Raw genomic sequence first — 56651 nt, 5'->3', positions numbered from 1 at the left:
CGTCGGCGGCGGCGCCAACGACACCGCGCTGGAGCTCGGCTGCGCCCTGGGCATCGCCGTCCTCGGGTCACTGCTGGCCACGTCCTACAAGGACAAGCTGACCGAGCTCGTCGGCGGCCACCTCCCGGCCGCCGCGATGGACACCGCCAAGGACTCGGTGGGCGGCGGCATCGCGGTCGCCGAACAGGTCGCCCTGAACCCCCAGGGCGGCGCCCAACAGGCCCAGGCCCTGCTCGGCGCGGTGCACGAGTCCTTCGCCCACTCCATCGCCCACACCAGCCTCATCGGCGGCATCATCATGGCCGCCGGCACGCTGATCGTCATCGCCGTCCTGCCCGGCCGCAAGCGCGTCGCGAAGCACCGTCAGGAGCAGACGGACGGGACGGCGAGGCAGACCGAGACCGTAGGCGCCGCCTGAACCCCACGGCATGACCGCGGCTCATGGCCGCCGACCGGAGGCCGGACAGCGTTCCGGCCTCCTCCACCAAGGACGGGCCGTACCTGAGCGGTGCACGGCCCCGGACGGTGCCGGAAGGGACAGCCGGCACCCTCCTCTTGCTGCGTGCGTCCAGGATGCCGACCGGGAAGAACCGAGTGGCCCCCGGCTGGGACTTCCCGGTGCGACGGAAGGGGGTGCACCAGGCAGGAAGTCGCCCGGAGGCAGCGCCTTGGCACCGGGTCCGCTCGCAGTTCCGCGCCGGCGGCCGGGCCGCGGCTCAGCCGTCGCCGCCGGCCTCCGGGGCGACCGAGGCCGCCACCTCTTCTACAACAACGCCCGCCCGCTCCTCCGGCACGCCGGCCGCGATGAGCGTGGTGACGGCCACCCGGGTGCCGTCGTCCTCCAGAGCCCCGGTGTTGACCTCTTCCAGCAGGGCGAGCGCCATCGCCTCCAGAGCGGCGCTGAGCACCGCGGGCGGCAGATGAGAGTGGAAGACTCCGTCCCGCTGGCCCCGCTCCACGACGGCCGTCGCCCTGACACGGGCGGGTTCGAGGATCTCGGCGACCCTTTCGACGCCGAGATCCCGCTGGGCGAGCGCCAGGAGCATCCGGTACCGGTCTCCCACCGGCCACATCGCCAACGAGAAGCGCGCGAGCGCCCGCTCGGCCGGCTCCGTCGCCTCCGCCGCGCCTGCCACGGCGCCCTGAAGAGCCTCGGCGGCCTCCTCGGCCAGCGCCTCCAGGAGCGCGGCACGTCCGGGGAAGTGCCCGAAGAGCGTTCGCCTGACGACACCGGAGGCGCGCGCCAGCTCCTCCAGGGTGGTGTCGGGGTTTCGCCCGAGCTCCTGGCGAGCGGTGGCCAGGATGCGTGCCCGGTTGGACCGTGCGTTGCGTCGCTGCGGCACGCGGCCGACGGGCTGGGGCACGGAAGGAACCTCGAAGAGTCCGGACGGAAACGGGAACCACCATTCTGGCACGCGAGCCGCTGCACGATCCGCGGCCGTATCCAGAGCCGGCCTGCCTGATCAGGCGGGAATCTCCTTGATGTCGGACGGCTCCTCGGGCTCGATGCCGTTGACACGGTGGCGGAAGTCGCTGGAGGCGGGATAGGCGGCGCGGCGCGACCGCATGATGGAACCCAGGGGACGGTGGGCCTCCAGGGCGTGCCAGGGGCTGAAGGACAGGACGTCGTCCGCGTAACGGCGGCGGGCGTCGCTGTAGGCGTCCTGCGCGGGCAGGTGCAGCACCGCCACGGTCTCGTGCGGGGACAGTTCCTCGGGCCACAGGACCGAGGCGTCCTCCACGGGCATCCGTTCGACGTCCGTGCACAGCTGGGCGCGGATGTCGTACTCGGCGCTGTCGTGCGCGAAGAAGTCGACGACGAGGTCGCGCAGCGCCGACTCGCCGGCCTTCTTGTGGACGCGGCTGCCGGTGAGGGCTCTCACGTTCGCCGAGCGGGGCGCGGCGGAGATCTTCGCGACATGGTCGCCGTAGCGCAGCGCGGCCATGGAGTGGAAGGTCTCGCCGAGGATGTGATCGTTGGCGGCGGCCAGGGTCTCGACGGTCGGCGGGAGCGGGCGTCCGGAGCGGGTGAGTGCCTTGGCGGCCACGCGGGCGGCCGCGCCGGTGAGCTGGAGCTGCTGGTCGCTCTGGCGGGGCTGCTTCTCCAGCAGGTCCTGGAGCTTGGCGTACTCGGCGATGTTGCCGAAGGGCAGCGTGGGGTGGTTGACCAGGAGGAAGTCCTGGGTGGTGAAGCCGTCGTCGATGGCGCGGGGTCCGGGTGCGCCGATCACCTTGATCGCGATGCCGCGCTGCACGGGCACCTGGTCGGAGCGCAGGTCGCCGGGGGCGGAGGAGAAGCGGACGATCACCGGGTAGGTGGCCGGTTCGGCGAAGAGGCCCTGAGCGAGGTGGGCGGGCAGGTTGGGCTGGACGCGCAGTTCGCCGGCGAGGACGCCGTGACTCTTGGCGTGGGCGTCGCGCAGGCCGTGCCGGTGTTTGTCGGCGACCTGCTGGTTGGCCTTGCCCATGGCCGCGACGACCTGGCGGACGAGTTCGTCCTCGTCCGGAAAGGGCTGTTCGAGGTCGGGGCTGTAGCGGACGTACGAGGTCATGGGGAGTGCCTTCGCGCGGGGTGGGGGGTCAGTTGCTGCTGAGCCAGCGGATGGCGGACAAGCTGGGCATGAAGAAGTACTCGCCGCCGAGGAGGGTGTTGAAGGACTGGATGTTCTGCACCCGGCGGGGCGGGGTCCCGGGCACGGTGAAGTAGGCGCCCTTGTCCTGGAGCGAGATCATCGGGTCCTTCTCCTTACCCAGGCCCATGAAGTTGCCGGAGCCGACCCATTCGCTCTGGAGGAACTCGACGTTGTCGATGGCGCGGGCGCCGAGGGCGATGAAGTCCAGGCCGCGCGGTGTGCCGTCGTCCTTGAGGCGATCCGGGGGCAGAGGGGTGCCGTAGGAGGTGCCGCGCCGGATGATGCGGCGGATGTTGACGTCGGTGAGAACCGTGAGCTTGGTGTCGCGCGGGTTCATCCGGCGGATGTGCGAGCCGAGCGGGGTGCACAGTCCGCGTGGGTCGGCGGAGTAGTCGAAGTCGTTGATCCGGTTCGGGTCCTCACCGATCGCGGGGGTGTCGCGCTCCGGGGTCAGGGCGAGAGGTGCGCCGCTGCGCCAGCGGCCGACGAGCTTGGCGGCCAGCAGTTCGCGTTCGGCTTCGGTGGAGGCGTTGTCGTGCAGCCACTTGTTGAAGGCGGCGACGTGGGAGTGGTACTTGCGGAAGACGACGTACGTGCCGTTGCGGCCGAGGACGTCCGGGGCCGGTACGGGCAGCGGCGTACCGGTCTCGCTCGGGTAGCCGAGGACGAACTCACCGGCCTTGATGGGCCGTCCGTCGCCGGGCAGGGGTTCGGCGCCGCTGCCCTCGATCACCGGCTGGCTGAAGCCGTCCCGGTATCCGAAGACGTTGAACCCGTCGGCCGCGAAGTCCTGGTGCGACAGCAGCCGGACGCCAGGGACCTCGCCCAGTTCCTTTTCATAGGCGCCGACTTCGGCCCGCCAGTCGTCCTCGCTGGCGGCATACACCGTGACGGCGATGTGCACGCGCGGGGTGCCGAAGGGGAACTCCCAGCGGTCCGGGGCGTTCACGCCGGTGTCCCGCAGCCGCTCGGCGCGGGCGGCCATCCCGGCACGGAAGTTGGCGGGGAAGGAGGCCAGTGACTCCTGCGGTACGCCGAGCGCCACCAGCCCCTGGTAGCTGAGGGCGAGAGCCAGCCAGGACGGCTGCGGCTCGTCCCAGCGGGCCGCCGAGGTCACCCGCGGGGCCAGCCGACGCAGCAGCTCCCTGCCCCCTGCAGCGTCAGTGATCTCCAGGATCGCGTGGGTACCGAAGTAGGGCTCGGGTCGGGCCCGCAGCAAGGTCGCCTGGATGTCGTCGAGATCCAGCGTGGGCGGGCGGCGCAGACGCCGGAACAGCGGAGAAGGCATGGCGCGCCTGCCGTCAGTTGAGGTCGGACAGGAACCGCTGCACGGCGGCCTCCTGCCGCTTGAGCCGACCGGCCTCCGCAACAGTGAGGTCGGGGTGCGCGACGTACCACGCCTCCGCCGGGAGCTGGTGCTTGACGATGAACTCCTTCACGTCCGGCGAGGTGATACCGGGCCATCCCTCGACGTTGCTGAACAGGTAGTCCATGAAGTCGGGGATCTTGGTGGCGAAGTCGTCGATGTAGGGGTCCCACTCGCCGTCGAAGGCAGTCGCGAACAGCAGCTTCGTGTCGTTCTCCAGGAACACGAACCGCATGTTGTGCAGCGTGCCGACCTGACCTGCGCCCGCCAGGTTCCCGCCGACCAGCTTGAAGAACTTCCGCAGCTGCTTCGCGCCGTCCGGCTTCAGCGGCAGGATGGTCGTCAGCTCGGACACCTCGCCGCTCTTGGCGCCGATCCGGCCGGCAGTGGTGACGGCGTGCTCGGCCATCTCCTCCTTGTCGGCCAGAAGCTCGGCGATACGCAACTTCAGCGCGATCTTCGCGTCCGCCAGCGCCGAGTCGACCTTCTCCCGGACGGCCTCAGGCAGCTTCTGGAAGCTGTCCTGCAGATCCTTTTCGCCCATGGCACTTCTCCTCGGGATCGAGCGCCCACGCTGTCAGCCGGCGCAGAATTTCCCATTCGGCCAGGTAAGGGATGCCACGGCGGCATCCGAAGGTGCCCACCCACACCCACTGACCATCTCAGCAGAACTGATTAAAGCATCAGACAAGCAGTCCCGCCTGTCAACGCACGACACCCGATCGGAGGCATGCCGCCGGATCCCTACCGGCGACGTTTCCTTGGCGCCTTCCACCGCAGCCACCGCTCTTGCGCAGGGAGGCCCGAGCAGCCGCGGCGCGACAGCCCGCTCCAGCCACCTTCCCCTCGTTCACGCACGTCGACAACCCGAGCAAGGCGCTTGTCCGACCACCACCTCCGCACCGAATTCGACTCGCTCCCGCTCCACGCGCGGCGTCACGACGACATCCACATGCGGCATCCATGCCAGCAGCACCAAGCAGCCTTCAGACCGGCCCGGCACCTTCCAGCGAGAAATCGTTCCACGCGCTGCCGGGAGCGGTTGCACTCCGCGATCTGGCGTACGCGGATGCCACGAGGCGTTCTTGTCGATGTCGGGCCGGCCCCTTGAGCAGCTGATCGGCCGGTACCTGTTCGACGTCTTCCCCCACAATCCGAACGACCCGCCGCGACCGGTATGCGCAACCTGTATGCCTCACTGCGCCAGTCGCGGACACCGGCGAGCCCGACACCATGGCCGTGCAGACCACGACGTGGGGTACCCCGACCGGCCCGGGGTGTGGGACGAGCCGTACTGGAGCCCGGTCGCTCCTGACGGCACCGTGGCTCTGCTGCTGCACCGGGTCGAAGCGGTCGCCGAACTCATCCGCGCCCGCGGCGGCCGACCGGGCGGACCGCGCGCCGACCGGGCGGACCGCGCGCCGAGCGAGCTCTACACCCGCCCCCGGAAGTTGCAAGAGGTCAACGAGCGCCTGCGTCAAGCCCACGCCCGGGAGGGAGAGGTCGCCCTCCACCTGCAGGAGGCGATGCTGCCCGCGCCCCGCCGCTCGGCCACCACCGGGCCGCGGTGTGCCACCGGCCAGCGGTGGGAGCCTGAACGTGTGCAGCGACCGGTACGCCCTCGTCGACCTGCCTGAGGGCTGCCGCACGGCCGTCGCCCCGAACACAGCGCCGCGGACCCGGACCAGCTCGCCGACACACTTCTGACCCGCCTCATTCCTGCGGCCGACCTCACCGACGACACCGCCCTCATCATGATCCGCCTGTAGACGAAAAGCCCGAGGACCTCGCCGCCACCGGATCGGGAGCGGTAGACCCAGCGGACGCCCCCTCACGAGCACGCGAACCTCGTGTCACGGAACGTCACTATCGAGAGGCGGATAGGCAGCGGCAGTCAACAACTCGGCAGCCAGCGCCCCGGCCACTGCAAGCTGCCCACCGCCACCCGATCGAGGGCTCCGCCCGGCGGTCACCAATCGCACATGACGACCCATCAGAAACCGCGCTGTCCGCGCGTCAGACGTGCGTCACGTGCGTCGAATATGCGTCAAGATATCGCACCTGACGCACGTAACGCCCACAACGCACACTCGGAGAAACGCCAGGTCAGCGGCCCTTTTCAGCAGGCTCAAGGATCGCGACGCACTCGACATGATGGGTCATCGGGAACAGGTCGAACGCCCGCAGCGTGCGCACCCGGTAGCCGCCCTCCTTGAAGTAGGCGATGTCGCGGGCCAGGGCCGCCGGGTCGCAGGCCACGTAGGCGATGCGGCGGGCGCCCAGGCCCGCGAGGTGCTTGACCGTCTGCTTGCCCGCGCCCGCGCGGGGCGGGTCCAGGACGATGAGGTCGACCTCCGTGATGCGGGTGCGCGGGAGGACGGTCTCCACCTTGCCCTGCTCGATGCGCACGCGGTCGTAGGCCTCGAGGTTGTGCCGGGCGTCCTCGACCGCGCGCTTGCCGGACTCGATGCCCAGGACCGCGCCCTGGTCGCCTACGCGGTCGGCGATCGCGCCCGCGAAGAGGCCGACGCCGCAGTAGAGGTCCAGGGCCGTGTCGCCCTTGCGGGGCATCAGGCCCTGCATGACGGCGAGGACCAGGGTCTGGGCGGCCTTCGGGTGGACCTGCCAGAAGCCGCCGTTGCCGACCCGGTACGTGCGGTCGTCGGCGCGCTCGCGGACGAAGGGGCGGCCGTGGACCCGGTGCACGCCGCCGTCGTTCTCGTCGACGCGGAGGACCGAGACCGGCTTGTCCAGCTCCACCAGCGGGAGACGGCCGCCGGGGCGGGGGGTCAGGACCACCTGACGGTCGCCCGAGCCGGTCGCGGCGATCGCCTCCACCGAGGCCATGCCCTCCCAGGTGTGCTTCTCGATGCCGAGTTCCGTGACGCCGGGAGAGGCGATCATGCAGTGGTCGATCACCTCGACCTCGTGCGAGCGGTGCTTGCGCAGGCCCGCGTGGCCCTCGGCGTCGACCGCGTACTGCACGCGGGTACGCCACTGCGGGACCTCGCCCGCCGGGAGCTTGTCGCCCTCGGCCGGCATCACGGTGCCGTCCCAGCCGGCCTCCTCCGGGGTGAGCCCGGCGAGGCGCTGGAGCTGCTCGGCGATGACCTCGCCCTTGAGGCGGCGCTGCGCGCCCGGCTTGGCGTGCTGCCAGTCGCAGCCGCCGCACTTGCCCGGTCCCGCGAAGGGGCAGGGGGCCTCCACCCGGTCCTTGGAGGCGTCCAGGATCGTGATCGCGTCCGCGCGCAGGTAGCGGGAGGTCTCGTCGCCCTCCGTCACCTTCGCCACGACCCGCTCGCCCGGCAGCGCGTGCCGGACGAAGAGGACCCGGCCGCCCTCCGTCCGCGCGATGCAGTGGCCGCCGTGCGCCACCGGGCCGACCTCGACCTCGTACTCTTCCCCGATCAACGAAGGAACAGGTGCGTTCTGCATGAGCGGGTTACTCCAGGGGAAGAGAGATGTGGGCTGCCGCAGGGCGGCAGCCCACCAGTCTACGTGCCCTTGCCGGCCGGTTCCTTCGTGCGCTTCTCGACCGGGCCGCGCCGCACCGAACCCGGCGCGTTCCAGTCCTGTCCCTTACGGGCCCGCTTCTTCGCGGCCTCGGACGAGCGGAGCTGGTACGGGACCGAGGTGACCATCACGCCCGGGGTGAAGAGCAGCCGGCCCTTGAGCCGCAGCGCGCTCTGGTTGTGCAGCAGGTGCTCGTACCAGTGGCCGACGACGTACTCGGGGATGTAGACCGAGACGGCGTCCCGCGGGCTCTCGCGGCGGATGTTCTTGACGTACTCGATGACCGGCCGGGTGATCTCGCGGTACGGCGAGTCGAGGATCTTCAGCGGTACGTTGATCCCTCGCCGGTCCCACTCCTCCCGCAGCGCCTTGGTCTCGGCCGGGTCGACGTTGACGCTCAGCGCCTCCAGCTCGTGGGCGTGCAGCAGCTTCGCGTACGCGAGGGCGCGCAGCGTCGGCTTGTGCAGCTTGGAGACGAGGACGACGGAGCGGACCCGGGAGGGGCGGACGTACTCGTCGGGGCGCTCCTCGGCCGCCGCGATCTCCTCCGCCACCGAGTCGTAGTGGCGCCGGATCGCCGACATCGTCCCGTAGAAGATCACCATGCCGAGCAGCGCGACCCAGGCGCCGTGGGTGAACTTCGTGGCGAGGACGACGACCAGGACCAGGCCGGTGAAGAAGGCGCCGAAGGCGTTGATCGCGCGGGAGCGGATCATGTGGCGGCGCTTGGCCGGGTCCTTCTCGGTCTTCAGGTGCCGGTTCCAGTGCCGGACCATGCCGGTCTGGCTGAGGGTGAAGGAGACGAAGACGCCGACGATGTACAGCTGGATCAGCTTCGTCGAGTCGGCCCCGTAGACCCACACCAGCAGCATGGCGGCGCCGGCGAGGAGCACGATGCCGTTGGAGAAGGTGAGCCGGTCGCCGCGGGTGTGCAGCTGGCGCGGCAGGTACCGGTCCTGGGCGAGGATCGAGCCGAGGAGCGGGAAGCCGTTGTACGCCGTGTTGGCGGCCAGGAAGAGGACAAGCGCCGTGGCGGCGGCGAGGACGACGAAGAGGAACGTTCCATCGCCGAAGACCGCCGCGGCGACCTGCGAGATGACCGGGTCCTGTACGTAGCTCTCGCCGACGGGCTGACCGTTGCTCAGCAGGTCGTGCGCCGGGTTCTCGGCCATCCGTACGTCGGTGGCCATCGCCAGGAAGATGATGCCGCAGAACATGGTGACGGCCAGGCCGCCCATGAGCGCGAGCGTGGTGGCCGCGTTCTTCGACTTCGGCTTGCGGAAGGCGGGCACGCCGTTGGAGATCGCCTCGACGCCGGTGAGGGCGGCGCAGCCGGAGGAGAAGGCGCGGAGCAGCAGGAAGACCAGTGCGAAGCCGGCCAGGCCCTCGTGCTCGGGCTTGATCTCGAAGTCGGCGGTGGGCGCCTTCATGGTGTCGTCGAGGACGAGCCCCTTGTACGCGCCCCAGGCGATCATGATGAAGACGCCGACGACGAAGACGTACGTCGGGATGGCGAAGAGGCTGCCCGACTCCTTGACCCCGCGCAGGTTCATCAGCGTCAGGAGCAGGATGACGGCGACCGCGCAGAGGACCTTGTTCTCGACGACGAACGGGATGGCCGAGCCGAGGTTCTCGATTCCGGAGGAGATCGAGACGGCGACGGTCAGGACGTAGTCGACGAGCAGCGCGCTGGCGACGGTGAGGCCGGCCTTCGGGCCGAGGTTGGTGTTGGCGACCTCGTAGTCGCCGCCGCCGCTCGGATAGGCGTGCACGTTCTGCCGGTAGGAGGCGACGACCGTGAACATCAGGACGACGACCGCCAGCGCGATCCACGGGCTGAAGTGGTAGGCCGACAGACCCGCGATCGACAGGACGAGCAGCACCTCGCCGGGTGCGTACGCCACCGAGGACAGCGGGTCGGAGGCGAAGACGGGGAGAGCGATGCGCTTCGGGAGCAGGGTCTCCCCGAGCTTGTCGCTGCGCAGAGCCCGTCCGATCAGGATGCGTTTGGGCAGGTCGGTCAGTTTGGACACAACAGAGGATCGTAAGCGCTAAGAATTCGTCAGGCTCACCTCGGGCCCCCATCCACACCGAATCTCCCTGGCCGAGACCTGACAGGGGCCTCGGATGCGGTCCCGCCCGGCGTTGCCGCATAAGCTCGGACCGGGCAGCACGGCAGGGCGCTGCCCGCCACGGCCCGGGCCAGTCGGGTGAGGAAAGTTGTGAGCAGGGTGTTTTCGCAGGTCAGCAAGACGATCAGGAGTGCGGGGTAAGGGGACGTGCACATCGTCATCATGGGCTGCGGGCGAGTGGGAGCCGCTCTCGCGCAGACCCTGGAGCAGCAGGGGCACACCGTCGCGGTCGTGGACCAGGACCCGACGGCTTTCCGCCGTCTCGGCTCCGGTTTCGGCGGACGTCGTGTCACCGGCGTCGGGTTCGACCAGGACACCCTGCGTGAGGCGGGGATCGAGGAGGCCGGCGCCTTCGCCGCCGTGAGCAGCGGCGACAACTCGAACATCATCGCGGCGCGCGTCGCGCGCGAGATGTTCGGCATCGAGAACGTGGCGGCCCGGATCTACGACCCGCGGCGCGCCGAGGTCTACCAGCGGCTCGGCATCCCGACGGTCGCGACGGTCCGCTGGACCGCCGACCAGATGCTGCGGCGGCTGCTGCCGTCCGGCGCGGAGCCGCTGTGGAGCGACCCGAGCGGTGGCGTGCAGCTGGCGGAGGTGCACACCTCCCCCGCGTGGATCGGTCACAAGGTCAGCAGGCTGCAGGACGAGACGGGTGTGCGCGTGGCGTTCCTCACCCGGCTGGGCGAGGCGGTCATCCCGTCCTCGCAGACGGTGCTGCAGGAGGGCGACCTCGTGCACGTGATGATGCGGACCGACGAGGTGGCCAAGGTCGAGGCGGCCTTCGCCGAGGGTCCTGAGGAGGGCGGTCACTGATGCGTGTCGCAATCGCGGGCGCGGGTGCGGTGGGCCGTTCCATCGCGGGCGAGCTCCTGGAGAACGGCCACGAGATCCTGCTGATCGACAAGGCGCCGACCGCCATCTCGGTGGAGCGGGTGCCGCAGGCGGAGTGGCTGCTCGCCGACGCCTGCGAGATCACCTCGCTGGACGAGGCGGCGCTGCAGCGCTGCAACGTGGTCATCGCGGCCACCGGCGACGACAAGGTGAACCTGGTCGTCTCGCTGCTCGCGAAGACCGAGTACGGCGTGCCGCGCGTGGTGGCCCGGGTGAACAACCCGAAGAACGAGTGGCTCTTCAACGAGTCCTGGGGCGTGGACGTCGCCGTCTCGACGCCGCGTCTGATGTCGGCCCTGGTGGAGGAGGCGGTGAGCGTCGGCGACCTGGTCCGGCTGCTGCGCTTCAGCCACGGCGACGCGAACCTGGTGGAGCTGACGCTGCCGCCGGAGTCGGCCATCGCGGGTACGGCGGTGGGCGACGTGGCCTGGCCGCAGGACACCTCCCTGGTGACGATCATCCGCGGCTCCCGGGTCCTCACCCCGACCGCGGAGGAGACCCTGGAGGCCGGCGACGAGCTCCTCTTCGTGGCCGCCCAGGCCCGCGAGGAGCAGCTGGAGGACCTGCTCTCGGTCCGCCGCGACGAGGGCGCGTAAAGCCGTAGACGGTACGAGGAAGGGCCCGGGACCTCTCAAGGTCCCGGGCCCTTCCTCGTACCGTCTACGCCTCCGGTTCGGACGGGCTACGCCTCCGGCTGGCCGGCCGCGGCCTCCTTGCGGGCCTTCTCGGCCGCCTCCTCCGCGTCCATCTCGGCGAAGACGTCGATCGGCGGCGGGGCCTTCGCCAGGAAGACCCACGTCAGGTAGACCGCGAGCAGGAACGGCGGGATCTTCAGCGCGATGAGCACCCAGCCGAACTGGGTGGTGTCGGCCCACCAGTAGAGCGGGAAGAGGATCGCGCACTTGGCCAGCAGGATCAGGCCCCAGGCCCAGCTCGCCTTGGTGTACGCCTTCTTCCGACCGGGGTTACGGGTCCGCCAGGAGAGGTTCTCCTTGAAGACCGGGCCCAGGATGAGGCCGATCAGCGGCACACCGGCGAGCGCGGTGATGATGTACGCGAGGGCCAGGCCCAGCGTGTACAGCATGCCCGGCAGATAGAAGTCCTTGGCGTTGCCGGTCATCATCGCGAAGACCACACCGAAGGCCACGCCGAAGACACCGCTGAAGGCGTGCTTGACCGTGTCCCGGCGGATCAGCCGGACGGCGACCAGGACCAGCGAGACCGCGAGCGCCGCGATGGCCGAGACGTGCAGGTTCTTGTTGATCGTGAAGATCGTGACGAAGAGCAGACCGGGCACGACCGTCTCGATCATGCCGCGCAGGCCGCCGAAGGCCTCGAAGAGCGCGGCCTCGGTGACCTCCTTGGAGGCCTGGTCCTGCTGGGCGCCCTGGTTGTCCGGGGCGTCCTGATCCGTCGTCGGCTTGTCGAGCGACGTCACCGGCTACTCCTGTCCGAGCGGTCGGAGCTCGTATTTGGGGTTGAAGAGGACCCGCCGGCCGTGGCTCATGGAGATCCGGCCGGAGGCGATCAGCTTGCGGCCCGGCTCTATGCCCACGATGGACCGCCGGCCCAGCCACACCACGTCCAGCGGGGCCGTGCCGTCGAACAGCTCGGCCTCGAGGGCGGGCACACCGGCCCGGGGGCGCAGCGTGACCGTGCGCAAGGTACCAGTCACCTTGACTATCTGGCGGTCCGAACAGTCCGAGATGCGCGTGCAGCCCGAGGCCTCGGCGTCCTCCTGGAGCTCTTCGGACTCCAGTTCCTCCTGCGAGGAGGACAGCCGGTCGAGCATCCGGCGGAAGCGGCCGGCCGGCTTCTCTGTACGGGGTGCGGCACTCATACATAGAGCGTACCGGCCCTCACCGACAGCGGAACCGGCCCGGATCGCCCCGGACCTGGTCCCGTTTCCGCGGTCCCGTATCAGTGCTCGAAGCGGTAGCCCATCCCCGGCTCCGTGACGAAGTGCTTCGGGTGCGAGGGGTCGGCCTCCAGCTTGCGCCGCAGCTGCGCCATGTAGACCCGGAGGTAGTTGGTCTCGGTGCCGTACGACGGGCCCCAGACCTCCTGCAGGAGCTGCTTCTGGCTCACCAGGCGCCCGCTGTTGCGGACGAGCACCTCGAGGAGGTGCCACTCGGTCGGCGTGAGGCGGACGTCCCGCCCGTCCCGGTGGACCTTCTTCGCGGCCAGGTCGACCGTGAAGCCCTCGGTCTCGACCGTCACGACCCCGTCGTCCCCGCCACCGACCGGCTCGGCCCTGCGCACGGCGGCGCGCAGCCGGGCCAGCAGCTCGTCCATGCCGAAGGGCTTGGTGACGTAGTCGTCGGCGCCGGCGTCGAGGGCCTCGACCTTCTCGTCGGAGGTCTGGCGCGCGGAGAGCACCAGGATCGGCACGCGGGTCCAGCCGCGCAGGCCCTTGATGACCTCGACACCGTCGAGGTCCGGCAGGCCGAGGTCGAGGACGACCACGTCGGGGTGGCGTTCGGCGGCGAGCCGAAGGGCGGTGGCGCCGTCGGGGGCCGCGTCCACCTCGTACTTGCGCGCCTTGAGGTTGATCACCAGCGCGCGGACGATCTGCGGCTCGTCGTCGACGACGAGAACCCGGGTCATCGAAGGCTTCCTTCTCTCTGCTTGGTACGTCTGGAAGAACGGGGTCGTCCGGGAGGACGGGTCGTGCCGGAGGACGGGGTCGTCCCGGAGGACGGGGTGGGTCGTGGGGTCACCTGGTGATCCGCGTGGCGGTGGACAGGTCGGAGTCCGAGGGCGGCAGCTGACCGTTCACGGCCTTGAGGGTCAGCGTCATCGTCAGGCCGCCTCCGGGAGTGTCCTCCGCGGTGATCGTGCCCCCCATGGCCTCGACGAAGCCCCGGGCGACCGCGAGGCCGAGGCCGACGCCGGAGCCCCGCGGGGCGTCCCCGAAGCGCTGGAACGGCTCGAAGACGCGCTCCTTGCTCTCGTCCGGCACCCCGGGCCCCCGGTCGACGACGCGCAGCTCGACCCGGTCGCCCAGGGCGCTCGCGGAGACGGTCACCGGCGTCCCGTCGGGGCTGTACTTGACCGCGTTCTCGACGACGTTGGCGACGACCCGCTCCAGGAGCCCCTTGTCGACCTCCACCATCGGAAGGGTCTCGGGGATGTCCAGCTCGGCGCTCCCGTCCGGCACACCGCCGAGGGCCATGGGAACCACCTCGTCCAGGTCGATGGGGCGGATCAGGGGGGTGACCGTACCGGTCTGGAGCCGGGACATGTCGAGGAGATTACCGACCAGGTGGTCCAGCCGGTCCGCTCCTTCCTCGATGCCCGCGAGAAGTTCCGCCCGGTCCTCCTCGGACCAGTCGACGTCGTCGGAGCGCAGGGAGGTGACGGAGGCCTTGATGCCGGCGAGCGGGGTACGCAGGTCATGGCTGACGGCCGCGAGGAGCGAGGTGCGGATCTTGTTGCCCTCGGCCAGCTTGCGGGCGCTCTCCGCCTCGCCGACGAGCCGCTGGCGGTCCAGGACGACCGCGGCCTGGGCGGCGAAGGCGCCGAGGACACGACGGTCCTCGGCGGGCAGGACGCGGCCGGTCAGCGCGAGCGCCATGTGCTCGCCGACGGGCATGTCCACGTCCGCGTCCTCGGGGCGGGCGACGGGGCGCTGTCCGACACTCGCCGCGCAGACCCAGGGCTCGACGTCGCTCTCGCGTTCGAGGAGGGCGACCGACTCCATGGAGAAGGTCTCCCGGACGCGCTCCAGCAAGGCCTCCAGGCTGGTCTCCCCGCGCAGCACGCTCCCCGCCAGGTACGAGAGCACCTCTGACTCGGCGCGCAGCCGGGCGGCCTGGTGGGTGCGCCGGGCGGCGAGGTCGACGACCGAGGCGACGGAGACGGCGACGCCGAAGAATACGGCGATGGCGACGATGTTCCGGGGGTCGGCGATGGTCAGCTGGTGCACCGGCGGGGTGAAGAACCAGTTCAGCAGGAACGAGCCGAAGGCGACCGACGCGAGGGCCGGCAGGAGCCCGCCGAGCAGCGCCGAGGCCACGGTCAGCGCCAGGAACAGCAGCATGTCGTTGGCGAGGCCGAGGTCGGCGTCGATGTGCGTGAGGAGCAGGGTGAGCAGCGCGGGACCCGCGATGCCGACCAGCCAGCCCCAGATGATCCGGGAGCGCCCGAGCCGGGCGCCCCGGGCGACGGGCAGGCCGCGGCCCTTGGCGACCTCGTCGTGGGTGACGATGTGGACGTCGAGATCGGGGCCCGACTCCCGGGCGACGGTCTGGCCGACGCCCGGGCCGAACATGTACTGCCAGGTCTTGCGGCGGCTGGAGCCGAGGACGATCTGCGTGGCGTTGACCCCGCGGGCGAACTCCAGGAGCCCGGAGGAGATGTCGTCGCCGATGACGTGGTGGAACGTTCCGCCGAGATCCTCGACCAGCGTGCGCTGGACCGCGAGCTCCTTGGGCGAGGCGGCCGTGAGGCCGTCGCTGCGGGCGATGTAGACGGCGAGCACCTCGCCGCCGGCGCCCTTCTCCGCCAGCCGCGCGGCGCGGCGGATGAGGGTGCGGCCCTCGGGGCCGCCGGTGAGGCCGACGACGATCCGCTCGCGGGCCTGCCAGGTGGAGCGGATGCCGTGCTCGCCCCGGTACTGCTGGAGGTACTCGTCGACCCGGTCGGCGGTCCAGAGCAGGGCCAGTTCACGCAGGGCCGTGAGGTTGCCGGGGCGGAAGTAGTTGGCGAGGGACGCGTCGATCCGGTCCGGTTTGTAGATGTTGCCGTGGGCCATGCGGCGGCGCAGGGCCTGGGGCGACATGTCGACCAGCTCGATCTGGTCCGCGCGGCGCACGACCTCGTCGGGGACGGTCTCCTGCTGGCGCACGCCGGTGATCGACTCGACGACGTCGCCCAGCGATTCGAGGTGCTGGATGTTGACGGTGGATATGACGTCGATCCCGGCGGCGAGCAGCTCCTCGACGTCCTGCCAGCGCTTGGAGTTCCGGGAGCCCGGCACATTGGTGTGGGCCAGCTCGTCCACGAGGGCGACGGCGGGCTTCCTGGCGAGGACGGCGTCGACGTCCATCTCGGTGAAGGTGGCGCCCCGGTACTGGAGGGTGGCGCGCGGGACCTGCTCCAGGCCGTGCAGCATCACCTCGGTGCGCGGCCGCCCGTGGTGCTCCACCAGGGCGACGACGCAGTCGGTGCCCCGCTCGACACGGCGATGTCCCTCGGAGAGCATCGCGTACGTCTTGCCGACGCCCGGTGCCGCGCCGAGGTAGATCCGTAGCTTGCCGCGTCCCATGCCATGACCCTACGTCCAGAGAATCGGACATTCCGCACCAGGGGCAAGCGCGACAAGCTGTATTGACGTGATTCTGATGGCTCCGGGAGCGATCCGGCGGAAAGGTGGCTGGCGCTTCCCCGCGGGGCCGCTATGCCCTTCCGTGGGGCGCCCAAGGCTCCGGGCCGCGCGGCTGGCGGCCCACCGGCGGCGCGGGATCGGATATTGGATATTGGACAGTGGATATTGGATCCGATATTCCCCCGGCGTCAGTGCTCGATGATCTCGCCGTCGTTCAGTTCGAGCACCCGGTCCGCGAGGCCCAGGAGCTGGGCGTCGTGGGTGGCCACCAGGGCCGTCACGCCCTCGCTGCGGACCACCGCGCGCAGCAGGTGCATCACCGCGAGTCCGGTCTCGGCGTCGAGCTGACCGGTCGGCTCGTCGGCGATCAGCAGGGCCGGCTTGTTGGCGAGGGCCCGGGCGATGGCGACGCGCTGCTGCTGGCCGCCGGAGAGCTCACCGGGCCGCTGGGACGCGTGGTCGGCGAGGCCGACCAGGGCGAGCAGGAGCGCCACCCGCTCCTCGCGCTCCTCGGGGTCGGCCTTGCGCAGCCGCAGCGGTACGCCCACGTTCTCGGCGGCGGTCAGGATCGGGATGAGCCCGAAGGACTGGAAGATGAAGCCGATCCGGTCCCGGCGCAGCGCCAGGAGCCCGTCCTCGCCGAGCTCCGCGAGGTCGGTGCCGTCGATGGTGATCCGGCCGCCGTCGGGGGCGTCCAGGCCGCCGACCAGGTTCAGCAGGGTGGTCTTGCCGGAGCCGGAGCGGCCCTTCAGGGCGACGAGCTCCCCGCGCGGGAGGTCGAAGGAGACCCCGCGCAGCGCGTGGACGGCGGCCTCACCCGTACCGTACGAGCGGCGCAGCTCCTCGACGCGGACCATGGGTCCGCCGGTCGGGTCCTCGGCGACGGCCGTGCCGGACCGGGCGCTGCTCTCACTCATCGCTGTGCTCCCCCTCGTCGAACGTGTGCGCCCGTCAGTATGGGCCGCCGGGGGCCCGCCCGACCAGGGTCCGGACGTGCCGGTGGGCCGTATTCCGGACAAGTTGTCCGGAATACGGCCCACCGGCCTCGTTCACGAGGGAGTACGGATACGGGGTCAGCGGACCTCGGTGATCTCCGGTCCGCGCTGGAGCTGGCCCATGCCTCCGGAGAAGCGGGAGCCCTCCTGCTCGTCCTGCTGCACGCCGTCCGGCACCATCTGCGCGTCGTTGGGCAGTTTGAGGACGATCGGGTCGCGCGGGGCCATCGGGCCCTCGCCCCGGACCACCACGGTGTCCCGGACGATCTGCTCCAGCAGACCGGCGGCCTCGGGCTGGACCGCTCCCTGGCCGGAGATGACTCCGCGCAGGAACCAGCGGGGCCCGTCGACGCCCACGAAACGCACCAGCTGCACACCGCCGGTGCCGTCCGGCAGCTGCACGGGGACCTGCGCCCGCAGCTCCCAGCCCAGCGGGCCCTCGACCTCGTCGATGACCCCGCCCTGCTGGGTGATGCCGGAGGCGATCTCCTCGCGGACCTCGCCCCAGATGCCTTCCTTCTTCGGCGCGGCGAAGGCCTGCAGCTGTACGGCGCTGTTCTGCAGCACGACGGTGGCCGCGACGATCGCGTCGCCCGCCACCTCGACCCGGAGCTCCATGCCCTCGACTCCGGGCACGAAGATCCCGCCGAGGTCCACCCGGCCGTCCTCCGGCTTGGAGACCTCGGAGATGTCCCACGGTCCGTCGGGCCGGGGCGCCGGCGGAAGGTTCACCCGACGCGGCGCACCGGCCGTGTCGTCAGTGTCGACCTCGTCGACGACCTGCTCGGCCTCGCCCGCCGCGTCCTCAGCGGTACCGCTCTTCTTGCGACGTCCGAACACGTCACTGTCCTTCCCGGTCGGATACGACCGAAGCGTATCGATTCCCACCCGTTGTGCCGTCCACGGCGGCATGACCGCCGGTGGACCCGAAGCCCCCCTCGGCCCGCGCCGAGCCGGGAAGCTCCGCCACCTCGTGGAAGCGCACCTTCTCGACCTGCTGGACGACCAGTTGGGCAATCCGGTCGAACCGTTCGAACCGCACGCTCTCGCGCGGGTCCAGATTGACCACGATCACCTTGATCTCTCCACGGTACCCGGCATCCACCGTCCCCGGGGCATTCACGAGCGCCACTCCGCAGCGGGCGGCCAGGCCCGAGCGCGGGTGCACGAAGGCCGCGTAGCCGTCGGGGAGCGCGATGGAGACGCCGGTGGGCAGCACGGCCCGCTCACCGGGGGCCAGGACGGCCGCCTCGGTGGTCACGAGATCGGCCCCGGCGTCGCCGGGGTGACCGTAGGCGGGGATCGGGACGTCGGGGTCGACGCGGCGGATCAGGACGTCGAGAGGGGGGTTGCTCATCAGGGGTTCACCTCGAAGGCGCGGGCGCGCCGGACCTGGTCGGGGTCGGACATGGCGGCCTGGATCTCCTCCGGGCGGCCGTTGTCGATGAAGTGGTCGACCTTGACCTCGATGAAGAGGGCGTCGGCGCGGACGGCGACGGGGCCCTCGGGCCCGCCGATCCGGCCGACGGCGGTCGAGTAGATCTTGCGCCCGTGCACGGCGGTGACCTGGGCCTCCAGGTGCAGGACGGTGCCGACGGGGACGGGCCTGGCGAAGTCGGTCTCCAGGCGTCCCGTGACGGCGATGACCCGCAGCAGCCAGTTCAGGGAGCCGAGGGTCTCGTCGAGCGCGGTGGCGAGGACGCCGCCGTGCGCGAGGCCGGGGGCGCCCTGGTGGTCGGGGGTCACCGTGAACTCGGCGGTGACGCTCACGCCCTCGCCCGCCCGCGCCTCCAGGTGCAGCCCGTGGGGCTGCCCGCCGCCGCACCCGAAGCAGTACGCGTAGTGCGCGCCGAGCAGCTCGCCCGGGGCGGGCGCGTCGGGGTGGCGTACCGGCGGTATGGCGTCGGCCGGCGGGGTGAGGGCAGGAGATGTCGCGGTCACAGGCGCAGACCTTACCCGCGAGTCCGGGCGCAGGTCGCGCCGTGCCAAGCTTGGACGCATGCAGCCTTCCGCCTCCTCCCCCGTTCCGCCCGCCGCGGCGGCCTCGGCGCCGCGTTTCGACGAGCGGTTGACCGCTCCCGGCTCCTGGTGGGTCATCACGGCTCTGCTGGGCCTCAGCGGCGGTCTGGTCATGTTCCCGCTGGGCACGGTCCCGCTGCTGGGCGGCGTGATCGCCGCGGGCGCGCTGGCGGCGGTGGCGGTGTCCTCGTACGGCTCGGTGCGGATCCGGGTGGTGTCCGGTTCGCTGGTCGCGGGTGACGCGCGGATCCCGGCGTCGGCGCTGGGGACGCCGGAGGTGCTCGACGAGGAGGAGGCGCGGGCCTGGCGCACGTACAAGGCCGATCCGCGCGCCTTCATGGTGCTGCGCAGCTATGTGCCGCGCGCGGTCCGGGTCGAGGTCACGGACCCCGAGGACCCGACTCCGTACGTCTATCTCTCCAGCCGCGACCCGGAGGGCCTGGCGGCCGCGCTCGAGGCGGCCCGCGCGGAGGGCCAGGAGGGCTAGAAGCCGATCTGCTTGGGGTTCTCGGGCTGCTCCAGCGGGGGCAGCCCCTCCAGGGCGTCCCAGGGGACCTGTCGCGCGCGCAGGTCCTTGCGGACGTGCTGGGCGAGCTTCCTGGTGTCACGGCGGTTCATCACGGCACCGACGGCCGCGCCGACCATGAACGGCATCAGGTTCGGCAGGTTGCGCACCATGCGCTTCATGATCTGCTGGCGCAGCTCGCGCTTGAGCTGGCCGCCGAGCGCCGCGTTGACGGTGGTCGGCTTGGTGGGGTCGATGCCCCGCTCCTCGGTCCAGGCGGTCAGATAGGCCGTCGACCGCTGGGTGAGCGTGCCGGGCGGCCTGAGTCCGTAGACCTCGTGGAGTTCGGCGATGAGCTTGAGCTCGATCGCGGCGACCCCGGTGATCTCGGCTGCGAGCTCGGCGGGCATGGCCGGGGGTACGGGCAGCATGGCGGCCGCGCCGACGCCGGCGCCGACGGTCGAGCTGGCGTTGCAGGCGCCCGTGATCAGTTTGTCGGCGATCTGCTCGGGGCCGAGCCCGGGAAAGTGCTTGCGCAGGGTCGCCAGGTCCCGGACGGGGACGCGCGGGGCGATCTCGATGATCCGGTCGGCGAGATAGCCGATGCCCGCTCTGGCGCTCTCGCCGCCGCGCTTCACGCCGCGTTTGACGGCGTCGATCCGCGCGCGGTCGAGCTTCATACGGTCCAGCTGGACGCGTGCCGGGTCGGCGACGCGCTTGACGAGGCGCCCACCGCGTGAAGCGTCCCGCTCCTCCGGATCCGGCACCGTGGCAGCTTCGAGCGAGGCCGAGGGGCCCCGCTCGTCGTCACGTGCGCCGAGGGAGGGCAGGAGGGCGGTCTGCTCGGCTGGCGCGGCCTCCTGGGCCACGTCCTCCGGGTTCGAGCCGCCCTGAACCGCCTCCGGCTTCCCATGAAGCCGGAAGCGTCGCTTCCGAGACGGTGAGTCGCCTGCCACGGTCGACCGATCTCAGTCGCAGTCGCGGCAGATCGGCTGACCGTTCTTCTCCCGAGCCAGCTGGCTGCGGTGGTGCACGAGGAAGCAGCTCATGCAGGTGAACTCGTCGGCCTGCTTGGGCAGGACCCGGACGGCCAGCTCCTCGTTCGAGAGGTCGGCGCCGGGCAGCTCCAGGCCTTCGGCGGCCTCGAACTCGTCGACGTCGACCGTCGAGGTCGACTTGTCGTTCCGGCGGGCCTTCAGTTCCTCAAGGCTGTCCGAATCGACGTCGTCGTCGGTCTTGCGTGGGGTGTCGTAATCCGTTGCCATGTCGCTCTCCCCCTCTGGGTGGTTGCGGTGTCTCCAGCGCACGTAACGCGTGAGAGGCCGGACTTGTGCCCGACCCGAGGCGGAGATTTTGCCTCACATCAAGGTCTGTTACTCAATCGACACCCAACCGGCCCTCTCACGAGTGATCGGCTTTGGGTGGCGAACCGGACCGTACACGGTCCTCCTGCCGCCCTTCACGGGCGCCACCCCGTGTACTTCCCGTCATTCAGGGCCCGGGAAACCCGGACTTTTCCGGGTTTTCCCATGAATTCTCGATCACGGAGAGTAGAGCGCCGGATGCACGTCCCTGTGATCGATCACACACGTGCGTCTCAGGAGCGGACCCGGAATTCCGCGCAAAGCGAACGGAATCGGCTGGTACTCGAAGTGTGTCAGATCGGCAGAGTGACACGCATCACGAGACCGCCGCCTTCGCGGGGCTCCGCGATGATACGGCCACCGTGGGCGCGCGCGACGGAACGGGCGATCGACAGGCCGAGTCCGACGCCCTTGTCGCTCCCGGTCCGCTCCTGCCGCAGCCGTCTGAACGGCTCGAAGAGGTTGTCGATCTCGTACGCGGGAACCACGGGACCCGTGTTCGAGACGACGAGCACCGCCTGACCGCGCTCGATCCCGGTGGTGACCTCCACCCAGCCTTCCTCGGCCACGTTGTACCGCACGGCGTTCTGGACCAGGTTCAGGGCGATCCGCTCCAGGAGCACGCCATTGCCCTGGACGACGGCGAGCGCCCGCTCGCCGCGGATCTCGACGCCCTTGGCCTGGGCCTCGGCGTGCACCTGGTCGACGGCGCGCGAGGCGACCTCCGCGAGGTCGACCGGCTTGCGCTCGACGAACTGGTTGTCGCTGCGGGCGAGCAGCAGCAGGCCCTCCACCAGCTGCTCGCTGCGCTCGTTGGTGGCGAGCAGGGTCTTGCCGAGCTGCTGGAGCTCGACCGGTGCCCCGGGGTCGGAGAGGTGGACCTCCAGGAGCGTGCGGTTGATCGCCAGCGGGGTGCGCAGCTCGTGCGAGGCGTTGGCGACGAACCGCTGCTGGGCGGTGAAGGCCCGCTCCAGGCGCTCCAGCATCTCGTCGAAGGTGTCCGCGAGCTCCTTGAGCTCGTCGTCCGGGCCGTCCAGCTCGATCCGGCGTGCCAGGTCGGAGCCGGCCACCTGGCGGGCGGTCCGGGTGATACGGCCCAGCGGGGAGAGCACCCGGCCCGCCATGGCGTAGCCGAACGCGAAGGCGATGATGCTCAGGCCGAGCAGGGCGAAGAGGGAGCGGCGCAGGAGGTCCTCGAGCGCCATTTCCCGCTGCTTCTGGAGGCAGGCCGAGACGGCGTCGTTGAGCTGCTCGCCGGTGCCCTGGACGGGCAGCCGGCACCAGGAGGTGGTCGGCTGGACCTTGCCCTCGATGACCTTGAAGGGCAGCTCGGAGGCGCTGTCGCTCAGGGCCTGCGCGGTGAAGAGGTAGATGATCGACAGCAGCAGGATGCCGGCGATCAGGAACATCCCGCCGTACAGCAGCGTGAGCCGTATGCGGATGGTCGGGCGGAGCAGGGGCCTGACCGGGTCCCTCGGGTCCCAGGTCGGCTTCGGGGGCGCCTGTGGGTGCGCCGGTGTCGCGGCCACCGGGTCAGATCCGGTAGCCGGAGCCGGGCACGGTCACGATGACCGGCGGCTCGCCCAGCTTGCGGCGCAGGGTCATCACCGTGACCCGTACGACGTTGGTGAACGGGTCCGTGTTCTCGTCCCAGGCCTTCTCCAGGAGCTGCTCGGCCGAGACGACCGCGCCCTCGCTGCGCATGAGGACCTCGAGGACCGCGAACTCCTTCGGGGCGAGCTGGACCTCCTTGCCCTCCCGGAAGACCTCGCGGCGGTTCGGATCGAGCTTGATGCCCGCGCGCTCCAGGACGGGCGGCAGGGGCACCGTGGTGCGGCGGCCGAGGGCGCGCACGCGCGCGGTGAGCTCGGTGAAGGCGAAGGGCTTCGGCAGATAGTCGTCGGCGCCCAGCTCCAGGCCCTCGACGCGGTCGCTGACGTCGCCGGAGGCGGTGAGCATCAGGATGCGGGTGGGCATGCCGAGCTCGACGATCTTGCGGCAGACGTCGTCGCCGTGGACCAGGGGAAGGTCGCGGTCGAGGACGACCACGTCGTAGTCGTTCACCCCGACCCGCTCCAGGGCGGCGGCGCCGTCGTACACGACGTCGACGGCCATGGCCTCCCGGCGCAGTCCGGTGGCCACCGCATCGGCGAGCAGCTGCTCGTCCTCGACGACGAGTACGCGCACGTCGGTTCTTCCTTCCCTCGGGGCCCCTGTCCTCGACGCGGACCGGGCGGTCTGAGCACTGACTGTGCGCGTCCATCCTGCCCCGTACGCGCGTAAACCGGCTGTAAGACGGCCTGCGGGAGGCGGGCACGGGGTGTCACGACGGGCGGGGGGCGTGTGGAAGCACGGGTGGGGTGAGAGGGGGGCGTGCCAAGAATTCACCTGATTCCCGGGCCAGTTGAGGTTTCTCTGAGGAAACAGCTGGGGAGGACGTCTGCACACCCCGTGATCACACTCTGCTTCGTGGCACCCGTACGTGGCCGCCACAGGCCGCTCTGTCCCCCAGAGGTTCGCAGCGTGTGATCCACCCACCCTCGGCACACCCCCGTGCCACCGACCCATGACGAGGGGGCGCACCATGGACGCTTTCACCGCAGGACTGCTGCAGCGCATAAGGACCGCGCAGACCGACCTCACACGGGCACGCGAGACGGGCGACGACTTCCTCGCGGAGGTCGAGCAGGCCGAGCTCGACGACCTGCACCGACTGGCCGCCGAGCACGGCGTGGAGGTCGGCGCCGCCAGCGTCTGACCTCGTGCGGAGAGGCCCCGGTGTCCACACACCGGGGCCTCTCCGCGTGTCCGGGACTTCCCGTGTCCGGGACTTCCCGTGTCCGGGAAACCGCGCGTCCGGGAAACCGCGCGTCCGCAACCGCTCAGTCGTGCCAGGCGCCGAGCTCTTCCAGCAGCCCCTGGAGGGGCTCGAAGACCCCCGGCGGGGCCGCTACGGTCAGCTCGCCCGACGGGCGCTCGCCGGGCCGCCCGCCGGTCAGGGCGCCCGCCTCGCGGGCGATCAGGTCCCCTGCGGCGAGGTCCCAGGGGTTGAGGCCCCGCTCGTAGTAGCCGTCGAGCCGGCCCGCGGCGACGTCGCAGAGATCGATGGCGGCCGAGCCGCCGCGCCGGATGTCGCGCAGGCGCGGGATCATCCGCTGGGCGACGTCGGCCTGGTGGGCGCGGCGGGTCTGGACGTACGCGAAGCCGGTGGAGATCAGCGCCTGGTCCAGCGGCGGCGCGGGGCGGACCGCGAGGCGGCGCTCACCGTCCGCGGCGTCGACGTACGCGCCGCCACCGAGCACCGCCCGGTACGTCTCGTTCCGCATCGGCGCCTCGACCACGCCGACGAGGGCGTCGCCGTCCCGCTCGGCCGCGATGGAGACGGCCCAGGTCGGCAGGCCGTAGAGGTAGTTCACGGTTCCGTCGAGGGGGTCGATGACCCAGCGGACGCCACTGGTGCCGGGGGTGGCGGCGCCCTCCTCGCCGAGGAAACCGTCGTCCGGCCGGTGCTCGGCGAGGAAGCCGGTGATCAGCTTCTCCGCCGCGATGTCCATCTCCGTGACGACGTCGATGGGGCTGGACTTCGTCTTGGCGACCGTCAGGTCGTCCGGCCGGCCGTCGCGCAGCAGCGCGCCGGCCCGGCGCCCGGCCTCCAGGGCGAGGCCGAGCAGCTCGGTCAGCAGGGGGTCGGTCGGGGTGGCGTTCTCAGTCACCGGGGCTCCTCAGGCGTACGGACTGTCGGCGCCGGCCGCCGCGGGCCGCTCCGCCCGCGCGGGGCAGCAGCCGATCGGGCAGAGGTCGTGGGAGGCACCGAGGGTACCGAGGGCGCAGCGCTCGACCCGGGCGCCGCGCTCCCGCGCCGCGCGCTCCAGGACAAGGTCCCGTACGGCCGCGGCGAACCGGGGGTCGGAGCCGACGGTCGCCGAGCGGCGCACCGGCAGGCCCAGCTCGGCGGCCTTCGCGGTGGCTTCGGTGTCGAGGTCGTAGAGGACCTCCATGTGGTCCGAGACGAAGCCGATCGGGACCATCACGGCGGCCGGGACACCGGCGCCGTGCAGCTCCTCCAGGTGATCACAGATGTCCGGCTCCAGCCACGGGATGTGCGGGGCGCCGCTGCGCGACTGGTAGACGAGCTTCCAGGGATGGTCGACGCCGGTCTCCTCGCGGACGGCGTCCACGATCACCCGGGCCACGTCCAGGTGCTGCCGCACGTAGGCGCCGCCCTCGCCGTGGTCACCGACGGGGCCGGAGGAGTCCGCGGCCGAGTCCGGGATGGAGTGCGTGGTGAAGGCGAGGTGGGCCTCGGCCCGTACGGACTCGTCGAGCTCGGCGAGGGAGGCGAGGACGCCCTCCGCCATGGGGCGGACGAAGCCGGGGTGGTTGAAGTAGTGCCGGAGCTTGTCGACCCGGGGCAGCGGCAACCCCTCCGCCTCCAGCTCCGAGAGCGCGTCGGCGAGGTTCTCGCGGTACTGCCGGCAGCCGGAGTAGGAGGCGTACGCGCTGGTGGTGAGGACGGCGATGTGGCGCCGGCCGTCGGTGACCATCTCCCGCAGGGTGTCGGTGAGGTACGGCGCCCAGTTCCGGTTTCCCCAGTAGACCGGCAGGTCGAGGCCGGCCCGCGCGAAGTCCTCGCGCAGCGCGTCGAGCAGCGCGCGGTTCTGGTCGTTGATCGGGCTGACGCCGCCGAACAGGAAGTAGTGCTGCCCCACCTCCTTCAGCCGCTCCTTCGGGATGCCTCGGCCGCGCGTCACGTTCTCCAGGAACGGGACCACGTCGTCCGGGCCCTCGGGGCCGCCGAAGGAGAGCAGCAGAAGGGCGTCGTACGGGGCGGGATCGTGCTCATCGGACATGGCACCGATCCTGCCACCAGCCACTGACGGCCGATGGCCCGGCCCGACCGAAAAAGTGGCTGCACCATCCAGTTCAACGCCGTAGGCTTTAGCTGTTAATTACACGATTGAGCCGCTGCCTGCCCGGAGATCAACTTGCCCAGTCCCTACCGCGCGATCTTCGCGGCGCCCGGCACCGGAGCCTTTTCGGTTGCCGGTTTCATCGGCCGGATGCCGCTGTCCATGATGGGCATCGGCATCGTCACGATGATCTCCCAGGTCACCGGCCGGTACGGCCTCGCGGGCGCGCTCGCCGCGACCATGGCCATGTCGGCGGCCGTCCTCGGCCCGCAGGTCTCCCGGCTCGTCGACCGGTACGGCCAGCGCCGGGTGCTGCGCCCGGTCACCCTCGTCTCGCTCGTCGCCGCGGCCGGGCTGCTGCTCTGCGTGCAGCAGAAGGCCCCGGACTGGACGCTGTTCGTCTTCACCGCCGTCATCGGCTGCGTACCGAGCCTCGGCGCCATGACCCGGGCCCGCTGGGCGTCCATCTACCGAGGAGAGGCGCGCCGGCTGCACACCGCGTACTCCTGGGAGTCGATCGTCGACGAGGTGTGCTTCATCTTCGGCCCGATCATCTCCATCGGTCTGTCGACGATCTGGTTCCCCGAGGCGGGCCCGCTCTTCGCCGCCGTCTTCCTGGCCGTCGGCGTCTTCTGGCTGACCTCGCTGCGGGCCACCGAGCCCGAGCCGCACCCGAAGGACGACAACTCCGGCGGCTCGGCGCTCCGCTCCCCCGGTCTGCAGGTCCTCGCGCTCGCCTTCGTCGCCACCGGCGCGATCTTCGGCTCGGTCGACGTGGTCACGGTCGCCTTCGCGGAGGAGCAGGGCCACAAGGCCGCCGCCAGCCTGGTCCTCGCGGTCTACGCACTGGGCTCCTGCCTGGCCGGCGCCGTGTTCGGGCTGCTGCACCTCAAGGGCGACCCGTCCCGCAGGTGGCTGCTGGGTGTCTGTGCGATGGCCGTGAGTATGATCCCCCTCCTACTGGCCGGGAACCTGCCGTTGCTGGCCGTGGCGCTCTTTGTCGCGGGCCTCTCCATCGCACCGACGATGGTGACCACGATGGCCCTCGTCGAAGCGCACGTACCGCGCACCAAACTGACCGAGGGCATGACCTGGACAGGGACCGGGCTCGCGATCGGTGTGGCGCTGGGCTCCTCGGCCGCCGGCTGGGTGGTCGACGCGTCGGGTGCGGAGGCGGGGTACGTGGTGCCCGTCGTCTCGGGCGCGCTCGCGGTCGCGGTGGGTCTCCTGGGGTACCGCCGGCTGCGCAGGCCGGTGCCGACGCGGGAGGGGCAGCGTGAGCAGGACACCGAGAGCACGGTGGACGAGCACGAGGGCGGCGAGCAGCCCGTGGCGTAACTGGGCCGGGAACGTCACCTCCCGTCCCGCGCGGGAGGTGAGCCCGGCCTCGGCCGAGGAGCTGGCCGACGCCATCAGGAAGGCCGCCGAGGACGGGCTGCGGGTGAAGACGGTCGGGACCGGCCACTCCTTCACCTCGATCGCCGCCACCGACGGCGTGCTGATCCGTCCGGACCTGCTGACGGGCATCCGGCGGATCGACCGCGAGGCGATGACCGTGACCGTGGAGTCCGGCACTCCGCTGAAGCGGCTCAACGTGGCGCTGGCCAGGGAGGGCCTGTCGCTCACGAACATGGGCGACATCATGGAGCAGACGGTCGCCGGGGCCACCTCCACCGGGACGCACGGCACCGGCCGCGACTCCGCCTCGATCGCCGCGCAGATCCGGGAGCTGGAGCTGGTCACGGCCGACGGCGGGCTGCTGACCTGTTCGGAGAAGGAGAATCCGGAGGTGTTCGCGGCCGCCCGGATCGGGCTCGGCGCGCTGGGCGTGGTCACGGCGATCACCTTCGCCGTGGAGCCGGTCTTCCTGCTCACCGCGCGCGAGGAGCCGATGACCTTCGACCGGGTCACCTCGGAGTTCGACGCGCTGCACGCGGAGAACGAGCACTTCGAGTTCTACTGGTTCCCCCACACGGACAACTGCAACACCAAGCGCAACAACCGCAGCGCGGGCCCCGCCGCCCCTCCCGGCCGGATCGGCGCCTGGATCGACGACGAGCTGCTGTCGAACGGCGTCTTCCAGCTCGCGTGTTCGGTGGGCAGGGCGGTCCCGCCGGTGATCCCGTCGATCGCCAAGGTCTCCAGCCGCGCCCTGTCGGCCCGTACGTACACCGACATCCCGTACAAGGTGTTCACCTCCCCGCGCCGGGTGCGCTTCATGGAGATGGAGTACGCCCTGCCGCGCGAGGCGGCCGTCGCGGCGCTGCGCGAGGTGAAGGCGATGGTCGAGCGTTCGCCGCTGAAGGTGAGCTTCCCGGTGGAGGTGCGGACGGCGCCCGCCGACGACATCGCGCTCTCCACGGCGTCGGGGCGCGAGACCGCGTACATCGCGGTGCACCTCTACAAGGGCACGCCCCACCGCGCGTACTTCACCGCGGTGGAGCGCATCATGACCGCGCACGGCGGCCGGCCGCACTGGGGCAAGGTGCACACCCGGGACGCGGCGTACTTCTCCGAGGTCTACCCGCGCTTCGCCGAGTTCACCGAGCTGCGCGACCGGCTCGACCCCGACCGGCTCTTCGCCAACGACTATCTGCGCCGCGTCCTGGGCGACTGACGGTCCACCAGGCGGCCTGTCACCACGCGGCCTGTCACTCGGCGGGCGTTCCGGCCTTCTCCGGAGCGCCCGCACCGGTGGACGGGGGGTCCGTCGGGGGCGCCGTGGGCGTCGTCGAACCGCTGGGGGTCGGGGTCGGCATGGGGGTCGGAGGCGGGGTCGGCGTGGGCGTCGGGTCGCCGCCGGCGGAGCCCGAGGGGGTCGGCGTGGGGTCGGGGGTGCGGTTCCGGGAGTCGGGCGTGCCGCCGTCGGTGGGGGTGCCGCCGCCGTCCTTCTCCCGCTGCTCCTGCCGCTGCCCCGTGGGCGCGTCGTCGGACGGCTGCTGGTTCTTCGCCTCGCCGCGTCCCACGACCGAGCCGAAGGTCGTGGTCCCCTTCGTGCCGCTGAAGTCCTGATCGGAGATCAGTTCGTAGGTGGTGATGCCGCCCATGGCGACCAGGAAGACGAGCGCGGCGCCGACGGCGGACCGCTTCCAGCCCCGGACGCGCGTGCCGTGCGTGGTCGCCTCGCTGAACTCCTCGTCGTACGGGGGCAGGCCGGGCCCGCCGACGGTCGTGAGCAGCTGGGTCCGGTCCGGGGCAGGTCGGTCGACGGTCGTCTTCGCCGGCTCGCCGTGGACGGTGACCACCCGGATCTGCTCGCCCGTGCGCTTGAAGACGTGCTGGAAGATCGAGCCACCGCAGGTCGCGATGACACTGATCACACCGGCGCCCAGGATCGTGCCGTACACACCGAGCGTGGAGGCGAGTTTGGCCGCCACGACGGCGGCGACCGCGGAGCCCGAGACCTGAGCCACGCTCAGGTCGAGCTTCTTCTTCTCACCGTTCTTCTCCTGCTCCATACCCACAAGGGACAAATGGGCGAAGTGAATAGTTCCGTTTCCGGAGTTTCTGTGAAGAGCGCCACGTGCGGACGGAGATCACGGAGACTCAACTCCCGTACCCCCGGAGAAGTTGGGCGGCGCGCCGGTCCACCCAGGTGGCCCGAATGGAGTACTGTGGGCGATCCCTGGGTCCGGGCTCCCTCATGGGTGCCGGGTCACGGGGAGGGGGCCGAACGTGGCACTCGAACCGGCGGAGCCGCGGCACCGCACGGTCGCCCACTGCGGAGCGTGACCACCGGTCACTCAGCGTCGCAAAAGGGTAACCGTGCCATAACGGCGATCCAAGATCCATGCCCGACACGCCGGGCAACTCGGCAAGGTTGTGGCAGGCTGCACCCGGGCAGGCCACACTCGACTAGCGGAAGCAGCGACGCACGTGACGTCGGCAGGCACCACCCGGGAGGTCCCCATGCCCGAACTGCGTGTCGTGGCCGTCTCCAACGACGGCACACGACTGGTGCTGAAGGCTGCTGACAGCACGGAGTACACGCTTCCGATCGACGAGCGGCTGCGCGCCGCCGTGCGCAACGACCGCGCGCGGCTCGGTCAGATCGAGATCGAGGTGGAGAGCCACCTCCGCCCCCGCGACATCCAGGCGCGGATACGTGCCGGTGCCTCCGCCGAGGAGGTCGCCCAGCTCGCCGGCATCCCCGTCGACCGCGTACGGCGCTTCGAGGGCCCCGTCCTCGCGGAGCGGGCGTTCATGGCCGAGCGGGCCCGCAAGACGCCCGTGCGCCGGCCCGGCGAGAACACCGGACCGCAGCTCGGCGAGGCGGTGCAGGAGCGGCTGCTACTGCGCGGCGCCGAGAAGGACACCGTGCAGTGGGACTCCTGGCGCCGCGACGACGGCACCTGGGAGGTGCTGCTCGTCTACCGCGTCGCGGGCGAGGTGCACACGGCGAGCTGGACGTACGACCCGCCCCGGCGGCTCGTCCAGGCCGTGGACGACGAGGCCCGCGCGCTGATCGGCGAGACGGACGACACCATCGCCGCCGCGCCGGAGCCGAGCTTCCCGTTCGTGCCCCGCATCGCCCGGCTGCCGCGCGACCGGCCGCTGGACCGCACCCTCGACCGCCAGATCGAGCGCCCGGCCCCGGTTCCCGAGCCGGAGGACGAGCGGGACTCGCTGACCAGCCTGCTGGAAGCGGTGCCCAACTTCCGCGGCGACATGGTCGTCCCCGACCGGACCACCGACCCGGCCTCGACCGAGCCCGGCGAGGAGCCCGAGGCGGAGGAGCCCCCGGCACCGGCGGCCTCGGCCGGCGCGGGCTCGGCGTACGCCGACGTCCTGATGCCCCGCGCGGTCTCGGGCCACCGCGACCGCCTCACGGGCACCACGGACCGGCAGGCGGAGGCGGACGGCGTCCGCCCGGGCCGCCGCGCGGCGGTCCCGAGCTGGGACGAGATCGTCTTCGGCACGCGAAGGAAGAAGCAGGACTGACGTTTGTACGGCAGTCCTACGGCTCTACGTGAAGGGGCCCGCACCGATCCCGGTGCGGGCCCCTTCACGTACGGGCAAGGGCTACTGCGGGTCCGGGCCCTTGGCGACCGGGCGGGCGGGGTCGTTGGACCACTCCGACCAGGAGCCCGCGTACAGGGCGGACGGGATGCCCGCGATCGCGAGGGCGAGGACCTCGTGCGCGCCCGAGACGCCCGAGCCGCAGTAGACGCCGACCATGCCGTCCTCCTGGGCGCCGAGCGCGTTGAAGCGGGCCGCCAGCTCCCGCGCCGGCAGGAAGCGGCCGTCCTCGGCCACGTTCTCCGTCGTCGGGGCGGAGACAGCGCCCGGGATGTGGCCGCCGACCGGGTCGATCGGCTCCACGTCGCCCCGGTAGCGCTCCGCCGCCCGCGCGTCGAGCAGCAGGCCCGAGCGGGCCAGGGCCGCGGCCCCGTCCGCGTTGAGCAGCCCGACCTCGCTCGGGTCCGGCGCGAAGTCGCCCGGCTCCGGGCTCGGGGTCTCCTTCGACAGCTCGTGCCCCGCCGCCGTCCAGGCCGCGAGGCCGCCGTCCAGGACGCGTACGTCCGTGTGCCCGGTCCAGCGCAGCAGCCACCAGGCCCGGGCGGCGCCCCAGCCGAGGCCGCCGTCGTAGACGACGACCGGTGTCTCCGCGGCGACACCCGCCCGGCGCATCGCGGCGCCGAAGACCTCCAGGTCGGGCAGCGGATGCCGACCGCCGCTGCCGGGCGGAGCGGCGAGTTCCGTGTCCAGGTCGACGTAGACCGCGCCGGGCACGTGCCCGGCCTCGTACGCGGGCCGTCCGGGCGGGCCACCGAGCTGCCACCGGACGTCGAGGAGGACCGGGCGCCGGGCTCCGGCCAGGTCGCTCGCGAGATCGCTTGCGGAGATGATGGGCTTCATGGGTGCCATCCTCGCGCAGCCCGCCGCCGACCGTCCCGCCGCATAGGACGACGGAACTCGGCGCGGCCGAGGCGCGCGGGGCGCCCGTCGGTGCGAGCATCGTGCACGGGCGCGCCCGAGGGGCGTGTACGGGGCGCGGTCGGCGGGCAGGAACCCGCTGCGGAAGCCGAGAACGCCGACCCAGGGCCCCGCTCCCACCCGCCCGCACGCGTTCGTGCGCCCGGGTCCCCCGCACGGCCACGACGACGATGGTCCGAGGAGAGAGTGACGATGACCGAGGCGACTCGGCGCACACCCGGTACACCCTCTTGGGTGAGCTTGATGGTGCATGGGCTTGACGCGACGCGGGAGTTCTACGGCGCGCTCTTCGGCTGGGAGTTCGTCCCCGGTCCGCAGCAGCTCGGGCCGTACGTCCGTGCCCTGCTCGACGGCAGGGAGGTGGCGGGCATCGGCCAGCTGCCGCCCGACCGGCACCTGCCGGTCGCGTGGACGACGTACCTGGCCACCGACGACGCCGACGAGGCCGCGGAGACCATCCGCTGCTGCGGCGGCACGGTCGCCGTCGGCCCGATCGACGCGGACGAGGCCGGCCGCCTGGTGATCTGCTCGGACCCGGTCGGCGCCGTCTTCGGCGTCTGGCAGGCCGAGCGGCACCACGGCACGGCGACCGCCGGGCCGCCCGGGACGCCGGTGTGGAACGAGCTCCTGACGTACGAGACCTCGGCGGTCGCGAAGTTCTACCAGACGGTGTTCCGGTACGAGGTCGAGCCGGTCGTCTCCGCCGACTTCGACTATCTGACCCTCCACCTGGAGGGACGCCCGGTGGCCGCCCTGCACGGCGTCGGCACCGCGCTCCCGCGTGACCGGGGCCCGCACTGGATGACGTACTTCGAGGTCGCCGACACGGACGCGGCCGCGCGGCTCGTCACCGAGCTGGGCGGCCAGGTCCTGCGGCCGCCCCGGGAGGGTGCGACGGGCCGGATCGCGCAGGTGGCGGACCCGGAGGGGGCCGTCTTCACGATCGTCCACTCGGCGACGGCCTGAACGACGGCGATGAGGGCCTGGCTGCCCGGGAGCGCCGCCAGACCCTCAGGCAGCCTCCCGGGCCGCCGGCCCTCGCGCGGGCCCCCGGGGCCCCGGCCCTCCCGCCCTCAGCTCCGTCCGCTGCGGATCAGGCTCCGGCGCAGCCGGGACGCGCCGCCGCGCGGGGCCGGGCCGCCGCCGGGGAGGGCGAGCTGCGTCAGCCGCTCGGTGTCGAAGTACCGCGCCATGTCCGCGTCGCCCCCGTGGGTTTCGAGGAAGCGGGCCGTCTCGTCCCGGAGCAGCGGGTGGAGCTTGGGCTGCATGCAGAAGCCCACGGCCCGGACGAGCGGGGTGAGCGTCTCCGGTCCGGCGCCCGGAACGGCCGGTCCCGTGCCGGTCTCCAGGTCGGGCACGATGTGGTCCACGACGGTCAGCGGCACCCGGTTGCTGTTCTCGACCGGCGTCAGCCGCTCCAGGACCGTGTCGGTGCCCACGCGCGCGATCGGGACGCCGTAGTAGACGGACGCGGTGACCATCGCGGTGGAGAAGCAGCCGACGACAAGGCGGGGCCGGCACCGCTCGTAGAAGGTCTCGGCGAGCAGCGGGCCGTCCAGGACCGTCAGCCGTACGCCGGCCTCCTCGGCTGCCTCGTTCAGCGCCGTGGAGTAGCGGGCGGGCGCGGTCGGGTGCGGCTTGAAGATCACCGAGGTGTGTCCGGCGGCCGCGGCCCCGCGCATCATCCGGATGTGCAGCTCCTCCTCCTCGTCGGCGGTGAGGATGTCGAGCGCCGCGAGGTACTGGCCGAGGAGGAGGGCCGTGGGCTCGGCCGCGACGGCCTCGGTCACCATCGGGTCGCCCTCGGCCGCCTCGGCGATCTCCGCGAGGACGCCGCGGAAGGCCTCGTCGGGGACGAGTTCGGGCTTGACGCCGTACTCGGAGAGCAGCAGCGGGCGAAGGCCCGGCACCAGGTCGAGGTGGAGCAGGCGCCCGATCCGGCAGGCGATCGACTGCGGCAGCTCCTCACGCGTCGGGCCGTAGCTCATCAGGCCGTCGGCGTAGACCTGGACGGTGCTCTCGGCGAAGACGAAGGCGAGCGCCTTGGCCGGGTTGACCTGGATGGACTCGACGATCAGCTCGACCGGGGCGTCGCCCAGGTCCCACGCCGTACGGAAGACGCGCTGCCAGAGCGGGGCCTCCTCGGTGCGCGGCGACCAGGTGGCGGGGTGGTGCGGCTGGATCGCCTCGTTCCAGTCGACGACCTCGTCGAAGCGCGTGACGATCCGGTCGTAGCCGGTCATCGTCTCCATCCGCAGCGCGGTCTCCGGGATCGCCGCGTTGTTCGAGATCAGCAGGATCCGGCGGGCGCCCTCGGCGGCCCCGAACTGACCCGCGTCGATGGCCGCGGCGAGCGTGGCGGCGCCGTAGAGGGTGGACACCTCGAAGATCTGGATGCGCGGCTTCGCCGTCGTCGTACGCGGGTTCCCCGGTGCCGTACGCGGGTTCGCGGGCGTCGCGGTCATGATCAGGCGGTCCTTCCGGTGGCGCGCAGGCCGCGGAGCAGGGTGCTGCGCGCGGTGTCCATCGTCGCGAGGGTCTCGTCGAGCACCTGCTGCGGCATCCGGCGCAGGGCGTCGGTCACGTTCTGCTTGAGCCGCTTGGTGACGGCCGGTTCGTACTGGTCGGCCTTGCCCATGTGGAAGGCGATCATGGCGCAGTACGTGCGTACGGCCTTCGGCAGGAAGCGGTCGGCGTCGCGGTCCGCGGAGACCTCCTCCAGGAGGAGGTCGTACGACGGGATGAAGTCGAGCTGGCGGTTGTCGGTGATCTGGGTGAGCGAGGTGGTGACGCCGCGCCGGTAGAAGACGCCGTGGACGCTGAGGGAGGCGTAGGTGGCGGCGTTCAGGTGGAGGCGCCAGATCCAGAGCCGGTCCTCGGCGGTGCGCAGCTTCGTCTCGAAGCGCGAGCCGCCGTTCTCGAAGAGCCGGGCGCTGTAGATGCCGAAGGGGACGAAGGGGTAGTCGACCATCGTGATCATGCTGGCGGGCGCGATGCCGTCGCGCGGGTCCATCACGGTCTCGCGCTCCTTGGCGGGCGCGTAGCGGATGGCGCGCTTCGTGCCGGTCGACAGGACGTGGTCGGTGCGTGCGAAGTCGCAGCCGAGCGCGTCGATGCCGTCGACCATGGCGCGCAGGTGGCCGGGGGCGTACCAGTCGTCGCCGTCGAGGAAGGTGATGTAGTCGCCGGTGGCCGCGTCGATTCCGGTGTTGCGCGCCTGGGCCACGCCGAGGTTCGTCTCGTGGCGGATCACTCTGGCGTTCGGGATCCGGTCCCGCCAGCGGTCCAGGACGTGCGGCGTCTCGTCCGTCGAGCAGTCGTCGATCAGCAGGAACTCGAAATCCGGGTCCGCGTTGCTAGCGAGGCTGCGCATGGTGTCGGAGGCATAGATCCCGACGTTGTGGAACGGCACGATGACGGACAACTTGGGCACTCGGACATCCCCACACTCAAGCCAGGCGAACAGAAGAGCAGACGAACGGACCAGCGGACGAACAGATCGGCGGACCGGCGGACGAGTCGGCGTCCGCCCGTGTGCGAGCGTCCGCCTGCGTGCGAGCGTCCGCCTGCGTGCGAGCGTCCGCTCGGTGTGCGAGCGGGCTCGCGGCGGCGTTCACCTGGGCGAACGCCGGTCGGACGGGCAGCGTAACCACCGTCATTTCCCGTCCGGCGAGCCGGACGCGGACTCCAGGTGAACTCTTGGCACCCTCCTGGCGAACCGGTCCGCGAACCGGCTCCCGGTTCGGCCCCCGAGCCGGCCCCACAGCCCGACGGCGAGCAGGCCGAGCAGTGCCACGGCGCCGACCGCGCCGCCGGCGCGCAGCCCCGGTGGCCGGAAGGTGCACGTGACCGACGTCGCCGTGGAGTCGAGGGGAACGGCGAGGAGGCCGAGGTAGCGCTGGGCGGGCGCCGGGGCGGCGTCTCCGGCGGCGCAGCTCCAGCCGGAGATGCGCGGTACGGCGATGACGGCGGTTCCCGTGCTGCCGGCCGGGAGTTGGGCGGTCAGCGTGTGGCCGGAGACGCGGAGGTCGGTGGCGCCGGTCGCGGTCAACTGCCGTACGGCGGTGTCGAGTCGCTCCTGGTCCAGGCAGCCGAGGGGCTGCCGCGGCAGGGACGGCGGCTCGTCGGCGCTCAGTTCGACGCGTACGGATCCGGAGGCCGGGACGGTGCCGAGCGTCCGCATCGGGCCCTGCACGGAGGGGAGTCCGCCGAGGAAGGAGACGGGCCGCTCGCCTGCCAGGGCCGCGGTGCCCTTGAGTTCGGGCGCCCAGAGCCAGACGCCGGAGCCCGCCGGGCAGGAGGCCGTCAGGGTCGTGACACCGCCGGGTCCGTCGGTGCGCCGGACCTGCTGCGGCACGCTGTACACCTTCGATCCGAGCAGCAATTCCTGGTTGGCGAAGACGGAATCGCCGAAGTCGGTCCCGCGCGCGGGCAGCCGGACGTCCGGGCGGACCGTCACGAGCGGCGGCACGGGCGTGTCGGTGACGGTGATGTCCGCCTCGGGGAGCGTGTCGGTCGTCACGGGCGCGGAGGGCGTGGACCGTATCCGCGTACCGATGGAGAAGATGGCGTCGGTCACCGGGTTGTCGAGCGTGGTCAGGTGACGGCCCTTGGCCCAGAAGCCGAAGCCCAGCGCGGAGAGGGTGCGGTTGTACGACTCCGCGGTGAGGCTGGAGTAGTACTCGGAGCTCTGGCCGCCGACGAGCAGGACGTCGTTGCCGCCCGGCAGTTCTCCGGGGTCCGTACGGTGGCGTGGCCAGGCGTCCTTGTCCGCGACGGCCCGCCGCATGTCCTCCTGCCACGGCCCGACGCGCGGGGACCAGTGGACCTGGGCCAGCGACTGTTCGGCCATCCTGGCGCCGGTGACGGCGGCCTCGCCGGCCTGGGCGACGACGAGGAGGAGTACGGCGAGGGCGGGCAGGACCTTGACGCCGACCGCGTACCGCCGGGCGAGCAGGACGGCCACGGCGGCGAGCGCCGCGAGGGCCAGGGCGGCGGCGAAGGCCGGGTAGGTCCAGCGGTCGACGACGAGGCTGCCCCGCGCGGCGAAGGCGAGGGCGGCGAGCACGGCCGCCCCGCCGAGCAGGGCGGGCAGCGGGGGCAGGCCGCGGGCGGTGGAGAGCCAGGCCGCGATCAGGAGGAGACCGCAGAGCACGAAGGTCTGCCGGTACGGGATGCCGTTCGGCGAGGCGCCCGCGTGCCAGAGGAGGTGGGTGGGGCCCCACTGCAGGGAGAGCGCGACCAGGACGATCGCGGCCGTCCAGATGAGGCGCGTCCGCGGCGCCACCGCACTGTTGAAGGGCAGGGTGAGCGCGAGCGCGAGCGCCGGGGTGCCGATGAAGAGGGCCGGGCTGGCGACGCTGGCCGTGGCGGGCAACAGCCGGGCGAACACCTCGGTCCAGGCGACGGCGGTGAACGTCACCTCGGGGGTCGGGTCGGCGGTCTTGGTGGCGACGTAGATGACCAGGACGAGCGGGGTGGCGAGGCCGATGCCGAGGAGGACGGACCGGGAGGCGCGCAGCAGCCCGGCCAGGCGCCTGCGGGCCGGCCCGGGTTCGGTGAGCAGACGGACCGTCAGGACGACGGCCGCGCCGAGGGTCGCCATGTACGCGGTGTAGAAGTTGGCGTACCAGGCGAGGGCGACGACGAGCGGCCCGAGGACGGGCCGGCGCCCGCTGCGGGCCCACTCGCCGACCAGGCAGAGGAGGGGGAAGGCGAGCAGCCCGTCGAGCCACATCGGCACGGTGGTGCCGTAGTTGAGGGTCCAGCCGCACACCGCGTACGCCGCGCCCAGGACGGCCGCGACCTGCCAGGGGCCCCGGCGGAGCCGGAGCAGCAGGACCGCCATGGCGGCGCCCGCGGCCATGATCTTGGCGGCGGTGATGACGTAGAGGGCGAGTTCGACCCGGTCGGCCGGGAAGACCACGACCAGCAGGTCGAACGGGCTGCTCAGGTACGTGCCGTAGTCACCGAGGAAGTTCGTTCCGAAGCCCGCGCTCCAGTTGACGAACAGGTCCCCGTCGGCCTGGCCGAGGAGGACTCTGCGCCAGTGGGCGTGGAAGGGCAGGTACTGCTGGCCGAGGTCGACGGTGTTGCGGGTCGTGGGCCCGAACGGATGGCTGCCGGCCAGGAGACCGCCGAGGGAGAGGACGAGGCAGGTCAGCAGGGCGGCAGCGGCGGCCGCCCGGACGCGCGCGCTGCGCCGGACCCGGGCGAGAAACCGCTGCTCGCGGGGCCGGCTCCCGCCGCCGTCCGGGGCGCCCGGACGCTCGGCCTCCGTGCGCGCGCCTTCGCCCCGGTCCGGCACGGTCTCGGCAGCAGGTGGCACACGTCCTCCGGGGTGTCTCGCGCGGCGCGCGGTTGCGCGTAGGCCCGGTGTTCACGTTCACGTCACGGGCAGAGAGCCATTACCGCCGAGCCGGACGACTCGCGTCCGATCAGCAGGCGGTCTTCCGGCACACCCGAGGTGAACACGAGGTGTTGCGACAGGGCGCCACAAGCAGGGGAACCCCGCGCACGGCAATACCCACCCCCCGCAATACCCTCCGCTTGCACTTAACCCGCGTATGCAATTATTGTTGAAGCAAGCAAGACCCCCCTGCAAGTATTCTGGAAGGTGCTCCACCATGCCTCTCGCGCTCCTGGCCCTCGCCATTGGGGCCTTCGGGATCGGCACCACCGAGTTCGTGATCATGGGAGTGCTGCCCCAGGTCGCCGGCGACTTCGGTGTCTCCATCCCCACGGCCGGCTGGCTGGTGACCGGCTACGCCCTCGGTGTCGTCTTCGGCGCCCCGCTCCTGACGGTGCTCGGCACCAAGGTGTCCCGGAAGAAGATGCTCCTCTTCCTGATGGGCCTCTTCATCGTCGGCAACCTGCTCTCCGCCGTCGCCCCGTCCTTCGGCATGATGCTGGCCGGCCGGGTCGTGGCCTCGCTCGCCCACGGCGCGTTCTTCGGCATCGGCTCGGTCGTCGCAGCGGACCTGGTCGCCCCGGAGAAGAAGGCGTCCGCGATCTCCCTGATGTTCATGGGCCTGACCGTCGCCAACATCGTCGGCGTACCGCTCGGCACCTACATCGGCCAGGCCGCCGGCTGGCGCGTCACCTTCGCCATCGTCGCCGCGCTCGGCGTGGTCGGCTTCCTCGGCGTGGCCAGGCTCATCCCCACGACGGGCCGGCCCGAGACGGCGAACGTCCGCACCGAGTTCGCCGCCTTCAAGAACGTGCAGGTCTGGCTGGCCATGGCGATGACCGTCCTCGGGTACGGCGGTGTCTTCGCGGCCATCACGTACATCACCCCGATGATGACCGAGGTCGCCGGCTACACCGAGGGGGCCGTGACCTGGCTCCTCGTCCTCTTCGGCATCGGCATGTTCCTCGGCAACCTGCTCGGCGGGAAGTTCGCCGACCGCGCCCTGATGCCCATGCTCTTCGTGTCGCTGGGCGCGCTCTCCCTCACCCTGCTGGTCTTCACGGCAACGGCCGAGAACAAGGTCCTCGCCGCGATCACCCTCACCCTGATCGGCGCCCTCGGCTTCGCCACGGTGCCGCCGCTGCAGAAGTGGGTCCTGGACCAGGCCAAGCAGGCCCCGACCCTCGCCTCGGCCGCCAACATCGGCGCCTTCAACCTCGGCAACGCCCTGGCCGCCTGGCTCGGCGGCGTCGTCATCGCCACGGGCCTCGGCTTCACCGCCCCGAACTGGGTCGGCGCGCTGCTCTCGGGTACGGCGCTGCTGCTGGCGTTCTTGGCGGCGTTCCTGGACCGGCGGAACCGGTCCGCGGCGGCCGCCCCCGAGACCACGTCCCAGCCGGTCGAGGCCCGAGCCGCCGCCCCGGTACCGGCCGGCCGGCACTGACCCCCGTAACCCCTACCCCTCCCCCACCCCAAAGGAAGACAGCACCATGAGCACGACCACCACCACCGCCACGGCCGTCACTCCCCTGACCACCCAGGACGCCGAGACCCTGCTCTCCGCCGCGCGCCGCGCCGCCGAGGACGCCGGAGTCACGGTCAGCGTCACCGTCCTGGACGCGGGCGGCCACCTGCTGGCCTTCCGCCGCGACGACCGCGCGGTCCTGATCTCCGGCGAGACCAGCACCCGCAAGGCGTACACGGCCCTCCAGCTCAACGCCCCCACGGCCGACCTGGTCGACCTGGTGAAGCCCGACGGCCCCTTCCACAGCCTCACGACGGCCCTCGATCGCCCGCTCCTCTTCATCGCCGGCGGCCTCCCGGTCCACCGCGACGGCCGGCTCATCGGCGCCATCGGCGTCGGCGGCGGCGCCCCGGAGCAGGACCACGGCTTCGCGACCGCGGCCGTGGAGGCACTCGCGGCGCGGTAGCCCGACCCGCCGGCTCGCGAGTGGGGCACGGCGTGAGGCCCCGGGCGAAAGACGTGCGACGGGCCGCACACCGTGCCGCGAGGAGCATGAAGCCAACGTGGCCGGCCGCGAAAGGCCCTGCCTACTGGTCGGCCAGCAGGTCGGTGCGGTGCTGTTCGAGGTCGTCGACACCGTCGAGGTCCACCACGACCGTGTATCGGCGCGCCCCGTCGGGTCCCCTCTCCTCTGTCAGAAACCCGCTGTGCGCGACGAAGCCCCAGCTGCCACCTGTGTAGACGCCCTTGATCCTGCCGTCCACCGTTCCAACGGCGTCGAAGGGTTCGCCGTCCGCTCGGAAGGTCCAGTGGATCCGGTACCAGGCGTCCAGCTGCTCCAGGGTGGCCAGGAAGCGCCCGTCGCCCGGGTCCTGGGCATCGGCGTTCAGATCCTCAGATCGGTCATGCCCGGTGGTCAGTGCGATGAGGCCCGATGCGTCGGCCTCGGCAGCAGCCTCATATGTCCGGCCGCGGTGGACCGCGTAGGCCTTGGGGCGGAAGTGGTCAACCTCGGCCAGACGCCGCACCAGGGCGTGCAGAGGCTGGAGCAGATCCTCGTGGTGCTCCTCCAGCTCGGTGACCTCCTCCCGTGGGAAGACGCCGTAGTAGTCGGTGGCCAGACGCTTGAGGCGCTCCTTGGCGAAGTGTTCGTCGGAGCCGAGGTAGTCGCCTGAGAGAGTGGTGGGCGTGGCGGCGGTGCACTCGAAAAGCTCGCCCCGCCAACGGAACGTCCACGTCACGGCGTACCAGGCTTCGAGGCTCTCCGGCGCAACCGGATATCCAACCGACCCGTCCGCGGCCTCGCGCCTTGCGAGCCCTTCGGGCGCGGGGCGGCCTGCCTCGGGCAGCAGCTCGACGCACGGCCACAGCCCCACGGCGCCACGCGCCCGAAAGAGCTCACCGCGGAAGACAGCGGCCTCGCCCTTGACCGGAACGGGGAAACCCGCAGGGTCAGTCATCGTTTTTTCCACAGCCCTTCGTTCTTGTCGAAGAAGCCGATGGCCTCTTCGGTACCGTCGGCATGCATACGCCAGATTTCAGCATGGTGTGGGATGCTGGTCGGCTTGGCGAGCCACTCCGGGACACCCCCGGCGGTGTAGCCGGTGCCGAGGAACGGGTCATCATAGGTCTGTCCCTCGCTCTGGCCGGCGATGCCGGCCACGTGGTTGGCCAGCCCCTGGTCACCGACCGCGCCGAAGCTTGGATCGGCACGCATGCCGTCGGGTGCCGGCAAGCGCAGCTGATACGCCTCGGAGGCACCGGGAGGGACAGGGGTCCAGCCGGCCCCGCCATCGTCGAGAGCCAGCCCGTCCCGCAGTTGGTCCATGCTGCGTAGGTCAGCCGTGTCGCAGCCACGCGCGATGGAACCGCGAAACTCGCCCGGGTTGAAATCGTACTTTCCGAGCCTTGTGGCGTTGTTCAGGTAGGCCTGCATCGTCGTGGGGTCGATCACCTTGGTCACCATGCGGCCCTCGTCGAGCTTGATCGCGTCACGGACCCCCACGACCTCGCGGGCCTGCGCCTCGCTCAGCTCGTTGGTCCGGGTGAGCCGGAGCTTGTCGTGCTCGGAGCGGTCCAGGCCGCGTGCGTCCAGCAGGTCGTCCATCTCCTGCTGGTAGTCGGGGCCGTCCCGCAGCGCGCTGTTGTCGTACCGCTCGGCTTTGTCCTCGGACGCCTCGGCCGTCGGCTCGGCCTCCGCCTCGTGGTCCTGGCTGATGCCGTTGCCGTCACCTGGCAGGGCGGCGCCGGCCTCCCCGGTCTTCGCACCGGCACCGGCCGGTTCGGCGGCCTCGTTCTCGGCGTGCGCGGGGAGGTCCCGGGCACCTTCTGCCTGCGGCTCCGGGGCATCGATCGGCGCCGTCGGCTCCGGAGCCTCTTCAGCCGAGTGCCGGGCGTCCGCAGGCGGCTTCGCCGCCTCGGCCCGTTCCGGAGCGGCCTCCGCGTCAGCCTTGGGCGCGGGCGGCTCGGGTGCGTCCGTCGGCGCTGTCGGCTCCGGCGCCGACTCGTCGGCGGTCTCCGATGCCCGTGCGGGTACCGCGTCCGCTTCGCGGGACTCGGCGGCACCGCGTGATGTGGTGTACGCGGCGGAGTACGGCACGGAGTCGTCGTAGGGCTTGAGTTCAAGCTCCAGTTCGGGAGTCTCGTCGTCCGGCTCCGCCCGATCGCCGGAACGTTCCTGCGCTTCCGGTTGCCTGCCCTCGGCGGGCGCCTCCGGGCGCTCGGGCCCGGCCGACTCGGGGGTGTCGTCCGACGCCGGGACAGGGTCGGGCGCCTCGTCCGCTTCCGCGGAGCGTGATCCGCCCGAGTCGACGGCTTCCGCCGGGACCGGTGCCTTCTCCGGATCCGACGCCGCGTCCGACGGCACAGGCGCGTCGCGGTCGGGAGCCTCGGCAGAATCCGACGCCCCGGCGGGTTCAGGTGCCTCGTCAGAGTCGGAGGCATCGACCGGAACCGGGGCATCCGCCGGGTTGGGGGCTTCGGCGGGGTTGGGTGCCTCCGCCGACGTCGAAGAATCTGCCGGCTTGGGCGCCTCCACCGAGTCGGAAGCCTCACCAGGACTGGGCGCCTCCCCCGAAGCCGAGGAATCCGCCGGGCTAGGCGCCTCCTCCGACGCCGAGGAATCCACCGGGTTAGGCGCCTCCGCCGAATCGGAAGCCTCGCCAGGACTGGGCGCCTCCACCGAATCGGAAGCCTCGCCAGGACTGGGCGCCACCTCCGAAGCCGAGGTTTCCCCCGCTTTGGGCGCCTCCGCCGACTTGGAGGCCTCGGTCCGGTCCGTCGCCGGGGTCGGGGCAGGAGCGTCCGTCGCCGGCGTGGGGGCAGGAGCGTCGGACGGCGGGGTCGGGGCAGGGGCGTCCGTGGGTTCCGGTCGCGTTGGGGCTTCCGGGCGTGGGGGCTGCTCCGGCGGGCGCTCGCTCATCGGTCACCTCCCGGCCGGACGTTGGCGCGGTAGAGACGCACCCAGGGCAGGGTGTTGCGCTGCCAGGCCGCTCGGGCGACGTGGACGAAGACACAGGCGCGGTAGTCGCTCACGACGGGGTCCCGATCTCCTTCGCCTTCCGGAACGCGCAGGGGAACCGTGTCGGCGAGCTCGGCCACCCAGTCGCCGGTGTCGCGCCACCAATCGGCCTGCTCTGCGCCGGTCTTCGGGTACGCCGCCACGCGCTCCTTCAGCTTCGTACCGTGCTCGGGCCACACCGCCGTGGCGGCCCGGGTGCGGAAGCTGCAACGGTGACGGCAGCCCTCGCAGTCCGGGAAGGGGGCCAGCGCTGCGTCGACCGCCTCGTCGTCGGCCGCCAAGGCGCGGAAACGGGTGGCCAGTTCGGCGTCCGTGGCCAGGGGTGCCCGGCTGACGCCCGCCTCCCTCGCCGCCTGCGCGCGTACGTCGGGTACCCGGAGCAGTCCCGGACGGTCGATGCGGTCGTGGTGGGCGAAGGCCTGGAAGGGCTCCAGGGAGGCGGCGTACCGCTCCTGGTCGGGAGAGAACCGCATGGTTCCGCCGATGAGGTTGCGGTCCTCCGCGGACGGCAGCCGGTGCATGACCTTGAGGTTGGTGTTCTTGTACGCGTCCTCGACGAGCTTGCCGGGAACCTGTTCGACGATGACGACACCCTCGCCGTACTTGCGGTTCTCCGCCAGGGTGTTGGCGAAGGCCTGGGCCGCCCGGGCCTGCGCGTTGCCCTCCTTCGCGTCGCCACCGTGGGCCGCCGGCCGGCCGAGCAGGCGGTGAGCCTCCTCGATCACGGTGACGTGGGCGAGGGAACCGCCGACACGGTTCGCCTTGTAGTACTCGGTCATGTTCTGCAGGAGCAGCGCCGTGACGAGCGACTGCTCCTTCTCGTTGTCCCCGACTCCGGCCAGTTCGACGACCACAGGCCGCCGTAGCAGCTCCTCCACCGGATAGGAGCGGGCCACGTCCAGGGTGGTGCCGCACGCCCCTTCCGCGAGGGACTCCGCACGCAGGCGGGAGGCGGCGATGATGTTGTCGCGCACCTCGCCCGAATAGTCCAGCTGCTCGCACTGCTTGCGCATCTCCGTGATGAAGTCGCGCAGCGTCGGCCAGTCTCCGGCGTGGCTCGGATCGGCGACGTCGGTGGGGACGATGCGCTTGCGGGCGTACGTCGCCCGCAGCGCCCGGTTGTAGACGCTCGGCAACGGGTCCCAGAGGCCGAAGGCCGCGTCGAAGCAGGCCATGAGCCCGGCGATGTGGGTGCTGACGCGAACCCCCACCGGCACCTCGAAGGGGTTGAGGCGCAGGGGGGCGACGGATTCGTCGCCGACGGTGAGGACCAACAGGTCCTCGAAGCCAGGTCGGGTGGCCAGCCAGCGGTAGTCGTCCAGGGCGGAGTTGACGGGTTCGAGGACGAGGAAGGGCACGCGGTGGTCACGCCACAGCTGCTCGCAGAACGCCAGAGTGGTGTTGGTCTTGCCGGAGCCGGTCGTACCCACGATCAGGGCGTGCCGGGTGAGGTCACCGAGGCCGATGCCCAGGGGGCCGGCGGGCGTGTCGTTGACGAGCTGCTGTCCGAGGGTGATGGCCGGGCCGTCCATGCGGTACGCGGTCTCACCGGCCATGCCCGGGCGCCGGACGGGAAAGCCCGTCATGTGGCCGTTGACGGCCAGCGGCAGGCGGAAGGCCGCGACGGCCTCACGCGCGTCGACGAGTTCCGGCAGCAGTCGCAGGGGCGGGGAGAGCTGTTCGGGCAGCCGCCAGCAGTGGTCGCCGCCCCAACGCGACTGCTCCAGGGTGGTCAACTGCTGCCAGGCTTCGGGTAGTTCACCGGGCGCGGGCCAGGCCACGGTGTGGGCAGCGCCGTTGATCGTCTCGGTCAGGACACCGCCCTCGCGAGCCTGCACCGGCGGGGACACCGTGGCACCGACGAGTTCGGCGAGGGATTCCGGCAGGGGCGCCGGCGAGGCGAGCCCGATCCGTACGCGGAACACCCGGTCGGTGTAGCGGCGGGCGGCATCGGCGTAGATCCGGGAGGCGTCCACGGCGAAGGCGTCGGCGGCGAGTTGGGCGCCGGGGGACCACAGCCCGTCGGGGAGCTGCCCAGGGGTGCCCAGGCGTCCGTACTGGGTGGCGATGCGGTGCAGCAGCGGACCGAAGTCGGGCGGTACGACGTACGGCTCCAGGCCGATGCTGAGCATCACGGGGTACGGGTGGGCGGCCAGCGCCTGCCACAGCATGTCCCACGGCGGGGCCGCCGCTGTGAACGGTTGCGGAGCGAGGTAGTACCGCACGCCGGCGTCGGGGCGGTTCGGCAGCCCGCTGTGGTAGCGCTTGCGGATCTCCGCCACCCCCGCCGCCCCATCGGGCGAGAAGGGGGTCAGCAGCCGTGCCGTCTCGTCGCGGTCCTCGACCGGCGTGGCGTGCACATGCCTGGGCAGCGCTGCCATCCGGGCGCGGAGCCCACGCGCGGCCGCCTCGGCGCCCTCCGCCGTGGGAGCCGCGACCCGACCGAGCAGGGCGCAGGAGATCCTGCGCTCGACCGGGTCGCTGAGGTACCGGAGCTCGATCCGTTCGCCGTGCCCGGTGTTCCACTGCCCCGTCAGCCAGGCGGTCTCGGCGGCCGCGGCCTTGGTCCTGCGCTCCGACTCCGAGAGGTCCGCGTACTCCTTGGTCTCGGTGAGGTCGGCGGCGGCGTCGATGCGAACGGCCGTCCAGGCCCAGACGGTCGTGCCGTCGGTGACGGTGAGCACGCCGTCCGACCCGGCTGCGCTCAGTGCCCACCGCCGGGGGTCCCGTACGGCGGCATGGGCGGGGCGGGCGGCGGGGTCGGCGAACCGTAGTGCGGCGGCGGGGTTCCCGGGACGTGCGGAGCCGGGTACGGCTGGCTCCCGTGCGGCGCCATGGCCGCCGGAGGCGCGGGCACGGCGCCCGGGACGGGACCGCTGCCGTTCTTGGTCGCCGGCGCGGTCGCGGAGGCGCCGGACTGGATGGGCGGCTCCTGACCGAAGGTCGACGCGAGCGGAACCTCGATGCCCTGGACGGCCGTCTCCACGCCCTCGCGGGCCGCGGAGTGCACGGCCTCCCGCATGGCACGCGGCTTCTCGGTGCGGAGCATCTGGTTGATCGAACCCGTGCGGTTGAACATGCCGCCCACGAGGTCCTTCAGGAAATGACCGATGATCACCGCTCCGGAGCGGGTGCGCCACATCGTCCATCCGACGTACAGGCTGGTCCCGTAGCCGAACACCGTGACGTAGGCGATGTACCGGCCGCTCTTGATGACCAGCCGATTGTTCACGACCTCCGCCATGATGTCGCTGCGGATCCGGACCGGCACCGCGGACACGGGGATCTGACGCCGCGCGAGAGCGCCGTAGATGGCCGCGTAGGCGGAGGACGACGCCGCGTGCTTGTCCTCAAGGAGGGTCTTCCACTCCGAGACCGGTTCGTTGATGCGCGCGGCGAGCAGGACGATCCAGAAGGCGATGATGCCGAGGACCTGTCCGGTGCCCAGCTCTTCGTCCGAGTCGAACGGGCCCGAGTCCGACATCAGCATGGGCAGCACGCCGAAGATCAAGAAGACGACGAGGGAGACCACGAAGGCCTGGAACCAGAGCTGGAACACGGTCCGGAAGGGCACCGACTCGTCGAAACTCAGCTCGACGTTCTCGTACCGCATCGTCTGGTTGCGGTACGCGGCGTTCGGCCCCATCGCGCCCGTGGCCGCCCAACCTCCGGCTTGTATACCGTCCATGGTCCCCGTTCCCCCGTTGCAGCAGTCGAGTTGATCACCCTACTGCAGGGGTCCGACGCCGACCGAAGCCCCCCTGCTTTTCGGGGAGTCGGCGCCACGTCGGGAGCAAGGAAGCGGCGCTCAGGCGTGGTTGACGGGAAGGACGTCCGGGGAGAGGGCGCCGGCGCGGGTGGAGGCGGAGGTCATGTGGCGGCGGTGGTGGCGGCGGCAGAGGACCTCGTAGCCGACTTCCTCGGCCGGGCGGTTGACGTCTCCGACGACCACCTGTTCGCCTTCGACGACCATGACGCCGCCCACCGTGCGGGCGTTGTGGGTGGCGCGGGCGCCGCACCAGCACAACGCCTCGACCTGGAGCTGCTCGATCCGGTCGGCGAGTTCGATCAGCCGCTGCGAGCCCGGGAAGAGCTTGGTGCGGAAGTCGGTGGTGATGCCGAAGGCGAAGACGTCCATCTCCAGGTCGTCCACGATCCGGGCCAGCTGGTCGATCTGCTCGGGCGCGAGGAACTGGGCCTCGTCCACGATGACGTAGTCCGCCTTGCCGCCCTTGGACAGCTGGTTCACCAGATAGCCGTACAGGTCCATGCCCTCGCCGGCCTCGACCGCGTCCGTCACCAGGCCGAGCCGGGAGGACAGCTTGCCCTCGCCCGCCCGGTCGTCCCGCGTGAAGATCACGCCCTGGAGCCCGCGGGCAGAGCGGTTGTGGCCGATCTGGAGAGCCAGTGTGCTCTTTCCGCAGTCCATCGTTCCGGAGAAGAACACCAGCTCGGGCATGGGAAGTCAGGGACCTTTCAGGTCGGGGTGGGTGACGGGAGTGAGGGCGTACGGGTACGGGGTCAGGAGCGGACTTCGAGGAGCGGGACCAGCTGCTCCGCGGGCGTCATCGATCCGTGCACACCGACCATCGCCGACTCGTGGGGCTCGTTGACGGAGGCGGTGATGACGACGTCGTCGTGGGCCGCGGCGACGACGTCGCCGATCCGGCCGTGGACCCGCTCGTCGACCTCGTCGCCGAACCAGCCGAGCGCGATCGCCTCCTCGCGGCTCGCCACCCAGAACTGCTCGCCGAGCACTTCCCGCCAGCAGGTGAGCACATCGGCCTCGGCCCCCGGCACCGCGTAGACGTGCCGGGCACGGCCCTCGCCGCCGAGGAGGGCGACGCCGGCGCGCAGCTCCCAGTCCTCGTCGAAGTCGATCCGGTGCTGGTCGTCGAAGGGGATGTCGACCATGCCGTGGTCGGCCGTGACGTACAGGGCCGAGCGGGGCGGCAGTTGCTCTGCGAGGCGCTGCACGAGCCGGTCGACGAACATCAGCTGACCGCGCCAGGCGTCGGAGTCGATGCCGAAGCGGTGTCCGGCGCCGTCGAGTTCGCTGTAGTACGTGTACACCAGCGAGCGGTCGCCGCCGGCGAGCTGCTCGGCGGCGAAGTCCATCCGCTCCTCGCCGGAGAGCCGACCGTGAAATGTTCCGCCGCTCAGCGCGATCTTGGTGAGCGGGGTGTCCTGGAAGATCGGCGACGAGACCTGGGCGGTGTGGATGCCCGCCTCGTGGGCCAGCTGGAAGACCGTGGGGTACGGCTGCCAGACGCGCGGCGAGGTCCACGGCTTCCAGCGGAGCTGGTTCATCAGCTCGCCGGTCTCCGGGTTGCGGACGGTGTAGCCGGGCAGTCCGTGCGCGCCGGGGAACCGTCCCGTGCCGACCGAGGCGAGCGAGGTCGCCGTGGTGGCGGGGAAGCCGGCCGTGATCGGGCGACCGGTGCCGCCGCGCGAGGAGCCGAGGAGGGAGGTGAGGTACGGGGCCTCGTCCGGGTGGGCCTTGATCTGCTCCCAGCCGAGCCCGTCGATCAGGAAGAGGCAGTTCCGGTCGGCCGGGGCGAGCTCGGCGATCCGGGCGTCGAACCCGGGGGCGCCCTGTCCGGCGACGAGCGTCGGGAGGACGTCGGCCAGCGAGCCGGTGCCGTACTCGGGGACGGGCGCCGTGGCGAGTTCGAGCGGGACGGGATCGTCCGGCCAGCCGGAGGCGACGGCGGTGGGCTGGACGACCATCAGCGGGTCGCCGCGGTGGCTTCGGAGAGCGACTGGGCGAAGGCGAGGGTCTGGCGGACCGTGTCCGGGCCGTCGCCGGCCTCGCTGACGCGCAGGCTGAGGTCGTCGGCGGTGGCGTTGCCGGTGTAGCCGTGGTCGGCGTCGCAATTGGGGTCGCCGCAGGCGGCGGGCTCCAGGTCGATGCGCGAGACGGCGCCCCAGCCGATGGTGAGGACGACCTCACGGGGCAGGGTGCCGACGGTGTACGACTCCGGGTTGGCGACGACCCGGCTGACGACGACGGAGGAGATCCGGTCGAGCTTGACCGACTCGGTGGAGGTCGTGGCGTACGGCGTCGGGGAGCTGCTGTCGGCGGCCTGCTCGTCGGTGTGGCTGACGATGAAGCGGTTGGCCGTCAGGACGAGGACCGTGACATGGCGCCGGACCTCGTTGGAGTCGAAGGTGGTCTCCTGGTGCACCAGGTACGACGCGATCGGCTCGCCGCCGACGGCGGCCTCCACCGCCTCGGCCACGAGGGCCGGGTAATAGCCGCTGCGCTCGATCGCCGCGCGCAGCCCCTGGGTCGTCGTACCGGTCTTCGCCATGGACTCCATCCTAATCCGTCGGAAGGGGCACTCCGGGACGGTCCGGCCGTCTCGTCGAGGCCGTTCCCGAGGGGCTCCCCAGGGGTTCCCAGGGGGTTCTAGTAGTTCGGAAGGCTACGCGGGCCGAGGTCCGTGCGGGGTGGCGGCGGGGCGAGCCGGACCGTCGCGCCGAGCGCGGAGAGGCCGTGCGGGGCGACGACCACGGGCTCCAGGGCGATCGCGACCACCTCGGGATGGTCGTCGACGAGCCGGGAGACGCGCAGGAGCAGCTCCTCCAGGGCGGGGGTGTCGACGGGCGCGGAGCCGCGCCAGCCGAAGAGGAGGGGGGCGGTGCGGATGGAGCGGACGAGCTCGGCGGCGTCCCGGTCGGTGGCCGGGACCAGGCGGTGGGACATGTCGCCGAGCAGCTCGGAGGCGGCGCCTGCCAGGCCGAAGGAGAGCACGGCGCCGACCGCCGGGTCGATGGCCGAGCGCACGACGGTGTCGACGCCGCGCGGCACCATCGCCTGGACGACCGGCTGCAGCTCGGCGGGCTTGCCGAGGGTCTCGGTCAATTCGGCGTACGCGGTACGGAGTTGTTCCTCGCCGGCCAGGTCGAGGCGTACGCCTCCGAGGTCGGGGCGGTGGCGCAGGTGGGGGGCGGTCGTCTTGAGGGCGACCGGGTAGCCGAGCCGGTCGGCGGCCTGGACGGCGGCGTCGGGGGTGGGCGCGGGGAGGGTGGGGAGCACATCGATCCCGTACCGCCCGAGCAGCTCGCGCGCCGCGTCGGCGTCGAGGGTCACGCCGCGCTCGTCCGCGTCCGGCCCGAGCGCGCGCTCGATCTGCGCGGCGGCCCCGGCCTCGTCGATCTCCTCGAACTCGGGCACCCGTCCGGGCTCGACCACCTGCCGCCGCCACTGTCCGTACCGGACCGCCTCGGCCAGCGCCCGCACGGCCCGCTCGGCGGCGGGGTAGGCGGGGATGCCGCCGGGGCGGGCGGGGGTGGGGGTGCCGTCGGCGGGGGGCGCGGGCTCGGTCGGGGGTGCCTGCGGGGCGAGGGCCGGGGCCTGTGGTGCCTGCGGCGCGGGGGTCGGCGCCGGGGACGGTGGCGTGCGCCGGCCCTGCGGTCGTGTGCTGGTCGCCGCCGAGAGGGCCTCCGCCAGGCCGCCCATCTCGACGTGGACGACCACCACCGGCTTCGCCGGGAGCGGGGCGGAGGCGACCGCCTCGCGGAGCTGGGCGGCGAGGACCTCACCGTCGCCTGACTCCACCGCGCCGTTCTCGCCGACCCAGGGGATCGCGGTCACGACGACCGCGTCGCACGCGTCGTCCACGAGCGCGGCCGCCAGCGCGGCGCGGAAGTCCGCGGGGCTCGCGCCCGTCGTCAGGTCGAGCGGGCGCAGCGGGCGGAGCCCCTCCGTCAGGCAGGCGTCGTACGCGAGCAGGCCGAGCGACTCGGAGTTGCCGAGGATGGCGACGCGCGGCCCGGCCGGGAGCGGCTGGCCCGCGAGGAGGAGCCCCGCGTCGACGAGCTCGGTGACCGTGTCGACGCGGATGACCCCGGCCTGCCGGAGCAGCTCGGAGACGGTGCCGTACGGAATACGGGTGACCGGCACCCGGTGTCCCGGCGGCGCGCTGCCGCTGTGCCGCGCGCCCCTGACCACGACGACCGGCTTCACCGCGGCCGTGCGCCGGGCCAGCCGGGTGAACTTCCGCGGGTTCCCGATGGACTCCAGGTACAGCAGGACGACGTCCGTCTCCGGGTCGTCGTACCAGTACTGGAGGAAGTCGTTGCCGGAGACGTCCGCCCGGTTGCCCGCGGAGATGAAGGAGGAGATCCCGGCGCCGTGCCGGTGGAGTCCGGCGAGGAGCGCGATCCCGATCGCGCCGGACTGGGTGAAGAGCCCGATCCGCCCGGTGGCCGGCAGCTGGGGTGCCAGCGAGGCGTTCAGCCGGACGTCGGCCGAGGTGTTGATGATCCCGAACGCGTTGGGCCCGATGATCCGCATGCCGTACGAGCGGGCCTGCCGCACCAGTTCCCGCTGCCGGTCCCGGCCCTCCCCCGACCCGGTCTCCGCGTATCCCGCCGAGAGCACGACGAGGCCCCGCACGCCGTGCTCGCCGCAGTCGGCGACCGCTTCCGGCACGCGCTCGGCGGGGACGGCCACGATCGCGAGGTCCACCGGTTCGCCGATGTCCCCGACGGAGCGGAAGGCCGGTACGCCTTCGAGCGTGCCGGTCTCCTCGGTCAGCGCGCGGTTCACCGCGTACGTCCGTCCGGTGAAGCCGCCGTCCAGGAGGTTGCGCAGGACCGTCCGGCCGACCCCGCCGGGGGTCCGGCCGGCTCCGACGACGGCGACCGAGGCGGGCGTGAGGAGTCGCTGCACCGAGCGGGCCTCCGCCCGCTGCTCCCGGGCGCGCTGCACGGCGAGGGAGCGGTCGGTGGGCTCCAGGTCGAGGTGGAGCCGTACGGAACCGTCCTCGAAGCTGCGCTTCTGGGTGTATCCGGCGTCCGTGAAGACCTTGATCATCTTGGTGTTGGCGGGGAGCACCTCCGCCGCGAACCGCCGGATGTCCCGCTCGCGCGCCACCGCCGCGATGTGTTCGAGCAGCGCGGAGGCCACGCCGCGTCCCTGGTGGGCGTCCTGGACGAGGAAGGCGACCTCGGCCTCGTCGGCGGGCGAGGAGGCGGGCATGCCGCGGTCGTCGATCCGGTCGTACCGCACGGTGGCGATGAACTCGCCGCCGACGGTCGCCGCGAGGCCCACCCGGTCCACGAAGTCGTGGTGGGTGAAGCGGTGCACGTCCTTGGCGGAGAGCCGGGGGTAGGGCGCGAAGAAGCGGTAGTACTTCGACTCGTCGGAGACCTGCTCGTAGAAGCTGACCAGCCGGTCGGCGTCGTCGGCGGTGATGGGCCTGATGCGCGCGGTTCCGCCGTCGCGGAGGACGACGTCCGCTTCCCAGTGGTCGGGGTACTCGTGTTCCGCTTGCTCCGGCCGTTCCGACGCGCTCTGCATGGGGCAAGCGTACGGCCGGGGTACGACACGGGCACCGGTCGCGCGGCGGGTGTGCACCATGCAAGGTAAGGGGGACCGAACGGCCCCCCGGTGGGGGTCGAAGGTCGGCGACGAGCACCCCGCGACCCGTGAGAGACTGGTCTAGACAACCCGCTTGAGACTTGAAGGGCAACACCATGGCTGAGCGCCGCGTCAACGTCGGTTGGGCCGAGGGCCTGCACGCCCGCCCCGCCTCCATCTTCGTCCGTGCCGCCACGGCCTCCGGCGTCCCCGTGACGATCGCCAAGGCCGATGGCAACCCGGTGAACGCCGCGTCGATGCTCGCGGTGCTCGGTCTGGGCGCGCAGGGCGGCGAGGAGATCGTGCTCGCTTCCGACGCCGAGGGCGCCGAGGTCGCGCTCGACCGTCTGGCGAAGCTGGTTGCCGAGGGGCTCGAGGAGCTCCCCGAGACCGTCTGACGGATGTCCGGCCGGACGGACGTCCGGGCCGAATGCGCGGGAAGCCGCACACGCCGAAATGACGGCGGGTGCGGCTTCTTCTTTTCCGGCACCCCGAAACGTCTCGTTTTCCCGTACCGCGAAACGCCTCCCGAACCGTCCCGCGAAAAGCCTCCCGAAACGTCTCCCGAAACATTCCGTAGTGAATTCAGGGGATCCGGGCAGCCCGAAGAAAGCCCGTCGAATTCCCCCCGTCAGGGCGAGCCCTCTTTGTATACGGCCCGCTCGTTAATTCCGGCCGCTCGCGGTGTTGACGACATGTTGCGAAGTCCTCACACGCCCGCGCGGTGGACGCTCGGGGCGCTTCAGCCGGTGCAGCAGCAGGGAGCGCTCGGCGTGCAGCGCGGTCAGGGCGCGGGCCCGTTCGGCGTCGCCGCGCGCCACCGCGTCCACGATCGCCCCGTGCTCCGCCCAGGCCTCGACCGGCTGGGCGGGGGCCTCGACCGCGTACATCCAGGCGATCTTGTGCCGCAGCTGGGTGAGCAGGGCGGTGAGCGCCGGGCTGCCCGAGGCCTGCGCCAGGGTCTCGTGGAACCAGCCGCCGAGCGAGCGCAGATCGTCCCCCTGACCGCGCCTGGCCCGCTCCTGCCCCAGTCTGACCAGGCCGCGCAGCACCTTGAGGTGCGCCTCGGTGCGGCGTTGCGCGGCCCGGGCCGCGCCGAGCGGTTCGAGGAGCGAGCGCATGTCCAGGAGGTCGGCCGCCTCCTGCTCGGTCGGCTCGGCCACCTGGGCGCCCGCGTGCCGGCGGGTGATCACGAAGCCCTCGGACTCCAGGGTGCGCAGCGCCTCGCGGACCGGGACGCGGGAGACTCCGTACCGGCGGGCCAGCTGCTCCTCGGTCAGCCGGCTGCCGCGCTCGAAGACGCCGGTGACGATGTCGTCCCGGATCGCCGTGCACACCGAGTGCGCGGGAATGCGCATGATCGACCTCCGCCTTAATACGCGCGAAACCGGTTGTCCGGTGACTCTATTGCAGCGGGGCGGTATTTCCGACGGGTCCTCGGTAATCATGGATATCTTTTGGTCAGCGAAAAGCCCCGGCTCAGTACGAGCCGGGGCTTTTCTGACGTGCGGTGCGGGACCTCGACGGCCGGTCGGGTCAGACGTTCACGCCGCGGGCGCGGAGGTACGCGACCGGGTTGATGTCGGAGCCGTACTCGGCGGTGGTGCGGGCCTCGAAGTGGAGGTGCGGGCCGGTGGAGTTGCCGGTCGAGCCCGAGATGCCTATCTGCTGGCCCGGGGTGACGGACTGGCCGACGGAGACACTGATGGCCGAGAGGTGCCCGTACTGGGTGTACGTGCCGTCGTTCATCCGGATGACGATGTTGTTGCCGTACGCGCCGCCCCAGCCGGCCTCGACGACGGTGCCGGAGCCGACGGAGACGACCTTGGTGCCGGAGGCGGCGTGGAAGTCGACGCCGGAGTGGCTGCCGGAGGACCAGAGGGAGCCGCCGGTCTTGTAGCCGGTGGAGACGTACGAGCCGGCCACGGGCAGCTGGAAGGAGTTCAGGCGCTTGCGCTCGGCCTCACGGGCGGCGCGCTCCTTGGCCGCGCGGATCTCCTTGGCGCGGGCCTCCGCCTTGCGCTTGGCCTCCGCCTTGGCGCGGGCCTCGGCGACGCGCTTGGCCTCGGCCTCGGCGGCCTCGCGCTCCTGCGCGGCGGCCTGGGCGTCGATCTTGTCGGCGAGGGCGTTGTCGGCCACGACGACCTGGGTCAGGCCGGTGTCCTCGAGGGAGGGGGCGTCCGTGTCGGCGGCGAGCGCCGGGGAGGCCAGGGTGCCGATGACGCCGGCGGTGGCGAGGGACGCGACGCCGGCGACGCCTGCGCTGCGGCGCGCCAGACGGCTCGGACCACGATGCTTCCCGGTGGCACGGGTGAACGCCATGTAGTGGCTGATCCTTTCCTTCCTTCTCGCCTACCGGGTTAGCTGACGGGTTCGGAGCAGGAAGGTCTCCTACGGGCCCCTCCGCACGGATGCGAAGGCGTCCGATTCACCCCAGGGACTTCGTGTGGGTCCCCGGCTCCCCAGGCTCGCGCCTGACGGGGACTCGGCGATGACTGTCCGATGCCGCGGGCGCGGCGGGTGCAACTGGCGAACAGCCGGACCGACGCTAAGCGGATCGTCTTTCAATCACCAAACAGACACGCCAGTTTGTAAGACATGCCACAGGGCATACGGTCACCCTCCGCCCCAATACGGACATAGCGGAGGACCCCGACGTAACGTGACGTCGGGGTCCTCCGTTTGCTCCGCTTCGGCGGCGGTGCGCCGCTCGATGCTGCTCGATCAGCCGGTGACGACGGTGACTTCGCCGATGCCGAGGGCCCGGACCGGCTCCTCGATCTCGGCCGCGTCACCCACGAGCACCGTGACGAGCCGGTCCACCGGGAAGGCGTTGACGACGGCTGCCGTCGCCTCGACCGTGCCGGTCTCGGCCAGGCGCGCGTACAACTGCGCCTGGAAGTCGTCCGGGAGGTGCTGCTCGACCTGGTCGGAGAGGGTCGCCGCGACGGAGGCCGCGGTCTCGTACTTGAGCGGAGCCACGCCCACCAGGTTCTGCACGGCCACGTCGCGCTCGGCGTCCGTCAGGCCCTCGGCGGCGAGGGTGCGCAGCACCTTCCACAGGTCGTCAAGTGCCGGGCCGGTGTTGGGGGTGTCCACGGAGCCGCTGATGGCGAGCATCGAGGCGCCGTGGCCCTCGCCGTCGGAGCGCAGGACCTGGCCGAAGGCCCGGACACCGTAGGTGTAGCCCTTCTCCTCGCGCAGGACGCGGTCCAGGCGGGAGGTGAGCGTGCCGCCGAGGCAGTACGTGCCGAGGACCTGGGCGGCCCAGACGCGGTCGTGCCGGTCGGCGCCCACGCGGCCGATCAGCAGCTGGGTCTGGACGGCGCCCGGCCGGTCGACGATGACCACACGGCCTGTGTCGTCGGCCGTGATCGGCGGCATGGGCCGGGGCTCCGCGCTGTTGCCCGTCCAGGCACCGAGCGACTCGGCGAGGACTTTGTCCAGGTCCACGTCGGTCAGGTCGCCGACGACCACGGCGGTGGCCGTGGACGGCCGCAGGTGGGTCTGGAAGAAGGCGCGGACGGCGGCGGCGTCGATGGCGGCCACCGTGTCCTCGGTGCCCTGGCGCGGCCGGGACATGCGGGACTCGGCCGGGAAGAGCTCCTTGGAGAGCTGCTTGGCCGCCCGGCGGGCCGGGTTGGCCGTCTCGTGCGGGATCTCGTCGAGCCGGTTGTTCACCAGGCGCTCGACCTCGGTCTCGAGGAACGCCGGCGCGATCAGGGCCTCCGAGACCAGCCCGAGCGCCTTGGGCAGCCGGGAGACGGGAACCTCCAGGGAGACCCGTACGCCCGGGTGGTCCGCATGCGCGTCGAGCGTGGCGCCGCAGCGCTCCAGCTCGGCGGCGAACTCCTCGGCGGTGTGCTGGTCGGTGCCCTCGGTGAGGGCTCGGGCCATGATCGTGGCGACACCGTCGAGACCGGCGGGCTCGGCCTCCAGCGGGGCGTCGAAGAAGATCTCGACGGCCACGACCTGCTGGCCGGGGCGGTGACAGCGCAGCACCGTCAGGCCGTTGTCCAGCGCTCCGCGGTCCGGCGCGGGAAAGGCCCAGGGCCTCGCCGCGCCCGGCTCGGGCTGCGGGTGGAACGTCATGCTCGTCAAAGACGCGGCAGCGTCGGTCACTGGTCCGCTCCCTCTTCCTCGTCGCTGTCGCCCTGCTCGGCGTCGCTCTGTTCGGTACCGATCGGCTCGTAGACCAGCACCGCGCGGTTGTCCGGGCGCAGCCGGGCCGCGGCGACCTCCCGCACCTCGTCGGCGGTGACGTCCAGGACCCGGTTGACGGCGGTCAGG

General features: G+C 71.7%; 50 protein-coding genes and 1 riboswitch (2 of these 51 cut by a window edge). Of the genes, 13 read left to right on the top strand and 37 right to left on the bottom strand.

Annotation, left to right across the window (positions count from 1 at the left end; genetic code table 11):
- Positions 1–418: the final stretch of an MFS transporter gene (locus tag AB0F56_RS22265; RefSeq protein ID WP_362012357.1), read on the top strand. It extends 1196 nt beyond the left edge of the window; the window shows 418 of its 1614 coding nt (coding positions 1197–1614); its start codon lies off the left edge, out of view; it ends in the stop codon at positions 416–418.
- A gap of 298 nt (positions 419–716) precedes the next feature.
- On the opposite strand, the gene AB0F56_RS22260 is transcribed toward AB0F56_RS22265, so the two are convergent.
- From AB0F56_RS22260 to AB0F56_RS22245, 4 genes are all read right to left on the bottom strand, one after another.
- Positions 717–1364: a TetR family transcriptional regulator gene (locus AB0F56_RS22260; RefSeq protein WP_116157425.1), complete on the bottom strand. Its 648-nt coding sequence runs from the start codon at positions 1362–1364 to the stop codon at positions 717–719.
- 99 nt (positions 1365–1463) lie between these two features.
- Positions 1464–2552: a catalase family protein gene (locus tag AB0F56_RS22255; protein ID WP_362012354.1), complete on the bottom strand. Its 1089-nt coding sequence runs from the start codon at positions 2550–2552 to the stop codon at positions 1464–1466.
- Positions 2553–2580: 28 nt separating this feature from the next.
- The gene (locus tag AB0F56_RS22250) at positions 2581–3921 is read right to left on the bottom strand and encodes a peroxidase (protein WP_362012352.1); all 1341 of its coding nucleotides are present in this window, start codon (positions 3919–3921) and stop codon (positions 2581–2583) included.
- 13 nt (positions 3922–3934) lie between these two features.
- Positions 3935–4543: a hypothetical protein gene (locus AB0F56_RS22245; protein WP_362012350.1), complete on the bottom strand. Its 609-nt coding sequence runs from the start codon at positions 4541–4543 to the stop codon at positions 3935–3937.
- Between the two features lie 709 nt (positions 4544–5252).
- Here AB0F56_RS22245 and AB0F56_RS22240 point away from each other — a divergent pair.
- Positions 5253–5636, top strand: coding sequence for a hypothetical protein (locus AB0F56_RS22240; RefSeq protein ID WP_362012347.1), 384 nt, complete (start codon positions 5253–5255; stop codon positions 5634–5636).
- A 469-nt stretch (positions 5637–6105) separates the two neighbouring features.
- Here AB0F56_RS22240 and AB0F56_RS22235 read toward each other — a convergent pair whose 3' ends face one another.
- Both AB0F56_RS22235 and AB0F56_RS22230 read right to left on the bottom strand, forming a co-directional pair.
- Positions 6106–7434, bottom strand: a complete 1329-nt coding sequence (locus AB0F56_RS22235; protein ID WP_362012345.1) for a class I SAM-dependent RNA methyltransferase — start codon at positions 7432–7434, stop codon at positions 6106–6108.
- A gap of 59 nt (positions 7435–7493) precedes the next feature.
- Positions 7494–9545 carry an APC family permease gene (locus AB0F56_RS22230; protein ID WP_362012343.1) on the bottom strand — a complete coding sequence of 684 codons (2052 nt, stop codon included), beginning with the start codon at positions 9543–9545 and terminating at the stop codon, positions 7494–7496.
- A gap of 246 nt (positions 9546–9791) precedes the next feature.
- Here AB0F56_RS22230 and AB0F56_RS22225 point away from each other — a divergent pair, with 246 nt between their 5' ends.
- Positions 9792–10460 carry a TrkA family potassium uptake protein gene (locus tag AB0F56_RS22225; protein ID WP_362012340.1) on the top strand — a complete coding sequence of 223 codons (669 nt, stop codon included), beginning with the start codon at positions 9792–9794 and terminating at the stop codon, positions 10458–10460.
- Positions 10460–11134: a TrkA family potassium uptake protein gene (locus tag AB0F56_RS22220; protein WP_362012337.1), complete on the top strand. Its 675-nt coding sequence runs from the start codon at positions 10460–10462 to the stop codon at positions 11132–11134. The genes AB0F56_RS22225 and AB0F56_RS22220 overlap by 1 nt, the downstream gene beginning before the upstream one ends.
- Before the next feature lie 86 nt (positions 11135–11220).
- Here AB0F56_RS22220 and AB0F56_RS22215 read toward each other — a convergent pair whose 3' ends face one another.
- The 8 genes from AB0F56_RS22215 to AB0F56_RS22180 all read right to left on the bottom strand — a co-directional run bounded on the left by AB0F56_RS22215 (position 11221) and on the right by AB0F56_RS22180 (position 18803).
- Positions 11221–11976 carry a DUF3159 domain-containing protein gene (locus AB0F56_RS22215; protein WP_362012336.1) on the bottom strand — a complete coding sequence of 252 codons (756 nt, stop codon included), beginning with the start codon at positions 11974–11976 and terminating at the stop codon, positions 11221–11223.
- A 3-nt stretch (positions 11977–11979) separates the two neighbouring features.
- On the bottom strand, positions 11980–12378 hold the full coding sequence (locus AB0F56_RS22210; protein ID WP_362012333.1) for an OB-fold nucleic acid binding domain-containing protein: 399 nt from the start codon (positions 12376–12378) through the stop codon (positions 11980–11982).
- A gap of 80 nt (positions 12379–12458) precedes the next feature.
- Positions 12459–13145, bottom strand: coding sequence for a response regulator (locus AB0F56_RS22205; protein WP_362012330.1), 687 nt, complete (start codon positions 13143–13145; stop codon positions 12459–12461).
- 109 nt (positions 13146–13254) lie between these two features.
- Entirely contained in the window at positions 13255–15807 is a 2553-nt protein-coding gene (locus tag AB0F56_RS22200) for a sensor histidine kinase KdpD (RefSeq protein ID WP_362012327.1), read from the bottom strand.
- A gap of 248 nt (positions 15808–16055) precedes the next feature.
- Positions 16056–16784: an ABC transporter ATP-binding protein gene (locus tag AB0F56_RS22195; RefSeq protein ID WP_362012324.1), complete on the bottom strand. Its 729-nt coding sequence runs from the start codon at positions 16782–16784 to the stop codon at positions 16056–16058.
- A gap of 156 nt (positions 16785–16940) precedes the next feature.
- Complete coding sequence (locus AB0F56_RS22190) at positions 16941–17702, bottom strand: DUF3710 domain-containing protein (RefSeq protein WP_361967363.1); 762 nt, start codon at positions 17700–17702, stop codon at positions 16941–16943.
- A 1-nt stretch (position 17703) separates the two neighbouring features.
- Positions 17704–18219, bottom strand: a complete 516-nt coding sequence (dut, locus tag AB0F56_RS22185; RefSeq protein ID WP_362012322.1) for a dUTP diphosphatase — start codon at positions 18217–18219, stop codon at positions 17704–17706.
- Positions 18219–18803 carry a PaaI family thioesterase gene (locus tag AB0F56_RS22180; protein ID WP_362012319.1) on the bottom strand — a complete coding sequence of 195 codons (585 nt, stop codon included), beginning with the start codon at positions 18801–18803 and terminating at the stop codon, positions 18219–18221. Before AB0F56_RS22180 ends, dut begins: the two co-directional genes overlap by 1 nt.
- 58 nt (positions 18804–18861) lie before the next feature.
- Between AB0F56_RS22180 and AB0F56_RS22175 the strand changes: the two genes are divergently transcribed.
- Positions 18862–19368 carry a DUF3093 domain-containing protein gene (locus AB0F56_RS22175; protein ID WP_362012317.1) on the top strand — a complete coding sequence of 169 codons (507 nt, stop codon included), beginning with the start codon at positions 18862–18864 and terminating at the stop codon, positions 19366–19368.
- Here AB0F56_RS22175 and AB0F56_RS22170 read toward each other — a convergent pair.
- From AB0F56_RS22170 to AB0F56_RS22155, 4 genes are all read right to left on the bottom strand, one after another.
- On the bottom strand, positions 19365–20342 hold the full coding sequence (locus AB0F56_RS22170) for a hypothetical protein (protein WP_362012314.1): 978 nt from the start codon (positions 20340–20342) through the stop codon (positions 19365–19367). The genes AB0F56_RS22175 and AB0F56_RS22170 overlap by 4 nt on opposite strands.
- 12 nt (positions 20343–20354) lie before the next feature.
- Complete coding sequence (locus AB0F56_RS22165; protein ID WP_003955561.1) at positions 20355–20651, bottom strand: DUF4193 domain-containing protein; 297 nt, start codon at positions 20649–20651, stop codon at positions 20355–20357.
- A 392-nt stretch (positions 20652–21043) separates the two neighbouring features.
- Positions 21044–22279, bottom strand: coding sequence for a HAMP domain-containing sensor histidine kinase (locus tag AB0F56_RS22160; RefSeq protein ID WP_362012311.1), 1236 nt, complete (start codon positions 22277–22279; stop codon positions 21044–21046).
- Positions 22280–22283: 4 nt separating this feature from the next.
- Positions 22284–22937, bottom strand: a complete 654-nt coding sequence (locus AB0F56_RS22155) for a response regulator transcription factor (RefSeq protein WP_189804626.1) — start codon at positions 22935–22937, stop codon at positions 22284–22286.
- A 397-nt stretch (positions 22938–23334) separates the two neighbouring features.
- Between AB0F56_RS22155 and AB0F56_RS22150 the strand changes: the two genes are divergently transcribed.
- Entirely contained in the window at positions 23335–23508 is a 174-nt protein-coding gene (locus AB0F56_RS22150) for a hypothetical protein (RefSeq protein ID WP_361967377.1), read from the top strand.
- A gap of 124 nt (positions 23509–23632) precedes the next feature.
- Here AB0F56_RS22150 and AB0F56_RS22145 read toward each other — a convergent pair whose 3' ends face one another.
- Both AB0F56_RS22145 and AB0F56_RS22140 read right to left on the bottom strand, forming a co-directional pair.
- Positions 23633–24463 carry an inositol monophosphatase family protein gene (locus tag AB0F56_RS22145; protein WP_362012307.1) on the bottom strand — a complete coding sequence of 277 codons (831 nt, stop codon included), beginning with the start codon at positions 24461–24463 and terminating at the stop codon, positions 23633–23635.
- A 9-nt stretch (positions 24464–24472) separates the two neighbouring features.
- Positions 24473–25600 (bottom strand): ferrochelatase, encoded by a 1128-nt coding sequence (locus tag AB0F56_RS22140; protein ID WP_362012305.1) that lies wholly within the window; start codon positions 25598–25600, stop codon positions 24473–24475.
- 135 nt (positions 25601–25735) lie between these two features.
- Here AB0F56_RS22140 and AB0F56_RS22135 point away from each other — a divergent pair, with 135 nt between their 5' ends.
- Together AB0F56_RS22135 and AB0F56_RS22130 are read left to right on the top strand one after the other, a co-directional pair.
- Entirely contained in the window at positions 25736–26998 is a 1263-nt protein-coding gene (locus AB0F56_RS22135) for an MFS transporter (RefSeq protein WP_362012302.1), read from the top strand.
- Positions 26937–28277 (top strand): D-arabinono-1,4-lactone oxidase, encoded by a 1341-nt coding sequence (locus AB0F56_RS22130; RefSeq protein ID WP_362012299.1) that lies wholly within the window; start codon positions 26937–26939, stop codon positions 28275–28277. Before AB0F56_RS22135 ends, AB0F56_RS22130 begins: the two co-directional genes overlap by 62 nt.
- Positions 28278–28311: 34 nt before the next feature.
- Here the strand turns inward: AB0F56_RS22130 and AB0F56_RS22125 are convergent, their stop codons facing one another.
- Positions 28312–29118 carry a hypothetical protein gene (locus tag AB0F56_RS22125; RefSeq protein ID WP_362012296.1) on the bottom strand — a complete coding sequence of 269 codons (807 nt, stop codon included), beginning with the start codon at positions 29116–29118 and terminating at the stop codon, positions 28312–28314.
- Positions 29119–29536: 418 nt separating this feature from the next.
- On the opposite strand from AB0F56_RS22125, the gene sepH reads away from it, so the two are divergent.
- A complete protein-coding gene (sepH, locus tag AB0F56_RS22120) occupies positions 29537–30601 on the top strand; it encodes a septation protein SepH (protein ID WP_362012293.1) in 1065 nt (354 codons plus the stop codon).
- An 81-nt stretch (positions 30602–30682) separates the two neighbouring features.
- Here sepH and AB0F56_RS22115 read toward each other — a convergent pair whose 3' ends face one another.
- Positions 30683–31519, bottom strand: coding sequence for a sulfurtransferase (locus AB0F56_RS22115; protein ID WP_362012291.1), 837 nt, complete (start codon positions 31517–31519; stop codon positions 30683–30685).
- A 270-nt stretch (positions 31520–31789) separates the two neighbouring features.
- Here AB0F56_RS22115 and AB0F56_RS22110 point away from each other — a divergent pair, with 270 nt between their 5' ends.
- Complete coding sequence (locus tag AB0F56_RS22110) at positions 31790–32563, top strand: VOC family protein (RefSeq protein WP_362012288.1); 774 nt, start codon at positions 31790–31792, stop codon at positions 32561–32563.
- Between the two features lie 107 nt (positions 32564–32670).
- Here AB0F56_RS22110 and AB0F56_RS22105 read toward each other — a convergent pair whose 3' ends face one another.
- The 3 genes from AB0F56_RS22105 to AB0F56_RS22095 form a co-directional block, all read right to left on the bottom strand.
- Positions 32671–34062: a polysialyltransferase family glycosyltransferase gene (locus AB0F56_RS22105; RefSeq protein WP_362012286.1), complete on the bottom strand. Its 1392-nt coding sequence runs from the start codon at positions 34060–34062 to the stop codon at positions 32671–32673.
- Between the two features lie 2 nt (positions 34063–34064).
- On the bottom strand, positions 34065–35030 hold the full coding sequence (locus tag AB0F56_RS22100) for a glycosyltransferase family 2 protein (RefSeq protein WP_362012283.1): 966 nt from the start codon (positions 35028–35030) through the stop codon (positions 34065–34067).
- A gap of 222 nt (positions 35031–35252) precedes the next feature.
- Positions 35253–37925: a YfhO family protein gene (locus tag AB0F56_RS22095; RefSeq protein WP_362012280.1), complete on the bottom strand. Its 2673-nt coding sequence runs from the start codon at positions 37923–37925 to the stop codon at positions 35253–35255.
- Between the two features lie 298 nt (positions 37926–38223).
- Between AB0F56_RS22095 and AB0F56_RS22090 the strand changes: the two genes are divergently transcribed.
- Together AB0F56_RS22090 and AB0F56_RS22085 are read left to right on the top strand one after the other, a co-directional pair.
- Positions 38224–39450 carry an MFS transporter gene (locus AB0F56_RS22090; RefSeq protein ID WP_362012278.1) on the top strand — a complete coding sequence of 409 codons (1227 nt, stop codon included), beginning with the start codon at positions 38224–38226 and terminating at the stop codon, positions 39448–39450.
- A gap of 46 nt (positions 39451–39496) precedes the next feature.
- Positions 39497–39937, top strand: coding sequence for a heme-binding protein (locus tag AB0F56_RS22085; RefSeq protein ID WP_362012276.1), 441 nt, complete (start codon positions 39497–39499; stop codon positions 39935–39937).
- 121 nt (positions 39938–40058) lie between these two features.
- Here AB0F56_RS22085 and AB0F56_RS22080 read toward each other — a convergent pair whose 3' ends face one another.
- The 8 genes from AB0F56_RS22080 to AB0F56_RS22045 form a co-directional block, all read right to left on the bottom strand.
- On the bottom strand, positions 40059–40931 hold the full coding sequence (locus AB0F56_RS22080) for a hypothetical protein (protein WP_362012273.1): 873 nt from the start codon (positions 40929–40931) through the stop codon (positions 40059–40061).
- A complete protein-coding gene (locus tag AB0F56_RS22075) occupies positions 40928–42508 on the bottom strand; it encodes a hypothetical protein (protein WP_362012270.1) in 1581 nt (526 codons plus the stop codon). Before AB0F56_RS22075 ends, AB0F56_RS22080 begins: the two co-directional genes overlap by 4 nt.
- 380 nt (positions 42509–42888) lie before the next feature.
- Positions 42889–45675 (bottom strand): DUF87 domain-containing protein, encoded by a 2787-nt coding sequence (locus AB0F56_RS22070; protein ID WP_362012267.1) that lies wholly within the window; start codon positions 45673–45675, stop codon positions 42889–42891.
- Between the two features lie 20 nt (positions 45676–45695).
- Positions 45696–46679 (bottom strand): hypothetical protein, encoded by a 984-nt coding sequence (locus AB0F56_RS22065; protein WP_362012264.1) that lies wholly within the window; start codon positions 46677–46679, stop codon positions 45696–45698.
- A 120-nt stretch (positions 46680–46799) separates the two neighbouring features.
- Positions 46800–47450, bottom strand: coding sequence for a thymidine kinase (locus tag AB0F56_RS22060; RefSeq protein WP_362012261.1), 651 nt, complete (start codon positions 47448–47450; stop codon positions 46800–46802).
- A gap of 62 nt (positions 47451–47512) precedes the next feature.
- On the bottom strand, positions 47513–48721 hold the full coding sequence (locus AB0F56_RS22055) for a nucleotide pyrophosphatase/phosphodiesterase family protein (RefSeq protein WP_362012258.1): 1209 nt from the start codon (positions 48719–48721) through the stop codon (positions 47513–47515).
- On the bottom strand, positions 48721–49305 hold the full coding sequence (locus tag AB0F56_RS22050; protein WP_362012255.1) for a DUF5998 family protein: 585 nt from the start codon (positions 49303–49305) through the stop codon (positions 48721–48723). The genes AB0F56_RS22055 and AB0F56_RS22050 overlap by 1 nt, the downstream gene beginning before the upstream one ends.
- A 98-nt stretch (positions 49306–49403) precedes the next feature.
- On the bottom strand, positions 49404–52301 hold the full coding sequence (locus tag AB0F56_RS22045) for a GNAT family N-acetyltransferase (RefSeq protein ID WP_362012252.1): 2898 nt from the start codon (positions 52299–52301) through the stop codon (positions 49404–49406).
- A gap of 176 nt (positions 52302–52477) precedes the next feature.
- Between AB0F56_RS22045 and AB0F56_RS22040 the strand changes: the two genes are divergently transcribed.
- On the top strand, positions 52478–52759 hold the full coding sequence (locus AB0F56_RS22040; protein WP_361767649.1) for an HPr family phosphocarrier protein: 282 nt from the start codon (positions 52478–52480) through the stop codon (positions 52757–52759).
- A gap of 267 nt (positions 52760–53026) precedes the next feature.
- Here the strand turns inward: AB0F56_RS22040 and AB0F56_RS22035 are convergent, their stop codons facing one another.
- From AB0F56_RS22035 to AB0F56_RS22020, 4 genes are all read right to left on the bottom strand, one after another.
- Positions 53027–53719: a GntR family transcriptional regulator gene (locus tag AB0F56_RS22035; RefSeq protein WP_362012250.1), complete on the bottom strand. Its 693-nt coding sequence runs from the start codon at positions 53717–53719 to the stop codon at positions 53027–53029.
- A gap of 178 nt (positions 53720–53897) precedes the next feature.
- Positions 53898–54683: a M23 family metallopeptidase gene (locus tag AB0F56_RS22030; RefSeq protein ID WP_362012247.1), complete on the bottom strand. Its 786-nt coding sequence runs from the start codon at positions 54681–54683 to the stop codon at positions 53898–53900.
- Positions 54684–54695: 12 nt separating this feature from the next.
- Positions 54696–54862, bottom strand: a riboswitch (cyclic di-AMP (ydaO/yuaA leader).
- A gap of 223 nt (positions 54863–55085) precedes the next feature.
- Entirely contained in the window at positions 55086–56453 is a 1368-nt protein-coding gene (locus AB0F56_RS22025; RefSeq protein WP_362012452.1) for a pitrilysin family protein, read from the bottom strand.
- 26 nt (positions 56454–56479) lie between these two features.
- A protein-coding gene (locus AB0F56_RS22020) for a pitrilysin family protein (RefSeq protein ID WP_362012245.1) crosses the window boundary here: on the bottom strand, positions 56480–56651 show its 3' portion. 1190 nt of this gene lie beyond the right edge of the window; 172 of the gene's 1362 nt are visible here — the last part of the coding sequence; the start codon falls outside the window, past its right edge; it ends in the stop codon at positions 56480–56482.

Origin of the sequence: Streptomyces sp. NPDC026092 (genome assembly GCF_040638605.1) — a bacterium.
GTDB lineage: Bacteria > Actinomycetota > Actinomycetes > Streptomycetales > Streptomycetaceae > Streptomyces.
This window is presented reverse-complemented; position numbering and strand designations above follow the sequence as displayed.

What these genes read in the sequence shown, in the direction of transcription:
- dut (WP_362012322.1), bottom strand. Translation starts at nt 18,219, where the DNA reads ATGAGCAACCCCCCTCTCGACGTCCTGATCCGCCGCGTCGACCCCGAC.
- AB0F56_RS22220 (WP_362012337.1), top strand. Translation starts at nt 10,460, where the DNA reads ATGCGTGTCGCAATCGCGGGCGCGGGTGCGGTGGGCCGTTCCATCGCG.
- AB0F56_RS22105 (WP_362012286.1), bottom strand. Translation starts at nt 34,062, where the DNA reads ATGACCGCGACGCCCGCGAACCCGCGTACGGCACCGGGGAACCCGCGT.
- AB0F56_RS22040 (WP_361767649.1), top strand. Translation starts at nt 52,478, where the DNA reads ATGGCTGAGCGCCGCGTCAACGTCGGTTGGGCCGAGGGCCTGCACGCC.
- AB0F56_RS22150 (WP_361967377.1), top strand. Translation starts at nt 23,335, where the DNA reads ATGGACGCTTTCACCGCAGGACTGCTGCAGCGCATAAGGACCGCGCAG.
- AB0F56_RS22125 (WP_362012296.1), bottom strand. Translation starts at nt 29,118, where the DNA reads ATGGAGCAGGAGAAGAACGGTGAGAAGAAGAAGCTCGACCTGAGCGTG.
- AB0F56_RS22030 (WP_362012247.1), bottom strand. Translation starts at nt 54,683, where the DNA reads ATGGCGTTCACCCGTGCCACCGGGAAGCATCGTGGTCCGAGCCGTCTG.
- AB0F56_RS22080 (WP_362012273.1), bottom strand. Translation starts at nt 40,931, where the DNA reads ATGACTGACCCTGCGGGTTTCCCCGTTCCGGTCAAGGGCGAGGCCGCT.
- AB0F56_RS22065 (WP_362012264.1), bottom strand. Translation starts at nt 46,679, where the DNA reads ATGGACGGTATACAAGCCGGAGGTTGGGCGGCCACGGGCGCGATGGGG.
- AB0F56_RS22210 (WP_362012333.1), bottom strand. Translation starts at nt 12,378, where the DNA reads ATGAGTGCCGCACCCCGTACAGAGAAGCCGGCCGGCCGCTTCCGCCGG.
- AB0F56_RS22035 (WP_362012250.1), bottom strand. Translation starts at nt 53,719, where the DNA reads ATGCGCATTCCCGCGCACTCGGTGTGCACGGCGATCCGGGACGACATC.
- AB0F56_RS22085 (WP_362012276.1), top strand. Translation starts at nt 39,497, where the DNA reads ATGAGCACGACCACCACCACCGCCACGGCCGTCACTCCCCTGACCACC.
- AB0F56_RS22115 (WP_362012291.1), bottom strand. Translation starts at nt 31,519, where the DNA reads ATGAAGCCCATCATCTCCGCAAGCGATCTCGCGAGCGACCTGGCCGGA.
- AB0F56_RS22055 (WP_362012258.1), bottom strand. Translation starts at nt 48,721, where the DNA reads ATGGTCGTCCAGCCCACCGCCGTCGCCTCCGGCTGGCCGGACGATCCC.
- AB0F56_RS22140 (WP_362012305.1), bottom strand. Translation starts at nt 25,600, where the DNA reads ATGTCCGATGAGCACGATCCCGCCCCGTACGACGCCCTTCTGCTGCTC.
- AB0F56_RS22175 (WP_362012317.1), top strand. Translation starts at nt 18,862, where the DNA reads ATGCAGCCTTCCGCCTCCTCCCCCGTTCCGCCCGCCGCGGCGGCCTCG.
- AB0F56_RS22165 (WP_003955561.1), bottom strand. Translation starts at nt 20,651, where the DNA reads ATGGCAACGGATTACGACACCCCACGCAAGACCGACGACGACGTCGAT.
- AB0F56_RS22245 (WP_362012350.1), bottom strand. Translation starts at nt 4,543, where the DNA reads ATGGGCGAAAAGGATCTGCAGGACAGCTTCCAGAAGCTGCCTGAGGCC.
- AB0F56_RS22050 (WP_362012255.1), bottom strand. Translation starts at nt 49,305, where the DNA reads ATGGCGAAGACCGGTACGACGACCCAGGGGCTGCGCGCGGCGATCGAG.
- AB0F56_RS22090 (WP_362012278.1), top strand. Translation starts at nt 38,224, where the DNA reads ATGCCTCTCGCGCTCCTGGCCCTCGCCATTGGGGCCTTCGGGATCGGC.
- AB0F56_RS22110 (WP_362012288.1), top strand. Translation starts at nt 31,790, where the DNA reads ATGACCGAGGCGACTCGGCGCACACCCGGTACACCCTCTTGGGTGAGC.
- AB0F56_RS22235 (WP_362012345.1), bottom strand. Translation starts at nt 7,434, where the DNA reads ATGCAGAACGCACCTGTTCCTTCGTTGATCGGGGAAGAGTACGAGGTC.
- AB0F56_RS22255 (WP_362012354.1), bottom strand. Translation starts at nt 2,552, where the DNA reads ATGACCTCGTACGTCCGCTACAGCCCCGACCTCGAACAGCCCTTTCCG.
- AB0F56_RS22200 (WP_362012327.1), bottom strand. Translation starts at nt 15,807, where the DNA reads ATGGGACGCGGCAAGCTACGGATCTACCTCGGCGCGGCACCGGGCGTC.
- AB0F56_RS22250 (WP_362012352.1), bottom strand. Translation starts at nt 3,921, where the DNA reads ATGCCTTCTCCGCTGTTCCGGCGTCTGCGCCGCCCGCCCACGCTGGAT.
- AB0F56_RS22045 (WP_362012252.1), bottom strand. Translation starts at nt 52,301, where the DNA reads ATGCAGAGCGCGTCGGAACGGCCGGAGCAAGCGGAACACGAGTACCCC.
- AB0F56_RS22025 (WP_362012452.1), bottom strand. Translation starts at nt 56,453, where the DNA reads ATGACGTTCCACCCGCAGCCCGAGCCGGGCGCGGCGAGGCCCTGGGCC.
- AB0F56_RS22060 (WP_362012261.1), bottom strand. Translation starts at nt 47,450, where the DNA reads ATGCCCGAGCTGGTGTTCTTCTCCGGAACGATGGACTGCGGAAAGAGC.
- AB0F56_RS22195 (WP_362012324.1), bottom strand. Translation starts at nt 16,784, where the DNA reads ATGAGTGAGAGCAGCGCCCGGTCCGGCACGGCCGTCGCCGAGGACCCG.
- AB0F56_RS22205 (WP_362012330.1), bottom strand. Translation starts at nt 13,145, where the DNA reads ATGACCCGGGTTCTCGTCGTCGACGACGAGCCGCAGATCGTCCGCGCG.